Annotated in this window: 44 protein-coding genes and 1 pseudogene (1 of these 45 cut by a window edge); 22 read left to right on the top strand and 23 right to left on the bottom strand. The window is 72.6% G+C overall.

Annotated elements, in window-relative coordinates; all coding sequences use genetic code 11:
- Positions 1-560: the beginning of an ABC transporter ATP-binding protein gene (locus tag ACZ6AA_RS30565; protein ID WP_471461306.1), read on the bottom strand. 1312 nt of this gene lie to the left of the window's left edge; only the first 560 of its 1872 coding nucleotides appear in the window; it begins with the start codon at positions 558-560; the stop codon falls past the left edge of the window.
- Between the two features lie 400 nt (positions 561-960).
- On the opposite strand from ACZ6AA_RS30565, the gene ACZ6AA_RS30560 reads away from it, so the two are divergent.
- Positions 961-2013, top strand: a complete 1053-nt coding sequence (locus ACZ6AA_RS30560; protein ID WP_468483775.1) for a radical SAM protein — start codon at positions 961-963, stop codon at positions 2011-2013.
- Between the two features lie 105 nt (positions 2014-2118).
- Here ACZ6AA_RS30560 and ACZ6AA_RS30555 read toward each other — a convergent pair whose 3' ends face one another.
- Together ACZ6AA_RS30555 and ACZ6AA_RS30550 are read right to left on the bottom strand one after the other, a co-directional pair.
- Positions 2119-3171, bottom strand: coding sequence for a S1 family peptidase (locus ACZ6AA_RS30555; protein ID WP_468461230.1), 1053 nt, complete (start codon positions 3169-3171; stop codon positions 2119-2121).
- 142 nt (positions 3172-3313) lie between these two features.
- Positions 3314-4225: a LysR family transcriptional regulator gene (locus ACZ6AA_RS30550; RefSeq protein ID WP_471461302.1), complete on the bottom strand. Its 912-nt coding sequence runs from the start codon at positions 4223-4225 to the stop codon at positions 3314-3316.
- 169 nt (positions 4226-4394) lie between these two features.
- On the opposite strand from ACZ6AA_RS30550, the gene ACZ6AA_RS30545 reads away from it, so the two are divergent.
- The gene (locus ACZ6AA_RS30545) at positions 4395-4730 is read left to right on the top strand and encodes a hypothetical protein (protein WP_471461299.1); all 336 of its coding nucleotides are present in this window, start codon (positions 4395-4397) and stop codon (positions 4728-4730) included.
- A 59-nt stretch (positions 4731-4789) separates the two neighbouring features.
- Here the strand turns inward: ACZ6AA_RS30545 and ACZ6AA_RS30540 are convergent, their stop codons facing one another.
- Together ACZ6AA_RS30540 and ACZ6AA_RS30535 are read right to left on the bottom strand one after the other, a co-directional pair.
- Entirely contained in the window at positions 4790-5185 is a 396-nt protein-coding gene (locus ACZ6AA_RS30540) for a VOC family protein (RefSeq protein ID WP_471461297.1), read from the bottom strand.
- 72 nt (positions 5186-5257) lie between these two features.
- On the bottom strand, positions 5258-6268 hold the full coding sequence (locus ACZ6AA_RS30535) for an NADP-dependent oxidoreductase (protein ID WP_468483771.1): 1011 nt from the start codon (positions 6266-6268) through the stop codon (positions 5258-5260).
- A gap of 125 nt (positions 6269-6393) precedes the next feature.
- Between ACZ6AA_RS30535 and ACZ6AA_RS30530 the strand changes: the two genes are divergently transcribed.
- Positions 6394-6954, top strand: coding sequence for a TetR/AcrR family transcriptional regulator (locus ACZ6AA_RS30530; RefSeq protein WP_471461293.1), 561 nt, complete (start codon positions 6394-6396; stop codon positions 6952-6954).
- A gap of 79 nt (positions 6955-7033) precedes the next feature.
- Here ACZ6AA_RS30530 and ACZ6AA_RS30525 read toward each other — a convergent pair whose 3' ends face one another.
- Positions 7034-7816: an MBL fold metallo-hydrolase gene (locus ACZ6AA_RS30525; RefSeq protein ID WP_471461290.1), complete on the bottom strand. Its 783-nt coding sequence runs from the start codon at positions 7814-7816 to the stop codon at positions 7034-7036.
- Between the two features lie 92 nt (positions 7817-7908).
- Between ACZ6AA_RS30525 and ACZ6AA_RS30520 the strand changes: the two genes are divergently transcribed.
- Positions 7909-8511 carry a TetR/AcrR family transcriptional regulator gene (locus ACZ6AA_RS30520; protein ID WP_468461244.1) on the top strand — a complete coding sequence of 201 codons (603 nt, stop codon included), beginning with the start codon at positions 7909-7911 and terminating at the stop codon, positions 8509-8511.
- A gap of 22 nt (positions 8512-8533) precedes the next feature.
- On the opposite strand, the gene ACZ6AA_RS30515 is transcribed toward ACZ6AA_RS30520, so the two are convergent.
- The gene (locus tag ACZ6AA_RS30515; protein ID WP_471461286.1) at positions 8534-9895 is read right to left on the bottom strand and encodes an aspartate aminotransferase family protein; all 1362 of its coding nucleotides are present in this window, start codon (positions 9893-9895) and stop codon (positions 8534-8536) included.
- Positions 9896-9985: 90 nt separating this feature from the next.
- Between ACZ6AA_RS30515 and ACZ6AA_RS30510 the strand changes: the two genes are divergently transcribed.
- On the top strand, positions 9986-10897 hold the full coding sequence (locus ACZ6AA_RS30510; protein WP_468461248.1) for a LysR family transcriptional regulator: 912 nt from the start codon (positions 9986-9988) through the stop codon (positions 10895-10897).
- A gap of 61 nt (positions 10898-10958) precedes the next feature.
- On the opposite strand, the gene ACZ6AA_RS30505 is transcribed toward ACZ6AA_RS30510, so the two are convergent.
- Both ACZ6AA_RS30505 and ACZ6AA_RS30500 read right to left on the bottom strand, forming a co-directional pair.
- Positions 10959-12584, bottom strand: coding sequence for an amidohydrolase (locus ACZ6AA_RS30505; RefSeq protein WP_471461412.1), 1626 nt, complete (start codon positions 12582-12584; stop codon positions 10959-10961).
- Between the two features lie 184 nt (positions 12585-12768).
- Complete coding sequence (locus tag ACZ6AA_RS30500) at positions 12769-13407, bottom strand: TetR/AcrR family transcriptional regulator (RefSeq protein WP_471461283.1); 639 nt, start codon at positions 13405-13407, stop codon at positions 12769-12771.
- A gap of 68 nt (positions 13408-13475) precedes the next feature.
- Between ACZ6AA_RS30500 and ACZ6AA_RS30495 the strand changes: the two genes are divergently transcribed.
- From ACZ6AA_RS30495 to ACZ6AA_RS30470, 6 genes are all read left to right on the top strand, one after another.
- The gene (locus ACZ6AA_RS30495; RefSeq protein ID WP_471461280.1) at positions 13476-14996 is read left to right on the top strand and encodes a purine-cytosine permease family protein; all 1521 of its coding nucleotides are present in this window, start codon (positions 13476-13478) and stop codon (positions 14994-14996) included.
- A 379-nt stretch (positions 14997-15375) separates the two neighbouring features.
- Entirely contained in the window at positions 15376-19038 is a 3663-nt protein-coding gene (locus ACZ6AA_RS30490; RefSeq protein WP_471461277.1) for a nitrate reductase subunit alpha, read from the top strand.
- A gap of 24 nt (positions 19039-19062) precedes the next feature.
- Positions 19063-20694, top strand: a complete 1632-nt coding sequence (narH, locus tag ACZ6AA_RS30485) for a nitrate reductase subunit beta (protein WP_471461275.1) — start codon at positions 19063-19065, stop codon at positions 20692-20694.
- On the top strand, positions 20691-21317 hold the full coding sequence (gene narJ / locus ACZ6AA_RS30480) for a nitrate reductase molybdenum cofactor assembly chaperone (protein WP_468461260.1): 627 nt from the start codon (positions 20691-20693) through the stop codon (positions 21315-21317). The genes narH and narJ overlap by 4 nt, the downstream gene beginning before the upstream one ends.
- The gene (gene narI / locus ACZ6AA_RS30475) at positions 21314-22102 is read left to right on the top strand and encodes a respiratory nitrate reductase subunit gamma (protein ID WP_471461272.1); all 789 of its coding nucleotides are present in this window, start codon (positions 21314-21316) and stop codon (positions 22100-22102) included. Before narJ ends, narI begins: the two co-directional genes overlap by 4 nt.
- Positions 22102-23130: a tellurite resistance/C4-dicarboxylate transporter family protein gene (locus ACZ6AA_RS30470; RefSeq protein WP_471461270.1), complete on the top strand. Its 1029-nt coding sequence runs from the start codon at positions 22102-22104 to the stop codon at positions 23128-23130. Before narI ends, ACZ6AA_RS30470 begins: the two co-directional genes overlap by 1 nt.
- 44 nt (positions 23131-23174) lie before the next feature.
- On the opposite strand, the gene ACZ6AA_RS30465 is transcribed toward ACZ6AA_RS30470, so the two are convergent.
- Positions 23175-23591: an MmpS family transport accessory protein gene (locus ACZ6AA_RS30465; RefSeq protein ID WP_468461266.1), complete on the bottom strand. Its 417-nt coding sequence runs from the start codon at positions 23589-23591 to the stop codon at positions 23175-23177.
- Between the two features lie 169 nt (positions 23592-23760).
- On the opposite strand from ACZ6AA_RS30465, the gene ACZ6AA_RS30460 reads away from it, so the two are divergent.
- Positions 23761-24999, top strand: a complete 1239-nt coding sequence (locus ACZ6AA_RS30460) for a winged helix DNA-binding domain-containing protein (RefSeq protein ID WP_468461268.1) — start codon at positions 23761-23763, stop codon at positions 24997-24999.
- Between the two features lie 22 nt (positions 25000-25021).
- Here ACZ6AA_RS30460 and ACZ6AA_RS30455 read toward each other — a convergent pair whose 3' ends face one another.
- Positions 25022-30700, bottom strand: coding sequence for a WD40 repeat domain-containing protein (locus ACZ6AA_RS30455; protein WP_471461265.1), 5679 nt, complete (start codon positions 30698-30700; stop codon positions 25022-25024).
- A gap of 179 nt (positions 30701-30879) precedes the next feature.
- The gene (locus ACZ6AA_RS30450; protein WP_471461263.1) at positions 30880-32130 is read right to left on the bottom strand and encodes a lipase family protein; all 1251 of its coding nucleotides are present in this window, start codon (positions 32128-32130) and stop codon (positions 30880-30882) included.
- Between the two features lie 320 nt (positions 32131-32450).
- Here ACZ6AA_RS30450 and ACZ6AA_RS30445 point away from each other — a divergent pair, with 320 nt between their 5' ends.
- Complete coding sequence (locus ACZ6AA_RS30445) at positions 32451-32858, top strand: RidA family protein (RefSeq protein WP_468461274.1); 408 nt, start codon at positions 32451-32453, stop codon at positions 32856-32858.
- A gap of 62 nt (positions 32859-32920) precedes the next feature.
- Here ACZ6AA_RS30445 and ACZ6AA_RS30440 read toward each other — a convergent pair whose 3' ends face one another.
- Both ACZ6AA_RS30440 and ACZ6AA_RS30435 read right to left on the bottom strand, forming a co-directional pair.
- Positions 32921-34021, bottom strand: coding sequence for a hypothetical protein (locus ACZ6AA_RS30440; protein ID WP_471461260.1), 1101 nt, complete (start codon positions 34019-34021; stop codon positions 32921-32923).
- Between the two features lie 166 nt (positions 34022-34187).
- The gene (locus tag ACZ6AA_RS30435; protein ID WP_471461257.1) at positions 34188-35501 is read right to left on the bottom strand and encodes an MFS transporter; all 1314 of its coding nucleotides are present in this window, start codon (positions 35499-35501) and stop codon (positions 34188-34190) included.
- Between the two features lie 98 nt (positions 35502-35599).
- On the opposite strand from ACZ6AA_RS30435, the gene ACZ6AA_RS30430 reads away from it, so the two are divergent.
- Complete coding sequence (locus tag ACZ6AA_RS30430) at positions 35600-36535, top strand: carbohydrate kinase family protein (RefSeq protein ID WP_471461255.1); 936 nt, start codon at positions 35600-35602, stop codon at positions 36533-36535.
- On the opposite strand, the gene ACZ6AA_RS30425 is transcribed toward ACZ6AA_RS30430, so the two are convergent.
- The 9 genes and pseudogenes from ACZ6AA_RS30425 to ACZ6AA_RS30385 all read right to left on the bottom strand — a co-directional run bounded on the left by ACZ6AA_RS30425 (position 36522) and on the right by ACZ6AA_RS30385 (position 45391).
- The gene (locus tag ACZ6AA_RS30425; RefSeq protein WP_471461253.1) at positions 36522-37028 is read right to left on the bottom strand and encodes an NUDIX domain-containing protein; all 507 of its coding nucleotides are present in this window, start codon (positions 37026-37028) and stop codon (positions 36522-36524) included. The two genes, ACZ6AA_RS30430 and ACZ6AA_RS30425, sit on opposite strands and share 14 nt — an antisense overlap.
- 70 nt (positions 37029-37098) lie before the next feature.
- Positions 37099-38394 (bottom strand): UbiD family decarboxylase, encoded by a 1296-nt coding sequence (locus tag ACZ6AA_RS30420; protein ID WP_468483755.1) that lies wholly within the window; start codon positions 38392-38394, stop codon positions 37099-37101.
- The gene (locus ACZ6AA_RS30415) at positions 38391-38975 is read right to left on the bottom strand and encodes a phosphoribosyltransferase (protein WP_468461286.1); all 585 of its coding nucleotides are present in this window, start codon (positions 38973-38975) and stop codon (positions 38391-38393) included. The genes ACZ6AA_RS30420 and ACZ6AA_RS30415 overlap by 4 nt, the downstream gene beginning before the upstream one ends.
- Positions 38972-40174: an IMP dehydrogenase gene (gene guaB / locus ACZ6AA_RS30410; RefSeq protein WP_471461249.1), complete on the bottom strand. Its 1203-nt coding sequence runs from the start codon at positions 40172-40174 to the stop codon at positions 38972-38974. The genes ACZ6AA_RS30415 and guaB overlap by 4 nt, the downstream gene beginning before the upstream one ends.
- Positions 40175-40406: 232 nt before the next feature.
- The gene (gene folE, locus ACZ6AA_RS30405; RefSeq protein ID WP_468461290.1) at positions 40407-41027 is read right to left on the bottom strand and encodes a GTP cyclohydrolase I; all 621 of its coding nucleotides are present in this window, start codon (positions 41025-41027) and stop codon (positions 40407-40409) included.
- Positions 41027-41638 (bottom strand): annotated as a pseudogene (locus tag ACZ6AA_RS30400) (radical SAM protein); the annotation flags it as partial. The gene folE and the pseudogene ACZ6AA_RS30400, both read right to left, overlap by 1 nt.
- Before the next feature lie 218 nt (positions 41639-41856).
- Positions 41857-42258 carry a 6-pyruvoyl trahydropterin synthase family protein gene (locus ACZ6AA_RS30395; RefSeq protein ID WP_468461292.1) on the bottom strand — a complete coding sequence of 134 codons (402 nt, stop codon included), beginning with the start codon at positions 42256-42258 and terminating at the stop codon, positions 41857-41859.
- Positions 42259-42810: 552 nt separating this feature from the next.
- The gene (locus ACZ6AA_RS30390) at positions 42811-43527 is read right to left on the bottom strand and encodes a response regulator (RefSeq protein ID WP_468461294.1); all 717 of its coding nucleotides are present in this window, start codon (positions 43525-43527) and stop codon (positions 42811-42813) included.
- A complete protein-coding gene (locus ACZ6AA_RS30385; protein WP_471461245.1) occupies positions 43520-45391 on the bottom strand; it encodes a sensor histidine kinase in 1872 nt (623 codons plus the stop codon). The genes ACZ6AA_RS30390 and ACZ6AA_RS30385 overlap by 8 nt, the downstream gene beginning before the upstream one ends.
- 353 nt (positions 45392-45744) lie before the next feature.
- Here ACZ6AA_RS30385 and ACZ6AA_RS30380 point away from each other — a divergent pair, with 353 nt between their 5' ends.
- From ACZ6AA_RS30380 to ACZ6AA_RS30345, 8 genes are all read left to right on the top strand, one after another.
- The gene (locus ACZ6AA_RS30380) at positions 45745-46842 is read left to right on the top strand and encodes a radical SAM protein (protein ID WP_471461241.1); all 1098 of its coding nucleotides are present in this window, start codon (positions 45745-45747) and stop codon (positions 46840-46842) included.
- 258 nt (positions 46843-47100) lie between these two features.
- Entirely contained in the window at positions 47101-49704 is a 2604-nt protein-coding gene (gene lanKC, locus ACZ6AA_RS30375; RefSeq protein WP_471461239.1) for a class III lanthionine synthetase LanKC, read from the top strand.
- A 451-nt stretch (positions 49705-50155) separates the two neighbouring features.
- Complete coding sequence (lanKC, locus tag ACZ6AA_RS30370) at positions 50156-52717, top strand: class III lanthionine synthetase LanKC (protein WP_471461236.1); 2562 nt, start codon at positions 50156-50158, stop codon at positions 52715-52717.
- Positions 52714-54048, top strand: coding sequence for an MFS transporter (locus ACZ6AA_RS30365; RefSeq protein WP_471461233.1), 1335 nt, complete (start codon positions 52714-52716; stop codon positions 54046-54048). Before lanKC (ACZ6AA_RS30370) ends, ACZ6AA_RS30365 begins: the two co-directional genes overlap by 4 nt.
- A gap of 25 nt (positions 54049-54073) precedes the next feature.
- Positions 54074-55024, top strand: a complete 951-nt coding sequence (locus ACZ6AA_RS30360) for a GDSL-type esterase/lipase family protein (RefSeq protein WP_471461228.1) — start codon at positions 54074-54076, stop codon at positions 55022-55024.
- Between the two features lie 100 nt (positions 55025-55124).
- Positions 55125-56204, top strand: a complete 1080-nt coding sequence (locus ACZ6AA_RS30355) for an NAD(P)H-dependent amine dehydrogenase family protein (RefSeq protein ID WP_471461225.1) — start codon at positions 55125-55127, stop codon at positions 56202-56204.
- Positions 56201-56680: a carboxymuconolactone decarboxylase family protein gene (locus ACZ6AA_RS30350; RefSeq protein WP_471461222.1), complete on the top strand. Its 480-nt coding sequence runs from the start codon at positions 56201-56203 to the stop codon at positions 56678-56680. Before ACZ6AA_RS30355 ends, ACZ6AA_RS30350 begins: the two co-directional genes overlap by 4 nt.
- A 220-nt stretch (positions 56681-56900) precedes the next feature.
- Positions 56901-57512: a hypothetical protein gene (locus ACZ6AA_RS30345; protein WP_468461311.1), complete on the top strand. Its 612-nt coding sequence runs from the start codon at positions 56901-56903 to the stop codon at positions 57510-57512.
- Positions 57513-57671: the final 159 nt, after the last annotated feature.

Genomic DNA, 57671 nt, shown 5'->3' with positions numbered 1-57671 from the left:
CACCACTGCCCGAACCAGCCCAGGAGGACGGCGGAGACCAGTCCGGTCAGGCGCAGCGGGACGAGCCCGGCCAGCGCGGTGACGGCCTGGCCGGGCGGGTGCGCGCCGAGTCCGACGGCGCGGGCCCGCTCGATGCGGTCGGCGACCTCGGTGTCGTCCAAGTGGTCGATCTGGGCGGGGCGCAGCGCGCCGTCGACGGTCTGCTGGGCCGTCGCGCCGTCGAGGGCGGTGCCGAGGCGGGAGGCCACCATGGTGCGGATCGGGTCCAGGACCACGTCCAGGATCAGGACGAGGCCGAGCAGCGCGAGCCCCACCGTCATGCTGTTCAGGGACTTCGGGGTGCTGGTGAGCGCGGCCACGAGGTGTCCGGTGGCGAGGGGCAGCAGCGCGCTGCCCGCGACCTGCGCGAGGATCAGCAGGGCGAGGGCGACGGTCAGGCCGCGGGCGACGCGCGGCAGTTGGCGGATCAGGGCCCACACGGCGCTCCCCGCCTGGTCCGCGCCGGCCGCGCCGCCCTTCTTTGCCGCCTTGGCCGCCCTGGCGTCACTCGTGGCTGTCATGAGTCTGTTCCCCTCCGCCGGTTCGGACCCGTCGGCTGTCGTGGCCAAAAGGGTGCGGTGGCCGCTCCGGCTCGGAAGCGGCCACCGCCTGCATGCGTCACCGTCAGTCGCCGACGGTCGGGGGCGGATACATCATGGTGATTCACCTCCTCTCCGTCTCGGGTGCACTGCGTTGCCGGAAAGGAACGCTAATCGGCGGGGTGGCCACGCAGATCCGTACTCGGGTACGCAAAGGCGGAAGGCGACTACGGAAGAGCGTCGGGCCGTATCACCTACGTACGGAACGTCTGCGTAGTGGAGTCCCGCGATTGCGTACCGCGTTACGGACGACGGGTTTCGGCGGGGGTTCCTAGGGTGCGAAGCCGGAATGCACGCCCGCCCTCTGCCTGGAGAAACATCCATGGATAAGTCGCTCAAGAACCCCAACGCCGTGATCTGGGACGTCACTTTCGCGTGTCCCCTGCGCTGCGTTCACTGCTATACGGAATCGGGGCGACGGCCCGCGAAGAACCTCACGTACGAGGAAATGATCCGGGTCGCGGACGCGATCATTTCGATGCGGCCGAAGATGATTACGCTGTGCGGCGGCGAACCGCTGACCATCAAGCGCATCGTCGATCTGGCGCGGCATTTCGACGACGCGGGGGTGCGGGTCTTCCTCTACACGAGCGGGTGGTCGCTGCCCGCCTCGACGGTCGAGGCGCTCTCCGATGTGGTGACGAAGATCGTGGTGAGTCTGGACGGCGCCAGCGCGGCGTCGCACGACCGGATCCGTGGCCGCGCCGGGTCGTTCGCGCGGGCGACGGACGGTCTCGCCCGGCTCGACGCGGAGGTCGCCCGGCGTCAGGCGGCGGGGCTGCGGGCGCCGCGGTTCGGTATCGACTACGTCGTGATCAGGAGCAACTTCGACGAGCTGGAGGAGATGTGCGCGCGGGTGGCGCCCCGCTTCCCGCACCTGGAGACGCTGTACTTCGGAGCGGTGGTGCCCACCGGTCTGGCGAGCCGCCCGTCGTTCGTCGAGCACGAACTGCTCAGTGACGAGCAGGTCGCCGAGCTGATCGCGCCGGACACCCTGAAGCGGTTGAGCGCGGCCGCGCCGCCGTCCGTGACGGTGGAGACCACCGAGAACTTCGAGGTCCAGATGAACCCGGCGTTCCTGGCGCGCACCCCGAGCTTCCGCCCGATGGAGATCGAGCCGGACGGCGAGGTGCGCGCGATGCCCATCTACGAGGGCACCGTGGGCAGTCTGCTCACCGAGGACCCGCAGGTGCTGTGGCGGCGGTCGTACGAGCGCTGGGACGATCCGTTCGTCGTGGAGACCCTCAACAGCATCCACAGCCGCGCGGACTGGGCGGAGGCGGTGCGGCGCATCGACCAGCGGTTCGCGTCGGACGAGGACCGGGCACGGATCGCGGCGCGGCCGGTGCACGTACCGCTCGGCCTGGCGCGCTGACGTCCCCGGCGGCAACCGCGGTTGCCGCCGGGGGTCAGTGGGAGGCGAGCCCCCTGCCGCACGGAAGCCCGGAAGGAGGCAGTGCTTGCCTTCGTACGGCGGAGGTCAGTACACGCTGACGCCGTACGCGGACAGGGCTTCCCGCACCGGCTGGTGGATGGCGGAGCCGTTGGTGCCGGTGCAGCCGGAGCTGCCGGAGTGGATGCCGAGGGCGACCGTGCCCGCGAAGTGGGCGCCGCCGCTGTCGCCGCCCGCGGAGCAGGCGGTGGTGCGGACCATGCCGTGGACGGGTCCGTCGCCGTAGTTGACGGTGACGTTGACGGCGGTCACGGAGCCGCTGGTGACCTTGGTGGTGGAGCCGCTCTTCTTGATGGCCTGGCCCACGACCGCGTCGGCGGCGGAGGAGATCTCCTGGTAGCTGCCGTTGTAGAGGTTGACGTTGCCCGCGGGCGAGGAGCCGTTGGTGTAGCGGACGATGCCGTAGTCGTTGGTCGGGAAGCTGGTTCCCTCGCGCACGCCGACGGCCGCGCCGCCGGACGTGGCGGACCAGTTGGCGCTGAGGTTGGTGCAGTGCCCGGCCGTGACGAAGTACTTGGTGGTGCCCTTGGACACGTTGAAGGCGGCCGAGCAGCGGGAGCCGCCGCCGTAGATGGCGTCGCCGCCCGCGACCTCGCGCTTGAAGGTGCCGGGCACGCGGCTGACGCGGACAGCTCCGTCGAGCGAGTCGGCGACGCGGTGGAGGCGGGCCAGGTCGCGGGCGGAGACCGAGCGGTCGGCCTCGACGGCTATCTGGTTGCTGCGGGGGTCGATGCCCCAGGACGTTCCGGTGATCTTGGCGCGGGACTCCAACGTGTCCATGGCGGCGTCGAGTTGGGCCGCGCTGCGCTGGACACGCTGGGGGGTGGCGCCGGTCGCGCGGACGCGTTCGGCGGCGGCGTCGCTGGTGACGGTGACGACGAGGTTTCCGGTTTTCCGGTCCAGGTAGGTGCCGGCGCTTTCGGCGCCGAGCTGCCGTTCGACCTGGGCGTTCAGAGCGTTGAGACGGGTCGCGGAGGGCGCCGGTTCGCTCTGGGCTCCTGCGGGGGTGACGCCCAGGGCGAGCGATCCGGTGACGAGCAGGGCGGACAGGCCCAGACGCGCACAGGTGGTGCGTCTCATGTGGGGGGCTCCTTTGACGGTGACGTGTGACGTACCGCGATACGTGTGGGACGTACCGAGCAAGGAAAGTGGCATGTATGCGTCAGTCGCGCAAGGGTCTGGACCTGCCCCGTCCGGGATGTGCCGCGCGGGCGGGCGCCGACTAGGAGAGCTGCTCGGCGAGGTGATCGGGTGTCAGGCGGGCGTGTTCGCGGGTGACGGTGACCAGCTCGGCGATGAGGGGGTGCGGGCCGGGGCGGGTGAAGACGGACAGGGCGCGGCGCCTTCGCGGGGTGAGGCGCAGCGCGGTGCCGGGGAAGTCGGGGGTGAGGACGTTGGCGGGCACGAGGCCGACGCCGAGTCCGGCGGCGACGAGGCGGGGCACGGCGGCGGTCTGGGTGGAGCGGATCGCGGCGTGCGGGGCGAATCCGGCCTCGGCGCAGAGGTTCTCGACGGTGGCGGCCAGGGCGTGGGCGCGGCCGTACTGGACCCAGGGGCGGTCGGCGAGCTGTTCCAGGCGCACGGTCCTGCGTCCGGCGAGGGGGTCGCCGGGCGGGACGAGGACGACGAACTCCTCGGCGCCCAAGGGGTGGTGGGGGCCGTCCCAGCCGTCCGGGAGCGGGCCGATGGCCACGTCGGCGGTGGCGTCCGTCAGGGCGCGGGCGAAGGAGGCGAGGTCGGCGTACTCGTGCAGGACCACGTCGACTCGCGGGTGCCGCTGGTGCCAGACGGCGAGGACGCCGGGGACGACGCCCAGGGCGACGCTGAGGACGGCGGCGAGGTGCAGTTCGCCGTGGACCATGTCGGCGACGGCGCGGGCGGCGCCGGTGGCGCGCTCGGCGCCGGACAGGGCGTGGCGGGCGCCGGGCAGGAAGGCGCGGCCTGCCGGGGTGAGGTGGGCGCCGCGCGGGGTGCGTTCGAGGAGCGGGGTGCCGACCGTGCGTTCCAGGCTCTTGAGCTGCTGGGAGAGGGTGGGCTGGGAGACGTGCAGGAGGGCTGCGGCGTCCGTGATGGAGCCGGTCTCCACGACGGCCAGGAGGTATTCGAGCTGCCGGAGGGTCGGTGGGGCTGCCATAGCCCCACTCTATGCGTCCCCGTGTAAATGCGTCTTTGATCTATGCCTGCGGGCTTCCTAGCATCGCCAGGGTCGACGGCGCGGCACCGAGCCCTCCCCCGCGCGGCTCGGCGCCGCCCGCCTCTCACACCCTCCCCTGCCGTGCTCGACGACTTGGAGTCGTATGCCTATGAACGCGCTCACCCCCACCGCCGCCGAGGAGACGACCCGGGAGACACCCGGGGAGACCCGGCAGCAGGCCTCCCAGGGCGTCTCCCCCGCACCGGCGAAGGGCCCGCTCAACGGCCTGGCCACGCTCGCGCTCGCCTACGGGACCCTCTCCGTCATCGGCGCCCTGATCCCGCCGTTCCGCACGGTCACCGGCACCATCCCCGTGCCCGCCCTCGTCCTGGGCATGACCGGGTGGGCCAACGCCCACCGCATGCACGGGGCGGGACGCAAGCAGGCGATGGGGGGCCTGGCGACCGGGCTGACCGGCCTGGTCCTGACCCTGTGCACGGTCTGATCAGGAGGCGGCGCCCGGTCCGTGTGCGGCACCTGGCCCGATCCGAGTGCGGCGCCCCCTCAGGTGGCGGTGGCGACCTTCCACAGGTGGCCGTCGGGGTCGCTGAAGCAGCCGAAGTACCCGCCCCAGTCGGCGGCGGCCGCCTCCTTCACCACGGTGCCGCCCGCGGCCTCGGCGGCGCTCATGACCTCGTCCACCGCTTCCCTGGAGTCGGTGAGGAAGTGGTACGACGCCCCTCGGAACCCTGACCCCTCCGCGGGGACACCGGCGTCCGCCGCCACCTCGTCCCAGGCGTAGAGCGCGAGCTGCGAGGAGCCCTCGCCGAGGTCGCACTTGACGAAACCGGGGAATTCCTGGTCGATCGCGCACCCCAGGCCTTCCACATAGAACTTCTTGGCGCGCTCCACGTCCTTGACGCCGAGCATGATGGCACTGACCTTCAATGTGGTGTTCATGCAGGCCACACTAGGTGCGGCCGATCGCCGTCGCTTCTCCGTTCCTGACCGTTCGGCGCAGGCGGCGCGGCCTCACGCGACCGTGAGCACGATCTTGCCTCGGATGTGCCCTCGGGCGGCCCGTTCGTGGGCGCCGCGCGCCTCCGCGAGCGGATACGTGCTGTCGATGCCGACGCGCAGCGCGCCCGCGTCGAGCAGGCGTCCGAGTTCCGCGAGCTGCGGGCCGTTGGAGCGCACCTGGGTGGCCGAGATGGTGGCGTCGAGCTTCGCGGCCTCGTCGGCGTCGTAGTCGCCGGGGAACACCGGGTACACCGCGCCGCCGTGCTTGAGCGTGCGCAGGAGACGGCCGCTGTCACGGCCGCCGACGGCGTCGAGCACGAGATCGACGTCGTGCGCGACGTCCTCGGGACGGCTCTTCGTGTAGTCGATGAACTCGTCGGCGCCCAGCTCGCGCAGGAACGACTCGTGCCCGCCCGAGGCGACCGCGATGACGCGCGCGCCTTTCCCCTTGGCGAGTTGCAGCGCGAAGTGGCCCACGCCGCCCGCCGCGCCATTGATCAGCACCGTCGTCCCGGCGTCCAGCGCCATCGGGCGATGGCGTGCCTCCTGGAACGGCGAGGGGTGGTCGTGGCCGAGCTCGACCAGGAACTGCCACGCGGTGAGCCCCGCCATCGGTACGCCCGCGGCGTGCACGTGATCGACACCGGCGGGCTTGTGGGCGAGGTGCGCGGCGGGCGCGGCGACGTATTCGGCGTACGCGCTCCCCTCAAGGCTGGGAAAGCGCAGAAGGCCGAAGACCTCGTCGCCGACGGCGAAGCCGTGCACGTCCGGGGCGAGGGCCTCGACGACACCCGACACGTCCGTGCCCAGGATGGCGGGCAGGGTCAGCGGCGGCCTCTTGTCCGGCGGGATGTTCCGCATGCCTTCGCGCACGTACCAGTCAGGCGGATTGACGCCCACCGCGCGCACGCGCACGAGCACCTCGCCGGGGCCCGGTTCGGGTATCGGCACCTCGTCGTGGCGCAGCACCTCGGGGCCGCCGAACTCGTGCACCCGGATCGCCTTCATCGTGCCTGCAGGCATGGCTCTCACCCTTCCCTGTGGGATTCCCCGCGAAGGAACTATCCTTAGCGGAGCGGTGCTCCGAATATATGGAGCACTGCTCCGCTTGGCAAGGGCCGACCAGGAAGGCTGGGCGAGGAAGACACATGCGAGCCGACGCGAAGAAGAACTACGACCACCTGCTCGTCGTGGCGCGCGACGTCGTGGCCGAGCAGGGCGCCGACGCGTCGCTGCGCGATGTCGCCCGCAGGGCGGGCGTCGGGCTCGGCACGCTGTACCGCCACTTCCCGACGCGGGAGGCGCTGCTCGAGGTCCTGCTCCGCGCGCGGTTCGACGAATTGGCGGCGCGGGCGGCGGCGCTGGAGACGCCGGGTCCGCCCGAGGACGCCCTCGTCTCGTGGCTGCGCGACTGCGTCGCGTGCGCCCATGAGTACCGGGGCGTCGTGGCGCTGATGGTGGCCGCCATCGAGGATCCCGAGTCCGCGCTGCACGCTTCGTGCGTCTCGATGCGCGCGGCGGGTACGCGGCTCCTCACCCGCGCCCAGGCCGCGGGCGCCGCACGGGCGGACATCGACGGCACCGATCTGTTCGCGCTGGTCGGGGCGCTCGCGTGGCTCAACGACCAGCCCTCGCTCGCGCCCCGCGCCGATCATCTCTTCGACGTCGTCGCGAGCGCGGTGCTGACCCGGGGCCCGTCGGGCCGATAGGCCGCCCCGCAAGCGCCAGCCCCCTCACGCTCCAGCGCGGGGGGGGCGCCAACTCACCTGCGCACGGGCGGGTTTCCCGTCACCTGGCCAGGTCCAACCACTCGCCGACGGCCAGCACGTGCGCGCGCCGCCCGGCGTGCGTGCGGAACTCGCCCTCCGGGTCGCCGACCTCGACGTAGCCCGGGATCTTGTCGGGCTGCTCCGTCTCGTAGTGCATCGGCACCGCGTAGCGGGCGTTGAGGATGTCCGCGGCCGCGGCGGACTGCCTCGGGTCCATCGCGGCGGGCAGCGGGCTCGGCGGCTGCAGGTGCGGCGCGTCGACCACCGCGCCGTTGGCGGGCAGGAACACGGCGTCGAACGGGCTGAACCGGCGCGCGACGAGCCACCACCAGCCGTGGAACATCGTGTCGCCGCCGTGGAAGACCCGCTGCCCGTCGGCCTCCACCACCCAGTTCAATTGGGGGTCTCCGAGGCCGTCGACGGCGGGGACCGCGGTCACGCGGAACGGCCCGAGGTCGCGGGCGGACCAGGCCTCCACGATCTCGGCAGCCAGCCCGTGCAGGGCCAGCTCGCGCTCGGCCGACAGCGTCGTCACGTTGTCCACGTCGTCGCCGTGGCCGGGCGCCGGTCGCAGCACCGGCGCCCCCGGGGTCAGCGCGTCCGCGAGCGCGGACGCGTCGGTGTGGTCCCGGTGCAGGTGGGTGACCAGCGCGGCGGCGGCATGTCCGCTGGGCGCCGCAAGACCCACGCCGGGCTTCCACCCCGTGAACAGCGGTGACAGGTCCCGCACATAGTCGATCACCAGCCGCTCGCCGCCCGCCTCGATCTCCAGTCCGGCCCAGCCCAGTCGTCGTACCCGCATCTCGCACTCCTTCGTCCCGGTGGTCGTCGCGGACGTTAGCGTACGGTCGTTCGCCAAATCAATAGCGAACGGCCGTACGCTATCCTCGTCGCATGTCACCACGACGCTCAGCGGCCGAAGCGCAGGCCACCAGGGGCCGGATCCTCGGCCGCGCCGCCGAGATCGCCTCCGAGGAAGGGCTCGACGGCATCACCATCGGCCGTCTCGCCGAGGAGCTGGAGATGAGCAAGTCCGGGGTGCACAAGCACTTCGGCACCAAGGAGACGCTCCAGATCTCCACGCTGGACAAGGCGTTCGTGGACTTCTGGCACCGGGTGGTCGAGCCCGCGCTGGCCGAGCCGCCGGGGCTGCGGCGGCTGCGCGTGGTGTGCGACAACTCCGTGGGCTACCTGGAAGCGCCCCTGCTGCCCGGCGGCTGTCTGATGACCGCGGCGCTCACCGAGTACGACGGCCGACCCGGCCGGGTCCGCGACGCGGTGGCCGAGGTGTGGTCGCGCTGGCGGGAACAGCTGCGGGCGGACCTGAGCGCGGCGGTGGAGAACGGCGAGCTGCCCGCCGGATTCGACGTCGACCAGGCGCTGTTCGAGATCGTCGCCGCCGGCCTCGCACTGAACGCGGCGATGCAGCTCCAGCACGACCGGGCGGCCGCGGGCCGGGCCCGCCGCGCGATCGAGCGGGCCCTGGACCAGTCCTGACCGCGGGCCGTACGCACGTCTGTCAGCGGGCGGCCTGAGCCTCCGCGATCGCCTGCTCCAGGATCGTCAGGCCGAGCGAGAGCTCGTCCTCGGTGGCGGTCAGCGGCGGTGCCATCCGCAGGACTCCGCCCATGCCGGGGAGCTGGACGATGTTCATGTGCAGGCCCAGTTCGAGACAGCGGCGGGTGACGCGCGCGCCCAGTTCGCTGGAGCTCGCCTTCGTCTCACGGTCGACGACGAGTTCGAGTCCGGCCAGCAGACCACGGCCCCGGATGTCACCGACGACCTCGTGGCGGGCGGCGATGTCCGTCAGGCCGTCGCGGAGGAACGCGCCGAGGGAGCGGGCGCGTTCGTCGAGCTTGTCGGCGGTCAGGACGTCGAGGACGGTGTTGCCGACGGCGGCCACCAGCGGGTCGGCGACGTGCGTGGTGAAGAACAGGAACCCGCGCTCGTGCGCCCGCTGCTCGATCTCGGCGCTCGTGATCACGGCCGCGAGGGGAAGTCCGGCGCCGAGCGTCTTGGACAGCGTGAGGATGTCGGGGACGACTCCGTCGCGTTCGAAGGCGTACCAGGTCCCGGTGCGGCACAGGCCGGTCTGGGCCTCGTCGAGGATCAGCAGCATGCCGCGTTCCCTGCACTTGTCCCGCAGCGCCGCCATGTACCCGACCGGCGGCTCGATGATGCCGCCCGAGCTGAGGATCGGCTCCACCAGGCAGGCGGCGAGGCTGCCCGTCGACTGGGCGTCGATCAGGTCGAAGGCGAAGTCCAGCTGGCGCCGCCAGTCCAGGGAGCCGTCGGCCGTGGTGAAGTCGGGCCGGTAGGCGTTCGGCACGGGGATGGCGAAGTTGCCGGGCGCGGACGGGCCGTAGCCCTTGCGGCCCGCGCTGTACGTGGCGGACGCGGCCGCCTGCGTCATGCCGTGCCAGGACCGGGCGAACGAGACGACCTCGTGCTTGCCGGTGACGAGCTTCGCCATCCGGATCGCGGCCTCGTTCGACTCGGCGCCGGTCGTCAGGAGCAGCGCCTTCTCCAGCGGCGCGGGCAGCGTGTCGGAAAGGCGGCGGGCGAGGTCGACCACGGGGCGGCTGAGCATGCCGCTGAAGAGGTGGTCGAGGGTCGCGATCTGGCGCTGGACGGTCGCGACGATCTGCGGGTGCGAGTGGCCGAGGATCGCGCTCATCTGGCCGGAGGTGAAGTCGAGGATCTTCCGGCCGTCGGCGGTGTACACGAAGCTCCCGGCAGCGCGGTCGATGACTTCGCGGGTGAACTCGCCGCCGTAGCGGACGAGGTGCTTCTCGGCGTCGGCCCAGAAGGACTCCGTGGCGGGCACGACGGCGGGGGCGGGGGTCGGCAGGCCGGTGGGGGCGGGGGTCGAAGCAGGCATGTCCTCGACGGTAGGGCGCACGCGAGCGACACGTCCATCTCACAATTCCGGCTGTCCTGTTCGGAGAATCCGCACAACAATGAGGGGGTGATGAACCCCTGGAGGCTGCGCCTGCTGAGCCAGCTGGACACCCTCGGCACCGTGCGGGCGGTCGCCCAGGCCGCGAACCTGAGCCCGTCGAGCGTGTCGCAGCAGCTCGCCGTCCTCGAGTCCGAGACCCGCACCCAGCTGCTCGAACGCACGGGGCGCCGGGTGCGGCTCACCCCGGCCGGGCTGATCCTCGCGCGCCGGGCGCGGGCGATCCTCGACCACATGGACGGCGTCGAGGCGGAGCTGCGCGGCTTCGGCGAGGAACCGGCGGGCCTGGTGCGGCTCGGGGCGTTCCAGAGCGCGATCCACACCATGGCCGTCCCCGCGGTGACCCGGCTGAAGCAGGCGCATCCGCACCTCGACGTGGAGGTGCTGCAGCTGGAGCCGCACGAGAGCATGCCCGCGCTGCGGGTCGGCGACGCGGACGTCATCATCACGACCACCGACTTCGACGAGCTCCCGCTGGGCCCGGACCTCGACCTGGTCCCGCTGGCCAGGGACCCGATCCTGCTGGTCGTCCCGCCCGGGCACCCCGCGGCCGGGCGCGGCACCGTCGACCTCGCCGCGTACGCGGACGAGCCCTGGTCGTTCGACATGCCGCAGTCGTACATGGCGAACCTCGCGCTGCGGCTGTGCCGCCAGTCGCGGTTCGAGCCGCGCGTGGTGTGCCGTTTCAGCAACTACATGATGGCGTTGCAGCACGTCGAGGCCGGGCTCTCGATCGCGCTGCTGCCCGGCCTGACGGTGGACCGCAGCCGCTTTCGCGTCGCCACCGCGGAACTCGCGGCTCCCGTGACGCGCACGATCACGGCGGCGGTCCGCCGCGGCTCACCGCCGCGCGCGGCGGTGCGGGCCGTGCTGGAGGCGCTGCGCGATCCCTCGGAGGAGCTGCCGCTCCTGAGTCGGGAGTAGGAGCGGTCCCCCTGCCTGGGCAGCTCGGCGCACGCCCGGCGAACGCACCCGGCACGGCCGGTCACAAACGCGGGTCGCGGTGGGTCGGGTCGCCGTCGAGGACGGTCAGGAGCACCGGCAGGTCCGGGAGTTCGGTGGCCGCGGTGGTGAGGGGGTTCTCGGCGAACACCGTCAGGTCGGCGCGGTGGCCGACCGTGATGCGTCCGGCTTCGTGCTCGTCGCCCGCCGCGTAGGCGGCGTTGACGGTCATGCCCTGGAGGGCCTCCAGGGCCGTGAGTGCCTGCTGCGGGCCGTGCGGGGGCCGGGTGAGGTCGCGGCTGGGGCGGCGGTGACGGGCTCCGGCCATGACGGCCGACGGGGGGTAGGGGGCGATGGGCCAATCGGAGCCGAGGACGACGACGGCGCCGGAGTCGTGCAGGTCGCGGCAGCGCCAGGCGCGTGCGGCGCGCTCCTCTCCGAGGCGGCGCGACCAGTTGTCGGTGTGGTCGGCGCGGGTGAAGTCGCAGCAGTGCGTCGGCTGCATGGAGGCGACGACGCCGAGGTCGGCGAAGCGGCGCAGGGTGTCGTCGGGGACGGTCTCGATGTGCTCGATCCGGTGCCGCACCGGTCGGCTGTCCTCGGCCTGGGCCTTCTCGACGGCGTCGAGGACATGGCGTACGGCGGCGTCGCCGATGGCGTGGGTGGCGATGGGCACGCCCGCCCGGTGGAGTTCGCCGACGACGCGGGTGTACTCCGCGGGGTCGGGCCAGAAGGCGTGCCGGGACTCGCCGTGGCAGTCGGGGTGCTCCAGCCAGGCGGTGCCGTTGTCGATGGTGCCGTCCATGAAGATCTTGACGCCGTCGGTGCGCCACAGCCGTCCGCCCGTGCCCTGCTGGGCGATGAGTGCGCGCAGACCTTCGGCGTCGGTGCCGGGCTGGCACCAGGGTGCGACGCGCAGGCGCAGCGGCAGGTCGCCGGCGGCGTCGAGGTCGGCGTAGAAGGCGAGGCTGTCGCCGTTCGCGTCCATGGCGTGGCCGCCGGTGAGGCCCGTGGCGGCCATGGCGCGCAGCACGGCGGCGAGCCGGTCGCGGCGCTCCTCGCGGGTGGGCTGCGGGGCGACCCGTTCCACGAGTGCGCACGCGGCCTCTTCGAGGAGCAGGCCGGTGGGTCGGCCGTCGGCGTCGCAGACCACTTCGGCGGTGGCCTGGTCGAAGGTGCGGGGCCCTTCGACTCCGGCGAGTTCCAGGGCGCGACGGCTGGCCAGCATCGAGTGCGCGTCGAAGAGCAACAGCAGGGCGGGGACACCGTCGAGTACGGCGTCGAAGGGGGCGGTGTCGACGGGGGCCCCGGCGAAGACATTGGGGTCGAGGCCCCATCCGTGCAGCCAGGCGCCGGGGGCGAGGTCCCGCACCTCGCGGGCGAGGGCCGCGCGTACCTGCTCCACGTCCTCGCAGCCCGACAGGTCGAGGCCGTGGGTCAGTTCGGCGCCCGTGACGGGGTGGATGTGTCCGTCGACGAGGCCGGGGGTGACGACGGCGCCCTTGAGGTCGATCACCGTGGTCGAGGCGTCGGCGAGCGCGCGGATGTCCGGGGCGTCCCCGAGGGCGGTGATGCGTCCGTCGGACGCGGCGAGCGCGGTCTGCGGCAGCAGCTCGCCGGTGACGGGGTCGAGCAGACGGGCCGAGAGCAGGATGAGGGAGGCGCGCACGGGGGCTCCTTGGGACACGAAGGCTCCTTGGACACGGGGGCTGCTGGGGGACGCGGGGACTGCTGAGAGCCACGGGGGCTATTGAGGGGCGCGGTGACTGCTGGGGACATGGAGGCCTCTGGGAGACGCGGGCGTGCAGACGAGGCACGGAAGCGCCTTGAGGCACGAAGGCCCTGCGGACGGGTCAGTCCGGTTCGGCGGACAACGTGCCGAAGGGCAGGCCGAGTTCGCGCTCCGCCGTGGTGACGGGCAGGCGCCGGACCGCGGGTGGGCCGCTGTCGGCGCTCGGGCTGTTGACGACCATGCCGAGGCCGTCGAGGACGACCAGGATCTGAATGGCCGTCACCAGCGGGTCGTCGGTGTGGAATTCGCCCTCCTCGACGCCGTCGCGGATGACTCCTTCGAGGCGGTCGCGCCAGGCGTCCTCCTGGACAGCGACGCGGTCGCGCAGGGCGGGCCGGTAGCGGCTGAGGTGGCGGGCGTTGAGCCACAGCCTGCTGATGTCGTCGTACGCCTTCCCTGACGTACGGGCGAAGAACCGCGCCAGATGCCGGGTGGGGGTGGCGTCGGCCCGGTCGGCCGGGAGGAGTTCGTCGAGTTCGGAGCCGACGGCGTTTCCGTAGGCCTCGGCCACGAGATCGTCCACCGCGGGGAAGTAGTGGCTGATGAGCCCAGGGCGGACGTCCAGCTCCTCCGCGACCCGCCGCAGGGTGATGCACTCCAGCCCCTCCGCCAGTGCCACACCGGCGGCGGCCGCAACGATTTCCGCACGTCTGGCCGCTGGAGATTTGCGGATTCGCTTGTTCGGAACGCTTGACGACATGGATTCCATGCTATTGAGTGTGCGACCAATAAGCAAGCAGGTGGGCAACCAGCATCCGGAGGGGCCGCATGGCGTCCACGATTCCCGACCCGCCCGAGAGCACCTGCGCCGCGCGACAGGGAGCGGGGCTTCCCCCCGGCGGGCAAGCGGCACGGCCCGTTGACAGCGCGCAAGCCGCACCGCCCCCCGCCGACGGACAGGCGGCACAACCCACCTCCGACGCCGCAAGCCGCGTCGAGGCGCACGGCATCGACTACATCCCCGAGCGGGAACGCCACGGCCATCCCCGGCAGTTGTTCTCGGTCTGGGCGGCGGCGAACGTCAACTACCTGAGCCTGGTGGTCGGCGGGACCCTGATCCTCATGGGCCTGACGCTGGGCCAGGCCCTCGTGGTGATCGTGGTGGGCAATCTGTTCTGGCTTCTCACCGGGCTGCTCGCCATATCCGGCCCGGCCGCGGGCACGCCGAGCGAAGTGATCACGCGGGCGATCTACGGAATCCGCGGCAACCGCGTGAACAACGCCGTCGTCGGCTGGATGATCTCCGTCTGCTACTTCGCCCTGAATCTGGCCGCCGCCGCGACCGCCGCGTTCTCCCTGGTCGAGAAGGCCGGTGTCAGCGCGAGCACGGGCGTCAAGATCGCCGTGGTCCTGGTCATCGCCGCCGTCACCCTCACCATCGGTGTCTACGGCCACGGCCTGATCATGAAGCTGTATCTGCCGATCACCCTCGCCCTGACCGCGGTCTTCGCCGTCGTCGCGATCGGCGTGCTCCGCCACACCGACTTCTCGTACGCCCCGCCCGCGCCGCCGCACGGAGCCGACCTGTGGACCGTCCTCGTCGCCGGGGTCACCCTCATCGCCTCCGCGCCGCTGTCGTACACCACCAGCGCCGACTTCGCCCGCTACCTGCCACCTGCGACCTCCGCGAAGGCGGTGCTCGGCTGGACCGCGCTCGGCGGGTTCGTGCCCGGCGTCGTCGTCTGCTCGCTCGGGGCCTGCGCCGCGACCGCGGTCGACATGGCGGACCCGCAGTCCGGGCTCCAGACGATCCTGCCGGGCTGGTTCGATCCGCTGTTCCTGCTCGCCCTGATCCTCGGCACGGTCGCCCTCAACGCCCTGACCGCCTACAGCGCGGGGCTCGCCCTCCAGGCCGTCGGCATCCGCATCCGCCGCTCCCTCAGCGTGCTCGCCGACGGCACCGCGGCCGTCTCCCTCACCCTGTACGCGCTCCTCATCTCCGACTTCCTCGACACCGTCAGCAACGTCCTCCAGCTCACCGTCGTCCTGCTCGGCCCCGCGATGACCGTCTACGCCATGGACATCTGGCTGCGCCGGAACCGCTACGACGGCCCCACCCTCATGGACGAGACCCCCGAAAGCCCCTATTGGTACGCCGCCGGCGTCAACCCGGCGGGCGCCCTGGCCCTCACGGGAGGCGTCACCGCGTCGGCCCTGTGCGCCAACACCCTCTACACCGGACCGATCGCACGGGCCCTGGACGGCCTGGACCTCGCGCTCCCCGCCGGGATCGCCGTCTCCGCGTCGCTCTACATACTCCTCAGCCGCGGCCGCCTCCGCTCGCCGTGAAGGACGGGCACGGCGATCCACGCGTTCGCGGGCAGGGAATCCGAGGCGCCACGTCCTGTTCTCGCCGCGTCGGCGTCCTGGCGGCCGGGCTCCCCCGGCCCGGCCGCCAGGAACGATCAAGAAATCGCGCACGCACGCGATCAGGCATTCGAATGCGGAGGCCTGTCGGCTCAATGGGCCATTCCGTTTCGTCCTGCTTTTGACTTTCCCTGTATCAACCACCGCAAAGAGCACGGAAAATAAGGTCTAGGTACATCCAACTGGCCAAAAACAGGTCTACACCACGGACCGGAAGAGAGGATTCTGGCCCCCGTTCGTCGAGACGCGCGCGCCGGTGCCGACCACTCCGGCGCGCCGATCTCCGAGGGGAGTCTGGGGCGTGGGACGTGGCAGGGCGAAGGCGGAGCGGATCGCCTCGGATGCGGCCGAACGATTGTTCGCGGCCGGGCAGTTGTTGCGGCGGGCGCCCACGACGCCCGAGGGACGGGCGGTCTTCCGTACGGATCAGCAGGTCAACGACCAGCCGTACCGGGAGCGTTGGGCGCACGACAAGGTGGTGCGCTCCACCCACGGCGTGAATTGCACGGGGTCGTGCTCGTGGCAGGTGTACGTGAAGGACGGTCTGATCACCTGGGAGACGCAGGCGACCGACTATCCCTCGACCGGCCCCGACCGCCCGGACTACGAGCCGCGGGGCTGCCCGCGCGGGGCGTCGTTCTCCTGGTACACGTACTCGCCGACCCGGGTGCGCCACCCGCTCGCGCGCGGGGTCCTGGTGGAGATGTTCCGGGACGCAAAGGCCCGGCACGACGGTGATCCGGTGGCCGCGTGGGCGGAGGTCACCGGCGATCCGGACCAACGCCGCCGCTACCAGTCGGCCCGCGGCAAGGGCGGCCTGGTGCGCGTCGACTGGGCCGAGGCGCTGGAGATCGCGGCGGCCGCGCATGTGCACACGCTCCAGGAGCACGGGCCCGACCGGATCGCGGGCTTCTCCCCGATCCCGGCGATGTCGATGGCCTCCCACGCGGTCGGCGCCCGGTTCCACGCGCTGATCGGCGCGCCGATGCTGTCGTTCTACGACTGGTACGCGGACCTGCCGATCGCCTCGCCGCAGGTCTTCGGCGACCAGACCGACGTCCCGGAGTCCGGGGACTGGTGGGACGCCGCGTACCTGATGCTGTGGGGCTCCAACGTCCCGGTGACGCGGACCCCGGACGCGCACTGGATGGCCGAGGCGCGCTATCGCGGCCAGAAGGTGGTCGTGGTCTCGCCCGACTACGCCGACGCGACGAAGTTCGCCGACGAGTGGCTGCATCCCCACCCGGGGACCGACGGCGCGCTGGCGATGGCGATGGGCCACGTGATCCTGCGCGAGTGCTTCGTCGACCGGCAGGTGCCGTACTTCACCGACTACGTCAAACACTTCACCGACCTGCCCTTCCTCGTGTCCCTGGACGAGCGGGCGGAGCACACCCACACGCCCGGTGCGTTCGTCACCGCCGAGGACCTGGACCTGGCCGGGGACGCCGAGGCCGGGGCGCGGCGCTGGATGCCGGTGCTGTTCGACCGGATCGGCGGGCGGCCGACGGTGCCCAACGGCACCTTGGGAGACCGCTGGGGCAAGGCGAGCGAGGGCCGCTGGAACCTCGACCTCGGCGACATCGATCCGCTGCTCAGCCTGTACGGCCGCCCGGGCGCGACGCGGGCCGCGGTGACGCTGCCCCGCTTCGACGAGGACGGCGAGACGGTCCGGTGCGCGGTGCCGGTGCTGCGGGTCGGCGGGCGCCTGGTGACGACGGTGTTCGACCTGATGCTCGCCCAGTACGGGGTGCGGCGCGAGGGCCTCGACGAGCGGGGGCCGACGGCGTACGACGACGCGTCCACGCCGTGCACCCCGGCCTGGCAGGAGGCGCTCACGTCGGTGCCCGCGCGGGCGGTGGTGCGGGCGGCGCGGGAGTTCGCGCGCACCGCGGAGCAGACCCGGGGCCGCTGCATGATCGTGATGGGGGCCGGGACGAACCACTGGTTCCACTCCGACACGATCTACCGCTCGTTCCTGTCGCTGCTGCTGCTCACCGGCTGCCAGGGCGTCAACGGCGGCGGCTGGGCGCACTATGTGGGGCAGGAGAAGGTGCGTCCGTACGCCGGGTGGCAGCAGGTGGCCACCGCGTCCGACTGGGTGCGCCCCTCACGGCAGATGGCGGGGACGCCGTACTGGTACCTGCACACCGGGCAGTGGCGGTACGAGAAGTTCACGGCGGACGCCCTGGTCTCCCCCACCGCGCCGGGCGCCCTCGCGGGACTGCACACCGCGGATCTCCTGGCCCGCTCCGCCCGGCAGGGCTGGATGCCGTCGTATCCGACGTTCTCCGCCAACCCGCTGGACCTGGGGCGGCGCCTGCACGAGACCGACGCGGACCCGGCGGCCTGGCTCGCCGCCGAGTGCGCGGCGGGGCGGCTGTCGTACGCCTGCGAGGATCCGGACGATCCGGCCAACTGGCCCCGGGTGCTGACCGTGTGGCGGGCCAACCTGATCGGCTCGTCGGCCAAGGGCAACGAGTTCTTCCTGCGGCACCTGCTGGGCGCCTCCGACAACGCGAGTGCCCAGGAGGCCCCGCCGGGGAGCAGGCCGCGGGACGTGACCTGGCGGGAGGAGGAGCCGCGCGGCAAGCTCGACCTGCTGCTCGCGCTCGACTTCCGCATGACGTCGACCACGCTGCACGCCGATCTGGTGCTGCCCGCGGCTACCTGGTACGAGAAGCACGACCTGTCCAGCACGGACATGCATCCCTATGTGCACGCCTTCTCCCCCGCGATCAGCCCGCCGTGGCAGGCCCGCACGGACTTCGAGATCTTCCACGGGCTCGCCGCCGAGGTGAGCCGCCTCGCGAAGGGCCGCCTCGACGTCGCGCACGACCTGGTGGCGACGGCGCTGCAGCACGACACTCCGGGCGAGGCGCCGCCCGCGGGCCCGACGCGGCCCCGGTTCACCGTCGTGGAGCGGGACTACACCGCCATCGGCGAGAAGATCGCCGCGCTCGGGCCGCTGGCCGGGGAGCAGGGCATGACGGTCAAGGGCGTGACGGTGCATCCGCTGCCGGAGACCGCCTGGCTGGGCGCCCGGTGCGGCACGGCCGGGGCCGGACCGGCGGTGGGCCGGCCGCTGCTCGACACGGACGTCAAGCTGTGCGAGGCGATCCTCGCACTGTCGGGCACCACCAACGGCCGGCTGGCCGCCGAGGGGTTCGAGCGGCTCGCCGAGCGCTGCGGCGCCGAGACGGGGCTCGCGGAGCTTGGCGCCTCGGTGGCCGAGCGGCGGGTGGAGTTCTCCGACACGCAGGCCCGTCCGGTGCAGGTCGGGGCGAGCTTCGAGTGGTCGGGCAAGGAGGGCACGGACCGCCGCTACGCCCCGTTCACGATCAACACCGAGCACCTGAAGCCCTGGCACACCCTGACCGGCCGCCAGCACTTCTACCTCGACCACCCGTGGATCGCCGAGTACGGGGAGCAACTGCCCGTCTACCGACCGCCGTTGGACCTGTCCGCGCTCGGGGAGCAGCCAGTGGCCGACGGCGACGGCGGGCGTTCGCTGACGGTGCGCTATCTGACGCCGCACTCGAAATGGTCCATCCACTCCGAGTACCAGGAGAACCTCCTGATGCAGACGCTGGCCCGGGGCGGCCCGGTCATCTGGATCAGTGTCGCCGACGCGGAGGCGATCGGTGTGGCGGACAACGACTGGATCGAGGCGCACAACGCCAACGGTGTCGTCGTGGCGCGCGCGGTGGTCTCGCACCGGATGCCCGCGGGCACGGTGTTCATGTACCACGTGCAGGAACGCCTGGTGAACGTGCCGAAGTCGGAGGCGACCGGGCGGCGCGGAGGAGTCCACAACGCACTCACCCGGCTGCTGATCAAGCCGACGCACCTGATCGGCGGGTACGCCCAGCTGTCCTTCGCGCCCAACTACTACGGGCCCACCGGCAATCAGCGCGACGCGGTCACCGTGATCCGGCGGCGCGCCCAGGCCGTGTCCTATTAGAAGCGTGGAGTGTGGAGTACTGACATGTCCCGTGCCAAAGCCACCATCGGGCGCCCCATGGCGCAGGTCGCGATGGTCATGAACCTCGACAAGTGCATCGGCTGCCACACCTGTTCCGTCACCTGCAAGCAGACCTGGACCAACAGGCCGGGCACCGAGTACGTGTGGTTCAACAACGTGGAGACCCGCCCCGGCCAGGGCTATCCGCGCACCTACGAGGACCAGGAGAAGTGGAAGGGCGGCTGGCACCTCAAGCACGGCCGTCTCGTGCCGCGCAGCGGTGGCCGGGCCCGCCGTCTGGCCCGTCTCTTCGCCAACCCCGAACTGCCCTCGCTCGACGACTACTACGAGCCGTGGACGTACGACTACGAGAACCTGATCAGCGCGCCCCTCGGCGACGAAGTCCCCACCGCGCCGCCGCGCTCCCTGGTCGACGGAAGCCCGACGGCGGTCACCTGGGGGCCGAACTGGGACGACGACCTGGGTGGCGGACCCGAGCACCTCGCGGGCGACCCGGTGCTGCGGAAGATGAACGAGCAGGTGCGTCTGGAGTACGAGCAGGCCTTCATGTTCTATCTGCCGCGGATCTGCGAGCACTGCCTCAATCCGTCGTGCGTGGCGGTGTGTCCGTCCGGCGCCCTGTACAAGCGGGTGGAGGACGGCATCGTCCTGGTCGATCAGGACCGCTGCCGCGGCTGGCGGATGTGCGTGACCGGCTGCCCGTACAAGAAGGTCTACTTCAATCATCAGACGGGCAAGGCGGAGAAGTGCACGTTCTGCTATCCGCGGATCGAGGGGGGCCAGCCGACGGTCTGTTCCGAGACGTGCGTGGGGCGGCTTCGCTACCTCGGTGTCGTCCTGTACGACGCGGACCGGGTCGGCGACGCGGCCGCCACCGAGAACGAACAGGATCTGTACGAGGCCCAGTTGGACTGCTTCCTCGATCCCGAGGACCCGGAGGTGGCGGCGGCCGCGGAGGAGGCGGGCATCCCGCACGACTGGATCACCGCCGCCCGCCGCTCCCCCGTGCACGCCCTGATCAGCCGCTACAAGGTCGCGCTGCCGCTGCATCCCGAGTACCGCACCATGCCCATGGTCTGGTACATCCCGCCGCTCTCGCCCGTCGTCGACTCCCTCACCGCCACCGGGCACGACGGCGAGGACCCGGCGAAGCTGTTCGCCGCCATCGACTCCCTGCGCATCCCGCTGGCGTATCTGGCGGAGCTGTTCACCGCGGGCGACCCGGCCCCGGTGGAGGCGGCGCTGTGCCGTCTGGCGGCGATGCGGTCCCACATGCGCCGCGTCAACCTCGGTGAGGAGCAGGACCCGGCGATCGCCCGCGCCGTCGGCATGGACAGCGCGGGCATCGAGGGCATGTACCGACTCCTCGCCCTGGCCAAGTACGACGAGCGCTATGTCATCCCCACCAGCTACACCGCCGCCACCCCCGCCGACGATCTCGACGCCGGGTGCAGCCTGGACGTCCACGGCGGCCCCGGGATGTACGCCCCGGACACCTTCCACGCCCCGCCCGCCGACGAGCGGGAACCGGAGCACTCCGGGGCGTCGTTGCGCGGCCGGGTCAACCTCCTGAACTGGAACGGCAAGGGGCGGCCCGACGGGCTCTTCCCCGGCGGTGACGGCGGCGCGAGGTGAGTGGCCCCGTCGTCCACCAGGCCGCCTCGCTGCTGCTGCGCTACCCCGATCACGGCTGGCCCGAGCGGCTGCGCGTGGTGCGTGCGGCGCTGGAGCCGGTGCCCGGCGCGGAGGTGGGCCTGCTGCTGGGGTTCTGCGACGAGGTCGACGGGACGGCGCCGCTGGACCTGGCCGCCCGGTACGTCGTCACGTTCGACCGCAGCCGCCGCCGATGTCTGTATCTGACGTACTACACCGACGGGGACACCCGCAGGCGTGGCGCGTCATTGGCGCGGCTCAAGGCGCTCTATCGCGCGCACGGCTGGCATCCGCCCGAGGACGAGCTGCCCGACTTCCTGCCGCTGATGCTGGAGTTCGCCGCCCGCACGCCGGACCTCAAGGCGTCGCTGCTCGTCGAGCACCGGCCCGCCCTGGAACTGCTGCGCCTCGCCCTGACCTCGTACCGCAGCCCGTACGCCGCTGTCGTCGACGCGGTCTGCCGCACCCTGCCCGGCCCTTCCCCCGCGACCCGCGAGGCGGCCCTGCGCCTGGCCCGCACCGGCCCGCCCGCCGAGACCGTCGGCCTCCTGCCGTATCCCGCACGCGCCCCCGACGCCCCGCACGCGGAGGAGACTTCCCGGTGAACCACCTGCGCATCGCCCTGTGGGGCGTGCTGCCCTATCTCGTTCTCGCCGTCCTCGTCACCGGTACCGCCTGGCGCTACCGCTACGACCGCTTCGGCTTCACGACCCGTTCCAGTCAGCTGCACGAGAGCCGACTGCTGCGCGTCGGCGGCCCGTTGTTCCACTTCGGGCTCCTGTTCGTGGTCGCCGGGCACGTCATCGGGCTGCTGGTGCCGGAGTCGTTCACCGAGCGCGCGCATGTCCACGAGTGGCTGTACCACGCGAACGCGCTGCTCGTCGGCGGCACGGCGGGGCTCGCGACGCTCGCCGGTCTGGTGATCCTGCTGTACCGGAGGCTGCGGGTGCCCGCCGTCCGGGCGGCGACGAGCCGCAGCGACCGTGCCGTCTACCCCGTCCTGCTGTGCGTGCTCCTCGCGGGCCTCACCGCCACGGCCACCACGATGAAGCCCCATCCTTACGACTACCGGCGTGGTGTGTCGGTGTGGTTCCGCTCGCTGTTCACGCTCGATCCGGACGTGTCGGCGATGGCGCACGCGCCGCTCGCCTACCGGGTGCACGCGCTGCTCGCGATGGCCCTGTTCGCCGCGTGGCCGTTCAGCCGTCTCGTCCACGCCTTCACCGCGCCGGTCGGCTACCTCGTCCGCCCCTATGTCGTGTACCGGTCGCGCGGCGGGCGACGCGTGCCCTCGCCCGGTCGTTCCGGTGCGGGCAGGGCCGCCGCCGCTCGTTCCGGACCGCGGGGCAAGCGGCCCCGGTCGGCGCGGGACATCCTTGCCCGGCGCTGATGCGGCGCGGACTCGCCGACCGGTGCAGGGGACTGGCGCCCGCGTGTTTCGCGCCGGTCATGGCCACCGGCATCGTCTCCCGGGCGCTGGCGCAGGCGGGCGCCCGGGCCTTGTCCCTCGTCCTGTTCGGCGTCGCGGCGGCCCTGTATGTCGTGCTGCTGTGCGCCACCGCGCTCAAGGCCCGATGTCACCTCGGTGCCGTCCGAGCCGAACTCCGCGACCCCGCCCGGTTGTTCGGGCACTTCACCCTGGTCGCGGCGAGCGGTGTCCTGGCCGCGCGCCTCGGCTCGGGGCCCGCCCGGGTCGCGGGGTGCGCGCTGCTGGCCGTCGCGGCACTGGCGTGGGCGGTGCTCGCCCGCGCGGTCATGGGGCTCCGCGGCCTCGGCCCGCGCGCGGCGCTCCGGCAGGCCGACGGCACCTGGTTCCTGGCCACGGTCGGCCTGCAGGCGCTCGTCCTGACACTCGTCGCCCTTCGCCCCGGCCGTCCCGTCGTCACGCTCGCGCTCGTGCTGTGGGTCTGCGGGGTCCTGCTGTACGCGGCCACGCTGGCGGTCGTCGTCCGGCGTCTGCGGTACGACCCGCCGCGGCCCGCCCGGCTTGCGCCCAGCTACTGGGTGACCATGGGCGCCGCCGCGATCAGCACGCTCGCCGGTGCCCGACTCCTCGCCCACGACGGGCTCCTGCCCGCTCCGGTCCGCACCCCGCTCGGCGGCACGGTCGTCGGCCTGTGGACCTGGGCCACCTTCCTGATCCCGCTCCTGCTGGCCACGGGCGTCTGGCGGCATCTGCACCACCGCGTCCCGCTGGCCTACGAGCCCATGCTGTGGTGCATCGTCTTCCCGCTCGGGATGTACGCCACCGCGACCGCCCAGCTCGTGGCCGTGCAGCGCATCGGTGCGCTGACGCTCCCTCAGCGGCCGCTGGCGTGGGCGGCCTTGGCGGCGTGGGTCGCGGTCGTGGCGCGGTGGCTCGCGGCGCGGTGGCTCATGACGCGGTGGGCCACGGGGCGGCCTTCGGCCAGGGCCTGAGCGGTGCCCAGGCCCTCGGACCGCCTCCCGTCGCGGCGGGAGCGCTACTTGCCCATCGGCGAGACGGCGATGCAGCCCGCCACGACGTTCTCGCCGGAGGCCTCCTTGATGACCTTGCCCTTGTAGATCACCTTGCAGGTGAGGTCGGAGCCGGTCGGGTCCGCCGAGATCGGGACGACGGTGGGCGGCATGATGCCGCGCAGCGTCACCGTCTTCTTCCACGGCAGCTGCGCCTTGCCGGCCTTCTCCAGCTTCGGATTGGACGCGGACCCCTCACCGGCGGCGAACTCGATCTCGTCGACGCTCTTGCCGGAGACCTCGTAGGTCACCTCGTACTTCTCGTTGACGGCCTTGTCCACGGCGTCGACGGCCTTCTTCTCGGCCTCCGAGCAGGCCCCGAGCGTGAGCGCGAGACCGGCGGCGGCGAGGGTGCACACGGCGGTGCGAATGCGTCTGTTCATGGCGGCAGACAACAGTAAAGACCACGCAAAGTCAATCTGCGACCACGCCATAACCCCAGTTCAGAGGGGGACGGAGGACTTCCGTTCCGGCACGGCCCGGAGGACTCGCACCCCGGCACGGCCTTATATAGGACTGAAACTGGCCGCTTTGGCTCCTACGGTGGCGGGCATGGACATCGACAACGGCATCGACACCGCCGAGGGCCCGCGGCTGTCGTGGCGGCAGGTCCGGGACCGGCGCATGGCGCGGCACGGGCTGTCCGGCACGTCCCCCTCCGCCCCGACACCCCCGACGCCTTCCCGGGTCGCGGACGTCGTGTCCGCCATGTGCGGCGCGCACGCCCAGGTGATGTCCGCCGCCGAACTGTCGATCGGCGCGCGCCTCGACGGTGGCACCCGCGCGGAGGTCCGGGCGGCGCTCGGCGGGGCGGACGGCCTGGTCAAGACGTACGGGCCGCGTGGCACCGTGCATCTGCTCGCGGCGCGCGACCTGCCGATGTGGACCGGGGCGCTGTCCGCCCTGCCGTCCGGCCCGAACGGGCTGCCGCAGGCGTCGCGCCTCACGGACCAGCAGACCGATCAGGTCGTCGAGGCCATCGGCGTCGCGCTGGCGGACGCCGACGACGAGGGGCTGACCGTCGAGGAGCTGGGCGACGCGGTCGTCGCGGCCACCGGGCCGTGGGCGGGCGACCTGGTGATGCCCGCGTTCCAGGGGATGTGGCCCCGCTGGCGCCAGGCGCTGGCCCTGGCGGCCCACCGGGGCGCACTCTGCTTCGGCCCGGACCGGGGCCGCAAAGCCACCTACGTCTCCCCGGGGCGGCGGCTGCCCGGATTTCGTCCCGCGCCCGCCGACGAGGCCCTGAACGCACTGGTCGCACGCTACTTGTACGCCTACGGCCCGGCGACGCCACGCCAGTTCGCCCAGTGGCTGGCGGCACCTCCCGCGTGGGCGGCCGCCCTGTTCGACTCCCTGGCCGCCGCGGGGAGCCTGCACCCGGCCGACGTCGAGGGCAGCACCGGCTGGCTGAACGCCTCCGACGACGGGGACCCGGGCCAGGAGGCCTCCGCCGCCGCGGGGACGCTGCGGCTCCTGCCCTACTTCGACGCGTACGTGGTGGGCTGTCACCCGCGCGACCGGCTCTTCCCCGGCCCGGCGGCCGCACGTGCCCTGTCCCGCACCGGCCAGGCGGGCAACTACCCGGTCCTGCTCATCGACGGGACGGTCGCCGGGGTCTGGCACCTGCGGCGCTCCGGACGCAGGGCGGACCTGACCGTCGAGCCCCTCGCCCCGCTCAGCGCGGCGCGGCGGCGCGCGCTGGACGGGGAGGCGGCGCGGATCGGCGCGTTCCTGGACACCACGGCCCTGCGGCTGACGGTCGGGACGGTGACGGTGGGCCCGCACGCCTAGACGGCGTCCGGGCCACGGGGCGTCACGTCGACTGGGGATAGGGCAGAACCGGGAGTTGTCCCTCGGTACGGGCGAGCACGATCTGGTCGAACAGAGCGCCGTCGCCGTTGCTGCGCAGGGCGAGCTGGTCGACGACCTTGACCGCTCCTGCGGTGAACTTCCACAGGTCGACGCGTACGACCTCCCAGTCGGCGGGGACCTGGCCGCCGAACCGCTTCTCGACCATGGACGTGGCCGGTGGCCAGTGCGAGTCGCCGATGGACGCCGAGAAGATGGGGGCGGACTTCGCGGGCCCGACCCTGAGGCTGATCCCCGAGGTCCGGGAGCTGAGCCTCTTCCAGGCGAACTGGAGGTAGCGGTACTCGCCCCGGGCGCTCGGGTTCTCCACGATCCTGAAGTCCCAGTCGTGCATGGCGTGCCCGAAGGGGGCCCGCGACGTGGGGTAGCGCTCGACCGCCTTCTTCAGCCGCAGGCATCTGGTCCCCACGGCCGCGCCGCCGATCTGGATGTCGGCGGCCGAGGTGTCCTCGACGATGTCGCGCACGTCGTCCTCGCGGTCGTCGAAGAGGACGGCGACGGCGTGGTCCTCGAGGACGTCCCGGTGGGAGTTGCCCACCACGGTGCCGTGGAAGACGAGTTCGCCGAGCCGGATGTTCCCCACGGGCCAGCTGCCGCCGCCGGTGGTGCGCAGCCGGAAACGGGAGGAGGACAGGGCCCCGAAGGTGTGGCTGTGCACGGCGCCCGCGTCGGAGAGGAGCTTCGGGCCGTCCTTCCAGAGCCCGGCCCTGGTGTCCCACCACTGCAGTTGGACGTCGCGCAGCCATGACTCGGGGTGGGCGGGGTCCTCGGCGAACGTCACTCCGGTCAGCTCGACCTGTGTGCGGAAGGTGTCGACGGTGAACAGGAGCTCCTGCCCGTCCAGGATGCGGGTGGCGCCGATGGCGGACGGGGGCACCCACGGGTTGGCCGGTGGGTCGGCGCGACCGTCGGTGAGCAGGGCGACCGCGTTCTGCTTGCCGAGGTCGATGTACCGGGTCGGGTTGACGAGGCGTACGTCCAGGAGGGCGGTGGTGGTCTTGATGAGGTTGGGTGTCAGGTCCTGGGTCGCGGTGGTGTTGCCCCAGCCCGCGCGGCGGACCACCGGGACGGGGTCGGGGGTGAGGAGCTTGGGGCGGATGTCGGTCTCGGACGGCGTCAGCCGGGTCCGCCAGCGTTCTTCGAGGGCGGCGGTGCAGCGGATCACGGTGCCCGTCCACGTGGCGACGAGGAGCCCGCCGTCGGGCAGCCAGGCCGACACCGGCAGCGCCTTGAGGTCCTTGGTGACCGGCTGCGTGCCGTCGCGCCGCAGTACGGCGAGGGTGCCCAGTTCGCTGCCGACGGCGACGCGGGTGCCGTCCGGGGAGACGCGGGGGCGGCGCAGTTGGTCGTCCCCGGTGTACGTCCACAGCAGTCCGCGCGCGGAGTCGAACGCCTTGAGCTGATTGCGGAAGGTGACCGCGAGGAACGAGCCGTCCGCGCTGATCGAGACCTCGCTGGCGGCGGTGGGGAGGGAGTTGACGAGGGCGCCGCCGCGGATCACGTACACGCGGCCGCCGTCGGCCTCCGACCAGATCGCGGCGGTGCGCCGGTCGCCGCTGACGACCCCGCCGCCGAAGCTGCCCTCGCCGACGCCGATCGACCACAGTGTGGAGCCGTCCGCTGCGGCGAGTCCGGTGATCGTGTTCGCGGCGAAGGTGATGAGGGTGTCGTCGTCGAGGGCGAGCAGCCGCAGCGGGGTCCGCTCGCCGGTCTTCCACCACTCGTGCGCCCACTTCTCGCGCGCCTCGCCGGACCCGCCGGCCTGGACGTCCCACAGCGCGAGGCCCAGGTCGCCGGAGGTGGCGACCCAGGAACCGTCGGGCGCGGCCGCGAAGTTGTTCAGGCCGTAGTCGTGGCCCCACCCGCCCTTCATCCAGTCGGTGGCCTTCTTGGGCAGGCCGAACAGGGCGAAGCGGCGCCTGGGCGAGCCGTCGGCATTCAGGAGGTACAGGTGGTAGCCCTCGGGGCTGTGCAGGTCGAAGCCCTGTGCGGCGAAGCCGGTGCCGGGGGCGGAGGGGGTGTAGGCGAAGTGGTGGCCGAGGCGGCGGCGCCAGCGGGTGGTGCCGGTGGCGAGGTCGAGGCCGTAGAGGTTGTGGTCCCAGTTGAAGGCGGTGAGGGCGGCGGTGCGGCCGTCGGCGGCGACCGCGATGTCGCGCACGTGCGGGCCGAAGGCGTAGTCGGCCGGGGGCGGCAGCGGGTCGTGCGTCAGCGGGACGACGGCGTAGAGCCGGGCGGGCGCGGTGCGCAGATCCGCGGTGAACTCCCCGCCGAGCAGGCTGACCCGCTCCCCCGTGAGCACGTCGACGACCTGGTGCAGCGCGGGCAGGGCCACCTTCAGCTTCGCCATCACGGGCACGCGGTGGCCGCACCGCAGGCCCACGCGCCACACGAGGCTCGGCTCCCAGTCGAGCAGCGTGTTGTTGACCGCCCAGATGTACGTGGTGCTCCCGGCCTTCCACTCGCTGAGCCACACCTCGGGGTTGTCGCACTGGGCGACGGGGGCGACGACGTCCTTCAGGGCGGCGGTGACCTTGGCGGCCTGGTCGAGGAAGACGCGGCGGAGGCGGTAGTAGGACGCGTCGTCGCTCTGGGGCGTCTCGTCGCTCTCGACGTGGGTGAAGGCGGTGCCGAGGGGACGGTAGACGTCCCGGTGGCGCTGGACGCAGCTGTCGTCGGCGTAGACGGGCACCGCGTCCGGTCCTTGGCTCACCTCGGAAAGCGCCGTGGAGAGGCGCGGGTCGAGGTCGGTGCGCTGGCCGATCAGCAGGATCGCGTCGTAGCGGCGCAGGACGTCGGCGCTGACGTCCTCGGTGAAGACGAAGCCGGCCGGGCGGTGGGCGTACAGGCAGGCGGTGTACGCCTCGAAGAGGCGGAGGAAGTACTTGCTGCTGAGGCCCTGCCAGGTCTCCAGGCGCTGCATGCGCGTGGAGACGACGATCGCGACGCGGTCGGCGCTGCGGGCGCCCGCGGTCACGGGCCCGAGCCGGGCGCTCAGGTCGAACGCGGCGCGCAGCATCGAGGTGCGGCCCGCACTGGCGGAGCGGGGGTCGCCGGGCCTGCCGCCGCTGCCCGGGCCGCGTTCGTCGAGGGCGGTGATGCCCTCCAGGTGGTAGTTGCCCTGGTCGCCGGTCATGCCGGTGCCGTTCGCGCCCCGCATCACCTGTTGCAGGAGCGTCGGCAGGATCATGCCGCCGGTGCCGTCGTCGTTGAACAGCTCCGGGTGGCCCCAGGCCGGTTTGCCGGGGCGCCGGTAGTAGTCGACCATGTGGGCGGTGGCTCCGAGGAGTTGGAGCTGCTCGCCCTGGTAGTGCAGGTCGACCTCGTCGGCGGACGCGAACTGGACCGGGGGCAGGGTCTGCGGGGCCCGGTAGGGGCCGGTCATCGCGCTGACCTTGCCGGGGAAGTGCTCGTTCAGGACGCCGCGGAAGTGGGCTCCGTCAGCGGCTCTGAGGGCGATCGAGTGGTCGGTGACGGTGTCGAGGATCGGCGCCCATCCTCCGGGCTCCTCCACCAGCTTCAGCGCGTCGTTGTACTTCTTGCGCTCGTCCTCGTTCTGCGCGGCGGCCGCGCCGAGGTCGGGCACCCACCAGTTCGCGCCCCAGGTCCAGCCTCGGAAGGCCGCGTAGGTGTGCAGGCTGTCGGTGACCTTCCGCAGGTCGCAGTCCAGCTTCGGCCGGTCGCGGCGCTCGTGGTTGACCGGCCGGCTGAGCGGCAGGTAGGCGTCGTTGACGTACAGGACCGCCTGTTCCTCCATGCCGCGGGCGCCGTACCCGGCGATGGTGCGGCGGCCGGGGTCCTCGAACATCGCCTTGTCCCAGTGGACGGCCGTCTTCGACAGCTTCAGCCGGTCCACGACGGTCGCGTCGGCGGCGCCGTCCTTGAACGACAGGGGCCACGAGACGCCGAGGCGGTCGACGAAGAGGTTGAGCCCGAGCTTCTTGGTTCTGGCGACGTGGTCCTCGACGGTGTCCGGGAGGTCCGCGAAGACCGGCAGGCGCTGCGTCGACGGGTTCCTGACGACGTCCCGGGGGTCGGAGGGGATGCTCGCGTGGTTGTTGGCGTAGATGTCGCTGTACCAGGTGATGTGGAAGTCCGGCCGTCGCACCAGACCGGGCCCGAGGTCGAGGTGCTGCGGGGCGACGGTGAAGCCGGGGAGCCGGTCGGCGTCGATGACGTACCGTCCGGGTTCCAGCGTCCCGGTGTACGCCGCGGTGAGTTCGAGGCGGCCCTTGCCGTCCGTCAGGGTGACGTTCTCGGCGTGGACCTCCACGCCGTCCCGCAGCACCCGCACGCGTGCGCTGTCCGGCAGGGGCGTGCCGTCGGCGACGCGGGCCACGACCCGCACGGTGATGGGTTCGCCGCGGCCGTAGGAGAAGCGGTTCAGTGCGGTGAACGTCTCGGCGCCGTCCTTGCCGGTGACGACGCGGCAGGTCATCAGGGACAGCGAGCCCTTGGTGCTGTCGGGCGTCCGGACCTCGACGATGCCGTCCACGACGTACTCGCTGAGCCGTCCGGCGACGTCGGGCGACACCCGCAGGTGGTAGAGGCCCCGGGCGTCGGCGGGCGGGGTGACCGCCCCGCCGGTGAGCGGGAGTTCGGTGAACTCCGGTACGCCGAGGGGCCGCAGCCACACCCGGAAGCGCGGGTCGTCGGACCACCGGCCCCGGTCGTGGGTCACGGTCAGCGGCATCTTCCGGCCCGCCGTCCACTCGTCCGCCTCGTACGACACGGAGAGCCGCTCGACGTCGGCGTCGACGCGGCGCACGAGCTTCCCGGCGAGGTTGTACACCTCGAACAGGTACTTGGGGTCGTTGCGCTTCACGTAGTAGAGCTTGTTGCGCACTCTGAGGCCCTGGACCGTGTACGGGTCGTCGGGCAGCTCCAGGGTGACCGGCTCCGGCTCCGGCTCGCCCTGCGCGTTGTAGACCTGCACCTGCCGCCGCTTCGGCTCCTGCGGCAGCCCGGTGGAGACGTGCAGCCTGCCGTCGTCGTCCACGTCGTAGCCGCCGAAGGCGAAGCCCGCGGGCCGCACCGGGATGCTCCGCACGTGCGCCCCGGCGAGCGTCGAGACACAGAGGAGACCGGCCCCGGCAGTCGTCGGCCAGGCGGTGTAGAGCAGCCCGAGCCCCTCGGCCACCCGCAACCCCACCGGGCCCCTCTTGGAGGTGGCGTTCGAGTCGAGCCCGGTGAGGGTGATGCGCTTGTCCAGGGTGCCGGGTTTCAGCCGGACCACCTCTCGGCGGTGCTGGTCGATGGCGTAGAACCAGCCGGACGGGGTCGCCTCGACGGCCGACGGCGCGTAGTAGCCGTACGCCTCGTTGCCGGTGAAGTCGTCGATGCTGCCGAGCAGGTTGAACTCGGGGTCCCAGAAGTCGATCCGGTGCGGGTAGTGGGTCTCGGCGGTGGCGATCACGCCGTCCGCGGTGGCCGTGATCGCCAACGCCGCGTACCCGACCCGCCCGAACCGCTGCGCCGAGCCGTCCGACGCGAGCCGCAGCGCCTGTCCGTCCGGGTGGGCGGGAAGCACCAGATAGACCTTGTCGTCCCGGCCGAGCCCCAGATACATGGACGGGACGACGAACGCGGGATGGTGCCTGGACACGACGTGCTCGATGGTCCTCACGGTGACTCTCCCTCAGGAAGCCGTGCGCCGACCAGGCGCCGTTGGCGATGCCACCGATCAGCTTCTCGCCATGAACACGAAGAGGGAAATCGCCACGACGAGCGAATGGGCAAACTCTTGTGCGGCTGCGTGTCCGAACCGGATGGTTCGTGGTGGGCCGGGAGGGACGCGCGCAGGGATCAGCGGACGGCGTTGAACTCGCGTACCACCTCCGGCAGCGCCTTGACGACCGTCGTGCTGTGGCTGTCGGCCTCGTCGACCTTGCTGAGCTTGTGCGCGGCGCCGTTGGCGGCCAGTTGGCGCGCGCAGTGCTCGGAGTTCTTGAAGGGCACGTCCTCGTCGGCCTCGGAGTGGAAGAGGTGGACGGGGACTTGGGGACGCCAGTCGCACGTGGTGTCCAGGACCCTCAGGTTGCGCCGGAGTTCACCCGTGGGATTGCGGATCTTGTCGAGGAAGTCCGCGGTGAACAGTTCCTTCGACGTCTTCGGCAGCACGGCCGCGATCTCCGCCCCGCTGTGGTTGCCGTCGAAGAGCGACTCGATCGTCTTGTCGTACGGGGCGCGGAAGGCGTCCTTCGGCGTGGCGTACAGGCCGTACATGCGGTTCCACGCGGTCGCGAAGTACGCGAGGTAGAGCGAGGAACGGGCGATCCCGTCGTCCGCCGCCGCGGCCTCGAAACCGGTCAGGTCGAACGGGCCCGCGATCGGCGCGAGGGCGCCGAGGCGGAAGTACGGGTCGATGCCCTGTTGAAGGGCCCGCCCCAGCATCATCGTGGCGGGCCCGCCCTGGGAGAAGCCGCTGATGAGGACGCGCCGGTCGAGGTCGCGGCCGTCGCGTCGGACGAAGGCGCGCGCCGCCCGCAGCCCGTCGAGCGGCGCGGTGACGGTCGCCCTCGGGTGGCCGTAGGGGTGGGATCCGGGGCCCTCCCCCAGGCCGAGGTAGTCCGGGGCGGACACCGCGAGGCCGGTCGAGGCGAACAGCAGCGCCGTGTCCCGGTCCGTCGACTCGTCGTTGACCGAGGCCACCTCGCCCCGGAACACCTCGGTGCCGTGCAGCCAGGACACGACCCGCAGGGAGCGGTCGCCGTTCCTGGGCACCGCGACCAGTTCGCTGGCCGTGGTGGGACGGCCCTGGGTGTCGACCGTGCGGTACACGATCCGGTACGCCCGCACCCCGTGGCGCACCTGTTCCCCGTCGATTCCGGCCTTCTGGAGACGGGCCGCGACCTGCTCGGCGTTCAGATCCAGCACGGGAGTCACGGAGACCACCGAGCCGCGCGCGGCGGCCTGCTGCGGGTGGGTGGCCCGGGTGGTGGGTGCGGGGGCATCGCGGCTGTCCGCGTGCCCGGTGCCCGCCAGTACGGTCGCGGCGCACACCAGGGCGAGCGCGCCGGACGTCGAGAGTCTTCCGCTTAAGCGTGTGAAGGTCATGACTGGACTCTGCCGCTCCCGGCACCCCGGCCGCACTGGGGTGATCCACCGCATTGCCGAGGGGGTTTGCCACTGCAAGGTAAGGGGGGTATGCCCGTACGGAGTACGGGGGTTGGCCCCACGGTGCCCGCGGCTCCTGGCGTGGTCGTGCCGCTGAGCTGCTGGGTCACCTCCAGGTTCCCCAGTCACCGAAAAGTGCGTTCTTCCAGGTCGGCGCGGGCTCTCCTAGCGTTCCCGAGTAACCACAGGAAACCGAGAGTGCTCTGGTCCGGGCGGCAGCGCGCGGCCTCACGGGTGCTCATCGCAAGGAGGCGGACAGCATGGCCATCACCCTGGTCAACCCCGGCGGATTGCCCGAGATCGACGCGTACCGGCACGTGTCGATCGCGACCGGGTCGAAGCTCGTGTTCCTCGCCGGGCAGGTCTCCTGGGACGCCGACGGAGTCACCGTCGGCGCGGACGACCTCGCCGCCCAGGTCGAGCAGTGCTACCTCAACGTCGCCACCGCGCTCGCCGAAGTCGGCGCTTCCTTCGCCGATGTGGCGAAGCTGACCGTGTACGTCGTCGCCTGGAGTCCCGACAAGATGCCGCAGCTCCTGGAGGGGATCTCCCGGGCGGCCGCGAAGCTGGGGAGCACGCCCGTGCCTCCGGCCACGCTGCTCGGCGTCGCGGCACTGGACGTACCCGATCATCTGGTCGAGCTGGAAGCCACCGCGGTCGTCGACTGAGCCGCCTCGGGCGTCGAGGCGTTCCGTGTCCGCCTCAGGCCTCGAAGCGTTCCCTGTCCGCCTCAGGCTTCGAAGCGTTCCGTGTAGGCCTCGGTCGGCGGGGCCGGGACGGGCCTCGTCATCCCCGCCGACCAGTAGCCCGTGGTGCCGGGGATGGGGACGATGTCGTTGAGGTAGGGCGCCGGGGCCGGTCCGGCGGGGCCGCGCACCACGGTCCAGGTGTCGCCGTCCCGGCGCAGGTAGGTGGTGCGGCTCTGGTCCTGGTAGTTCCAGCCCGAAATCCATGCGGCGCGGCCCTCGCCGTCGGCGGCGATGCCGGACAGCGCGCCGACGGTGAAGCCCGGTGGTACGCGCGTCCATGCCGTGCCGTCCCAGTGGCTCAGGGCCGGGTTGCCCGGGCGGCCGGGCGGGCCGCCGACGCCCGCGTCGGTGCCGACCGCCCAGACGTCGTCCGGGGCGGTGGGGTGCAGGTCGCTGACGCTGAGCCGGGCGCCCGTGACCGGAGGCAGGACCGTCCACGCCCCGTTCCAGCGGGCGACGAGCCCCGCCCAGCCGCCACCGGACGCCTGGTCACCGCTCACCCACACCTCGCCCGACGCGGCGACGACGACCCGGTACAGATTCGCGCTCGCGACCGGCAGCGGGTCCAGCCACCGCCACTGCCGCCCGTCCCCGTGCAGCAGCCGGGCCGCGCCGCCCCGGGCGCCGCAGATCCACACCTGCCGGTCGGCGCCGACCGCGACCCCCTCCAGACGGACGCCCGGCTCGCCCTGCCCCGGGAACGCGGCCGTACGCCAGGTGGTCCCGTCCCACCGCAGCAGCGGACTCGCCGTCCCGGTGGGCATGCCGACACTCCACGCCGCGGTCGCGGACGTACCGGAGACGTCGCTCAGCCGGCTGTGCGCCAGGTGCGCCAGGTCGGTCTTCGCCCAGGCGCTCCCGTTCCACACCATGGCGAGGGCACGGCCGCGCGAGGGTCCGGCCAGGTTCTCCTCGCCCACGGCCCAGGCCAGCCGGGCGTCGGCGGCGGCGATGCGGCGCAGTTGGGCGGCCGGGGTGCTGCCGGGGGCCGGTACGGGTTGCCAGCCCGGCGCGCGCGAGGCCGACGTGGCGGCCCGCACCGGGTCCGTGCCGAGTGCGATCCCCGACAGCGCCCCGGTCATCCCTGCCACAAAACGCCTACGTCTCACGGTTGAACCCCTCTCACGGCCGAGTCCTTCCACGCGCACAGGAGGGACCACCGTCGACGAGGGGAACGCGCAGGGCTAGCCACGCGTGTGACAAATCCGGCGCGGGAGCACCGAATTGGTGGCTCGTCGGCCCGGGGGCCTACGACGACTCCGCCACCTTCTCCTCCTCCCTGCGCCCTTCCTCCCGTCCCCCGCGCGTCGCGAGACGCAGCAGCACCGTCCCCGCACCGGTCCCCACGAGCAGGCAGGGGCCGACCGCCCACCAGCCGTCCGCCACGGTGACGGCGAGGCCGACCAGGGGCGGGGCGGCGAGCGCGCCGATGCTGCCGAGCTGGGCGACCAGGCCGTTCGCGGCGTCCATGTCGGAGGTGGCGCGCACGGCGAGGGGGATGGCCGCGAAGACCGACGCCACGACCAGTTCGTTGCTGAGCGCGACCACCAGGGCGCTGCTCACGGAACCCCAGGTGCCGCCCACCCCGCCGAAGGCGACGAGCGCCCCGACCGGCATCAGCAGGGCGACGAGGAACAGGTGCTTCACGTCCTTGCCCCGGCGCAGCAGGGCGCTGGCCAGGAAGCCACCGGCGACGCCGACGAAGGAGACGATGCCGGTGAGCGTTCCGGCGGTCTCGGTGGGGACGTCGAACTCCTCGTGCAGATACGTGGGGTAGAGGGTGACGCAGGTGACGATCGCGCCGCTGATCGTGGCGAAGCCCGCGCCCAGCGCGATGGGGCGCGCCAGCCTGCGCGCCCGACGGCGCAGGTCCCGGGGGTGCCCCGCCGCACCTCCCCCGCGCCCGAGGCGTGCGGCGCGCGCGGGCGCCGGGCGGTGGTGGGCGATGTCCACGGGCAGCCGCGTCGTCGCGACCGCGACCACGAGCGTCACGGCCCCCGCGATCGTCAGCCAGCCCTGCCAGTCGAACCACGTGGACAGGACACCGCCCGCGAACGAGCCGACCGCGAGGCCCACCGGCATGAACGTGCCCCAGATGGCGAGCGCGGACGTCAGCCGACTGCCGCTGCCCAGGCCGAAGAGCAGGACCGGCGCGACGATCACCACGATCACGTAGCCGACGCTCTCCAGCAGCCGACCGCCGAACAGCGCGCCGAAGCTCGCGGTGTGGGCACAGAAGAGGCCCGCGACGCCCATGACGACCAGGCCGCCCACGAGCATCCGGCGCGGGTCGTAGGGACGCAGCAGATAGCTGACGAGCAGACCCAGTACGGCGGCGACGGCCGTCACCAGGGAGGCGATGAGCGCCACTTGGCTGAGAGAGAGCGACAACTCCTCTCGCATTTCCACAAAAACCGGCGTAATCTTTCCCATACTGGTGGCCGCGGTGACGCCCGCGAGATAGATCAGCCAGAACTTCCACCAAAAACCGGATGCCTCGGCGGCGTCCGAAGGCGCGTCAACTCCGTGGCTCCGTGCGGCTTTCTCAGCCTTCTCTTCCACGACGTGGGGTTTCCTCTGGGTCCGGGGACACGAATGACCTGGGCGGCACGACTTCTTTCGGGGGGCACGATCCAGTGCGTATTCGGGGGCACGATCCAGTGGGTGATCGACGCGACGACCTCAGCGACATCGTCGTCATGGGCTCGCTCGTGATGGACCGCAAGTACTTCAGCGCCGGAACCCACACCTCGGCTGCGGGCGGCAGGACGCAGGCGGTCTGGAGCGTGGAGCGCCACCACGGCGGGGTCGGCCGCAATGTCGCGGTCAATCTGGCCAGGCTGGGGGCGCGGCCGGCCTTTGTGGGCCTGTCCGGATTCGGCCCGGACGCCGAGGCGTTGGAGGACGAGCTGACACAACTCGGAGTCCGGCTCCAGGTGCTGCGCACCACCGGCGGCGTCGGACGGTTCGACGTCACCCTGGACGGCCTGCGCCGCCAGATCACCTCGCGCATCGCCCTGCCCGACCCCGCGGCGGCCACCGCCCTGCGCGGCACCGCCCTCGACGCCCGCATCGCCCGCGCCCGGGCGGTCGTCGCCGAGGGCGGCCTCGACGAGGAGCTGCTGGCCTGGACGTCCCGGCAGGCCCGACGGCACGGCACCCTCATGTGCTGCATGCCCACGCGCCAGGCCGACTTCGGCCCGCGCGCCCACCTGCTCCCGCTGTACGACGTCCTGCTCCTGAACGCGCGCGAGGCCCTGCACCTCCTGTGCCGGGCCGGGACGCCCGCCGAACAGGCCGCGCGGCTGCGTCATCTGGGCCCCCGCGTGGTCGTCGTCACCTCGGGCGCCGCCGGGGCCGCCGTGGCGTGCGAGGAGTACGACGAGGTCCTGTTCCTGCCCGCCGAGCAGGGCGCCTGCGCGGACGACACGGGCGCGGGGGACGCGCTCGCGTCCGCCTTCGTGCTCGGCCTCAGCACCGGCGCGAGCCCCCGGGCCGCCCTCGCCCAGGGGCTGCGGGCGGCCCGGGTGACCATCGGGTGCCGGCAGAGCACCTGCCGTGCCGTGTCGGCCGCCGCGGTTCTCAAGGCGCGATGAACCGCTTGGTGGAGCCCACCCGGTGGGCGCGCATCGTGATGCCGTCCGCGGCGAGCCCCCGCGCGATGGTCTCGTCGTCGTACGCGGCGAGACCGGCGTCGGTGAGGATCTGGTAGTCCGTGGAGTGCATCGCGATGTCCCCGAGCCGCGCCTGCCTGGTCTCCCCCACGTTGTGGCCCTCGTAGCCCGCGGGCAGCTCGTACGCCCGGTCGGCGAGGCAGGCGAACATCAGCAGGTGGTAGTCGCCCTCCGCCCACTTGCCGGTGAACTCGTAGACGGCGAAGAGGGAGCAGGACTCCACCGCGATGCCGGTCTCCTCACGGGCCTCCCGCAGCGCGGCGGCCTCCGCGGCCTCCCCGCGCTCGATGCCACCACCGGGCAGCAGCCAGCTGCCGGCGTACGGGCCCTTCAGCTGGTGGATGAACGTCACGGTCCCACCGGGGCCGGGAACCACGAGCAGCGCGGCGGGCAGCGCCTCTGCGAATCGACTCATCGTGCTCTGCGTCCTCGTTCCGTCGTCGTCGAACGTTCGGTCAGTACCGGCCCGGTCGGCACTCGGTAGGTCAGTACTCGGTCGGTCGGCCCTCGGGCGGGATGACCAGGGCCAGACCTATACGTTGCCCCTCCACCCTGCCCTTGCGGTAGTAGGGCTCGGTGCGTGTGGTGAAACCATAGGTCGCAAGCGCCTGGCCGGGGTTGGAAAGGTCCGGGCCGCAGATGACCACCTTCGAGCGGACGTCGAAGGCCATCGCCTCCCGCACCAGTTCCGCGCTCGGTTCGTCGCACTCGATGTACGCGACGAACTCGCCCCGGGCCCTGAGGCTGTAGCGGACGGACCTGATCGGGTGGCCCGCCCCGCGCAGGTGCGCGTACATCAGGTACTCGTTCTGGAAGCTCATCAGGGTGAGCCCCGACTCGGCGCCCGCCACGATCGTCGGCATCGGCGCCCCCGGTGTGGCCGAGACACCGGTCACGGTGAGGACGTTGCTGCGGCGGGCCTCCGCGTAGTACCCCTTGAACTCCCCGAAGGGGCCCTCGACTTCGTCCTCCTCGTGGACGAGGCCGGTGATGACGTGGGTCGCGTCGTCCGGCACCGGCGGGCTGCCCGAGGTGGCGATGCGGTGGCCGAGCAGCCGCGAGGCGATTTCGTAGTCGTCGCCCTCGGCGGGGAGGCGGGACGCCGCGACGACGGTGACCGCCGGGTCCGCGCCGAGGAAGATCGAGATCGGCATGGGGCGGCCGGCCGCCAGCCACTCCCGCAGGTTGCGGTGTCCGTCGGTGCGCGGGTCGAGGAAGATCCGTGCCCGGTCGGGGCCCACCACCTGGGCGCGGTAGAACCCCATGTTGACGCCGCTGCCGTCCGGACGGGTCGTCACGCCGACCCCCGCGGTGAGGTAGGGACCGGCGTCACCGGGGCGGTGCTGGAGCAGCGGCAGTTCGGCCATCAGGCCCGGCACGTCCCGCCGGACCACGACGCCCTGGCCGGGCACGGGCGCGGTGGGCACCGGCCGCGCCAGCCGGTCGGCCATCTCCGGCAGATGCTTCTCCTCGGAGGTGGTGAGCGCCGCGAGCAGGACGTCCCGTGGATAGGGGTGGCACAGCACGCGCGCCCCCGGCCGCTCGGTGAGGTCGGTGAACACCACCGTGGGCCGGGAGCCGTGCGTCCGCTCGATGTCGGCGACGGTGCGGGCCGCTTCGACGCGGGTGCTGACCGGAGCGTCGTACGTGTACAGATCGACGGCGTCGTAGCAGCCGGGCAGGCCGACCTCGGCGGCGCAGACGACGCGCGTGAGGCCGCTGCCCGGGTATCTGCCCTCGGCATGCGGGCTCCGACTCTGTCCGGTCGTGTCCGCGCTCATGCGCGCACCCGCAGTTCGGCCGGGAACGGGCGGCAGTCGGCGACGGACTCGCGGGCCGTCTCCCAGGGGAAGACGATCCAGTCGTCGATGACGGCGGCGCAGTACTCGGGCACGTAGGCGCTGCGGTGGTTGCGGACGACCGCGGCGAACCTGACGTCGTCCGCCGCGATGCCCGCGGCCGCCAGATGGTCGAGGATCACCGTGGCCGTCTCGCCGGTGCCGACGATGTCGTCGACGACCAGGACCCGTTGGCCCGGGCCGAGCGGCAGCGGGGCCGCGCTGTCGATGACGGGCGGGTTCTTCGTGGCGTACCGGCTGTCGTCGGCCGTGCGCCGGACGCGCACGACGTGTGTCACGGGCACGTCGAGGGCGCACGTGAGGTGCCCGGCGGGGGTGAGGCCGCCGCGGGCGAGCGCGAGCACCGCGTCGGGCACGAAGCCGTCGGCGCGCACCTGGTCGACGAGGTCGTCGACCAGGGTGCCGAAGGAGGCCCAGTCCAGGAGGTAGGGGCCCTGCCGCGACCACATGGCGGGCGCCGCGGCCGGTTCTCGTGACTCTTGTGCGAGGGGGATGTCCGTCATGTCCGTACGGCCTCCGCTACGTGGTCGACATCGATCTGCACCGAGCGCTCCCGGGCGTGCGGCCCATTCTCCGCGCGGCCCGCGCCGGTGACGCGGATGAACTCGGCCTTCTCGCGGAAGGTTTCCAGGTCGGGCGCCCCGGAGTAGCTCATCGCCGACTGCACGCCGCCGACGAGCTGACGCAGCGTCGTGGCCAGCGGGCCGGAGGCGGGGAAGGTGGCCTCCACGCCCTCGGGGACGTAGTCGTCGATCTCCTCCTGGGTGACCTTGCCGCCGTTCGCCCGGCGCAGCGTCAGCTCCATGCCGAGCGAGACGAAGCCGTTGCTGACGCGGTACGCCCGGCCGTCCCGCTCCACAGGCGTGGCGGCGCTCTCGTCGGCGCCCGCGAGCGCGGAGCCCAGCATGACGGCGTGCGCGCCCGCGGCCAGGGCCTTGGCCAGGTCACCGGCCTGCCGGATGCCGCCGTCGGCGATGATCCGCACGCCCGCCCCGGCCGCCGCCTCGGCGCAGTCGAGCACCGCCGTCAGCTGCGGCACGCCGGTCCCGGCGACGAGCCGCGTCGTACAGACGCCCCCGGGACCGATGCCGACCTTCACCGCCTGGGCGCCCGCCGCCGCGAGGTCGCGCACACCCGCGGCGGTGGCCACGTTGCCCGCGATGAGCGGGATCCGGGGGTAGGCCGCGGCCAGTTCCCGCACGGTGTCGATGACCTGGTCGCTGTGGCCGTGCGCCACGTCGACCAGGAGGATGTCGACGCCGAGCGCGGCCAGGGCGCGGGCGCGTTCCCGCCAGTCCCCCGTGACGCCGACCGCGGCGCCGACGACCAGGCGCCCGTCGGCGTCCAGGGTCGCCCGGTCCCGGTCCTCGGCGGTCTCGGCGTTCTCGGTGCTCCCGTTGCTCCCGGTGTTTCCGGCGCCGAACTGCGTGGACTTGACCGCGTCGAGCTGCTGGGCCTGCTGCGCCACGGTCTGCATGCGGTGCAGGATGCCGACGCCGCCCCGCAGGGCCATGGCGCGCGCCATCCGGTCGCCCGTGCACCACTGGGTGTTGGCGGAGATCACGGGCAGGCGCAGGCGCAGGCCCGGGAGGAGTTCCGTCGTCGGGTCGGCCTGGCGTCTGCTAGTCAGCGCGGTGCGCTGGGGCACCAACAGGACGTCGTCGAAGCTCAGGCCGGTCCGCGGCGGGTCGGTGATGCGCATGGATGCGGTCCCCTCTCTTCGGTCTCGCTGGGTTCGTCGGACTCGTCGGACTCGTCGGACTCGCTGGTCTCGTTGCTCTTGCTGTGCTCGCTGGTCTCCGGACTCGCCGGACTCTCCGGTCTCGTCCGACTCGCCGGTTCCGGCAGGGCTGACGGGCCTGGCGGGCCGGTCGATCCCGCCAGGCCCGCCAGGCCCGCCAGGCCCGTGTGTCCCGTGCGTCCCGTCGCCCCGGTCAGTGCCGGTGGTCGACGGTGAGGGCCGTCAGCTCCTGGCGCAGGGCGCTGTCCTTCAGGGCGCCGCGCCACACCGCCGTGGTCATCGTGGCGGGGGTGCGGACGCCGCGCATGGCCATGCACAGGTGCTCGCCGCGGCCGATGACCGCGACGTCGGGCGAGCCCGTGAGCTTCTCGATGTCGTCGGCGATGTCCTGCGTCAGCTGCTCCTGGGACTGGAGCCGGTGCGCGTGCTGGTGCGCGACACGGGCGAACTTGCTCAGCCCGAGGATGTGTTCGCGCGGCAGATAGCCGATGGTGACACGGCAGGAGAACGGCAGCAGGTGGTGCTCGCAGAGCGACCACACGTCGATCCCGGACACGGCGACCAGGCTGCCGCTCGCCGTGGTCTCGAAGACCGTGTCGACGGAGCCCGGGTCGTGCTGGGTGAACTCGCGCCACCAGCGCGCGAACCGCCCGGGGGTGTCGCGCAGTCCGTCGCGCTGCGGGTCCTCCCCGATCTCCACGAGCAGTCGGCGGGCGACGTCCTCCAACGGATCCGTACCGGACGCCTCGCCGCTCAGCGCCACTTCCTCGGCCAGGACCTCTTCTTCGGCCAGTACCTCGATGCTGCTGGTCATCAGACCCCCCGTTTGTTTCCCCAGATGTTCACGTGCAGTCTTCCGGACAGGTTCCATTTCCGTGCGATCACTGCGTCCGCCAAGGTGCGGATACCGAGGTCGATTTCCTCGGGTGTCTGCCCCATCGGCATGATCCAGACATTACGAAGACCGAATTCCTTCACGAACGTGTCGACTTCTTCGAGATCGCCCGGGTCACCGCAGACGAACTTGAAGGCCGCATTCGGGAGGTCCGCGAAGCACTTGAGTGCCTCGGGGACCTTGCGGCGGTGTTCGGCCACTCCGGAGTGGGCGAGCTTCGGCGACACGTTGAAGCCCGCTCCGGTCGCCACCAAGGCGGTGGTGGGAATGACGGTGCCGTTGGTCTCGAATTCCACGGCGATGCCGCGCGCCCGCAGCGCGCGGACCGTCGGAAGGACCCGGTCCTGCTGGCTGAGCGGCTCACCGCCGGAGATGACGATCAACTCGACGCCGAACCCCAGCAGTCGCTCCGTCACGTCGTCCGCGCCGAGCGTATGCAGCTCCTCGGCCGCCCGGTAGGCGATCCCGGTGTCCGACTCGCCCTTCCAGTCCCAGGTGTACGGCGTGTCGCACCACCGGCACGTCAGATTGCAGCCGCCGAGCCTGAGGAACGCGCACGACCTTCCCGTGGAAGGCCCTTCGCCCTGGACGGCGCTAGGTGGGTCCGAAGATCTCGTTGACCACGAGGTTCGGAACCGACATTGGCATCACCCCCTTCACGCCCGCGCGGGGCGCATCGGATCGAGTGCCGGACTTCCCCGCCGCACCCGGCGTGTCCGGGGTGTCCGGGGTGTCCGGTGTCCGGCGGTCAGCCGCCCGCATGGCCCGTGCGCGCGCCGACGGCCGTCGCGGGCCGGTAGGTCGCCCATGTCTTCGGTGTCTCGGAGACCCGCACGGCGGTGAGTTCCGGAAAGTCGTCGATCCAGGTCTGGTAGATCCACAGGGCGATGTTCTCCGCCGATGGATTCCGGTCGCCGACGGCGTCGTTGAGGTGCCGGTGGTCCAGCGTCTCGTCGAGCCATTTCTTGAACTGCCCGAGTTCTCCGTAATCGCGTACGAAGCCGGGCTCGGTCAGCTCGTCCGCTCCGGCGGAGAGTTCGAGCACCACGATGTAGTTGTGTCCGTGCATCCTCCCGCAGGGATGGTCCGGAGGCAGGTGGGCCAATTGGTGACTGGCCGAGAAATGGAATTCCTTCGTGATGGAGAACAAGCCCTCACTCCTTCTCTCGTCCGGGCGCACCGCACCGCGGTACGCCCGATGGACTTTTCATCACTGCTGCGCTGCGCGTCCCGCGGCGGCGTCCGACTGCCGCGTCGGAAAAAAGGGGAGCGGAGACGACAGCGCGCTTCGCCTCCGCGAGGAAAGGCCGGACGGCGGCTCACTGCCGGATGCGGGGCGATGCGGATATTGGCTGGTGCTGACCCTCCCCCTTGGGTTTCACCACCGCGGAAAGGCACCGACGTGGTCGGCGCCCCGAGCCACGGGGCCGCCCCTGGCCCCGTACTGGCACAACTGGCGCGAGGCGTGCCCCTCCCGAGTCCGCGAGGGAACGCGCGCCGCCTCAGACACAGTCCGGCACCGGCCGGTGTGCGCACACCATCGTCGTACAACCTGCGCGGTCGCACAGGAGGGCATTGGGCGCGCGGACGGCGCGCACCGACGGATGCCGCACGGCGCTCAACGGCGCAGAGCGCTACTCGGGGGCGCTCCTGCGCACGCCCCGCTGTGCGGCCGAAGTGCGCCAGGTGTTCGCGGCCGGGCTCACGGCGGGCCCGGCGGCGCGTGCCGCAGATAGGCGAGGACGGCGCTGACCCTGCGGTGCAGTTGCGGTATTTCGGCGAGACCGAGCTTGGCGAAGGTGGAGTTCACGTGCTTCTCGATGGTCGACTCGGACAGGCGCAGGGAGTCGGCGATGGCACGGTTGGTCTTGCCCTCCGCCATGTGCCGCAGGACGTCCAGCTCCCTGGGGGTGAGGCGGGACAGGGGCGCGTCGGCGCCGCGGGCGTGGCTGCCCATGAGGACCTCCACGATGCGCGGGTCGACGACGGAGCGCCCGGCGGCGACCTCGTGCAGGGCGCGCAGGAGCTCGTCGACCTCGCCGATGCGCTCCTTGAGGAGGTAGGCGAGGCCGTCGGTGCCGCGCCGGAACAGGTCGAAGGCGTAGTTCTCGTTGGCGTGCTGGGAGAGCACGACGACTCCGATGCCGGGGTGGGCCTCGCGGATGGCGTGGGCGGCGGTGATGCCCTCGGTGTGGTGGCCGGGCGGCATCCGGATGTCGGCGACGACGACGTCGGGGCGCAGCCGCGCGACGGCGTCGAGGAGCTCGGCGGCCGTGCCGACGGCGGCGAGGACGTCGGCCTCGCCGGTGTCCTCCAGGAGGCGGCGGGTGCCCTCGCGCACCAGGTAGTGGTCCTCGGCGATGACGACGCGCAGCGGTGCGTGGCCCTGGGGGCCGGGCGCGGGCCTGGGTTCAGGCACGGGTGTCCTCCCTGATGTGTTCCGGGAGCCGGGCGCGGATGACGGTGCCGGTGCCCGCGCGGCTGGTGATGGTGAGTTCGCCGCCCACGGCCTCGGTGCGGTCCCGCATGCCGGTGAGGCCGGAGCCGTGGGTGGTGGCGGCGGAGAAGCCCGTGCCGTCGTCGGTCACCTCGACCTGGAGGCGGCCGTCGGCGCGGGTGATGCACACGGTGACGTGTCCGGCGCAGGCGTGCTTGAGGACGTTGGTGAGGGCTTCGGAGACCAGGTAGAAGGCGGACTCCTCGATGTCGAGGGCGAAGCGCACCCCGGCCAGGGACTGCCCGCTCTGGACGGTGACGGGGATGGGCATACGGCGGGCGCAGGAGGTGACGGCGGCGACGAGGCCCTGGTCGGTGAGGATCGGCGGGTGGATGCCGTGGGCGAGTTCGCGGAGTTCGTCGATGACGCGGTAGGCGTCGTCCTGCATCTCGTTGAGGGCGCTGTCGATGCCGCCGCCGCGGTGCAGTCGGTTGCGGGCGAGGGCGAGTTTGGCGACGAGGGCGACGAGGTCCTGCTGGATGCCGTCGTGGAGGCGGCGCTCGATGCGGCGGCGCTCGGTGTCCTGGGCGTGCACGATGCGGGCGCGGGACGCGGCGAGTTCGGCGGCCTGGCGCTGCATCTCGTCGGCGTGGGCGCACAGTTCGGCAGCGAGGCGGACGTTGTGCACGGCGAGGGCGGCGGAGCGGGCGAGGGTGCCGCCGATGGCGTGGTCCTCGGGGGTGGAGCGGCCCTCGGTCCTTGGGCCGTACTCGATGAGGCCGAGGGTGTCGTCGCCGTAGAAGAGCGGGAACTGTTTGACGGGCCGGGCCGCGGCGGGCCGTTCGCCGGACTCGGCGGTGGACAGGGGCAGGCCGTGCCCGCCGAGGCGGACCCGCACCCACCGCAGGCCGAGGCCCTCGCGCAGGCCGGTGGCGAGCTGGGGGGCGAGCCGGTCGAGGTCGTAGGCGTGCTCCAGGGTGGTGCTGAACTGGACGAGGAGTTCGAACCTGCTCAGGCGCTTGCCGAAGACGCGCCGCTCGACGAGGGCGTCGAGCCGGTCGCGCAGGGGCCGGAACAGGGCGGTGGCGACGACGGCGACCAGCAGGGCCAGGCCGACGGGGAAGAACAGTCCGGCGGTGAGCCCGAGGGTGAGGGCCATGCCGAGGTACCAGCTGTTGATGATGAACCACAGGGAGCCGTAGACCGCGGAGGGCCGCAGCACGATGTCGACGCCGAGCAGCCGGTGCCGGAAGGCGGCGTAGACGAGGGTCACGGAGATGGAGATGTAGGGCAGGGCGCCGAGGAGCGCGCCGATGAAGAAGAAGATGCCCTGCTCGCCCTGCCAGGAGCGGAACAGCCGGGTGGCGGCCCGGGACAGCAGGACGAAGGCGCCGAGCGCGGCCCAGGGCAGCAGGGCGGCGATGTCGGCGCGTCCCGCGGCCCGGGCACGCAGACAGCGCACGGTGAGCAGGGCGGCGCCGATGCCGGGCAGCCAGGCCTCGGGGTAGTAGAAGACGATGTAGTAGACGATGTGCTGCGGGACTCCGGCCAGGGGCAGCAGGATCGGCAGGGCGAGCAGGGCCCACAGGGCGCGCAGGACGTGGCGTTCGTAGCGGAAGGCGTAGCGGCCGTCGGGCAGCAGGGCGAGCAGGCGGACGATGAGGATGCTCACCGCGAGGTTGCACATCTCGTGGGCGGTCTGGAGGCCGAGGTCGAGCGGCAGCACCGGGCCGACGACCTTCGGGCGGAGGTGCCAGCCGAGCTCACGGATCATCAGGTTCGTGGTGTGGCGCACGGCGATGGCGACGGACAGCCAGGTACCGAGCAGCAGGAGGCGGCGGGCCACGGGGCTCGACGGGGCGTGCCACCAGGTGAAAAGACCGGCGAAATAGCACGGGAGTACGGATCCGAGGACCCAGGGCAGAACATACCGGTTCTCCAACTGCGTTGTCCCGATAAGCGTTGCCCAGAGCATGAACACTCCGCCACTTACCGCGACAAGGCACATCCCCCTGCTTCTGCCTGCCACGGACGCCATTATCGGCCGTCGTCACGACGGGCGTCCACGGAAATAATCCACCGCGTATGGAGGAAAACCGCCATACGGTTTGGGGGGTGCCCAGGTGCCGCGGAATGGCGCCGGCGAGAAGACTCGGAACTCAATCGCCGACGCGGATTCCTCGAGAGCGGGTGGCTGTCATGAGTCGTTGTTCCGGTCCGGAAGTGGTCGTGTGGGACACCACGTACGCCTGCCCACTGCGGTGCTCGCACTGCTATTCGGAATCGGGGCGGCGGCCGTCGCGGCAGCTCGGACTTGAGGACATGCTGCGGGTCGCGGACGCGCTCGTCTCGCTCGGGCCTCGGGTCGTGGCCCTGTCCGGAGGCGAACCGCTCGTCGTCCGGGGCCTGTTCGACGTCGCGGAGCGGCTGCGGGCCGGCGGAGTGAAGCTGTCGATCAACACCAGCGGCTGGGTGATGAGCCGGGCGCTCGCCGAACGGCTCGCGGACCGGTTCGACGAGGTGATCGTCAGCCTCGACGGGGCGACGCCCGAGGTGCACGACCGCATCCGGGGCCGCAAGGGTTCCTTCGACCGGGTCCTTGCGACGTTGGCACTCCTCGACGAGGTGGCGGGGGAACGGAGCGCGGCCGCACGGGGGCGGCTGCGCTTCGGCATCGACTGTGTGGTGATCCGCAGCAACTTCCCGCAGCTGGAGGCCTTCGCCGCCGACATCGCCCACCGGTTCCCGCACCTGGCGACCCTGGGGTTCAACGCGGCCGTGCCCGAAGGGCTCGCCAGCCGCCCGGAGTTCTGCGCGCACGAGCTCCTCGACGACGACCAGGTCGCCCATCTGACGAGTCGGACACTCCGCTCCCGGCTGCGCGACCTGGCACCGCCGTCGGTGTCCGTCCACACCACGGACAACATGAACCTGGCGATGAACCCCGAGCGCGTCGCCCGGCGCGTCGACACCCTCGTGATGCAGGTGGAACCGGACGGCCTGGTCCGCGGGATCCCCGTGTACGAGGGAACCGTCGGCAGCCTCCTGGAGGAGCCGGCGTCGGTGCTCTGGGAGCGCACGCTCGCGCGGCTCAAGGACCCGTTCGTCGTGGAGACCCTGTCCACCGTGCACTCCATGGAGTCCTGGGCCAAGGCCGTCCGGCACATGGACCGCCGCTTCGGGACCGCCGAGGACATCGCCCGCTTCGACCGGCGTTCGGTCCGTACGAATCCGCCGGAATTCATCGACCCGACGGCGGTCACCGCCCAGGGGGCATCGGGGCGGCACTCCGTCTGACGCCGCGGGTATTCCACCGTCATATCGCCCTCGCATACCGGCATTCCGCGACGGACACCGGTCGGCCATTGCCCCGCCGTCACCCCTCCGCTTCCCGTCCACCACCCTTCCGCCCGCTGTCCAGAACGCAGCTGATCTCTGTCCGGAACTCGCCCGTATTCCGTCCGGATTCTCCCCCGGATTCCCCGTACCGCCCCGTCCACGAGCCACCGCCCGACAGCGGGTTCGGCTCCTCATTCCGGCTGAAAGGACCGCGCCATGATGAAACTTCAGGACTACGACCGCTTCTACCGCGCGGACCCGGACTTCTTCGAATTCCCGGAACGGCTGGCCGAGGACGCCACGGACCGGCTCTCCGCCGTGCTGCGCCAGCCGCCGCGCGGATGGGAGCGCACAGAGGCCGGATGGTGGGTGCGGCTGCGGCCGCCCGCCGTGCGGACGCCCGGTCAGGGCTGGCGGATCCACGTCTCGGTGACGCTGCCGGAGCTGGAGCGGACGGCGGAGATCGTCCGGGAGTACTGCGTGCACCGGGGCCTCGCCTGCGACCTGGTCCGTGGCGTGACCGCGGCCCGCGCGCTCGCCGACATCCGCGCCGACCGCCTCACCAGCGCCGACCTGATGGTCCTGCACCCGGCCGACGAGACCGGACTCGCCGCCGCCCTCGGGGACCTGACCGCGCTCCTCGCCCCGCTGCCCGGCCCCTACGTCCCGGGCGCGCTGCGGCACGGCCCGGGCCCGCTGTACGTACGCTACGCCGCCGCCGAGAACCGGCGATGTCCCGCCGACGGCCACCCGCGTGCCCCCGGCGACGAGCACGACCTGGTGCCCGCCCTGGAGCGGCCCGACGGCACGCTCGTGCCCGAGGACCGGCGCCCCGTCTTCCGCCTCCCGGACTGGGTCGCCCTGCCCGAGGTCCTGCACGCCGACCTGGAGGGCCTCCTCGCCCCGCCCCGGTCCCCGTTCCCCTACCGCGGAGTCCGCGCCGTGTCCCTCACCACCGGCGAGGGCACGTACCGCGCCACGGAGACGACCACGGACCGGCCCGTCCTCCTGCACGAGGCGCGCCCGCACGCCGGTCTGGACGTGCGCGGCGACGACGCCGTCACCCGCCTCACCCGGGAACGCGCGCTCCTGGAACGCCTCGCGGACCTGGACTGCGTGCCCGACATCGTCGGCCGGCACGTCCGGGCGGGGCACCACTTCCTCGCCGTCGAGGCCCCCGAGGGGCGCACCCTCGCCGAGGCCGCGGCCGCCGCCTTCCCGCTGACCACCGAGGACCGCGCGCGCAGCGAGGCCGCGGACTACGCGAAGTGGGCCCTCGACGTCGCCGACCGCGTCGCCGACGCCCTGGGCGCCCTCCAGCGGCACGGCGTACGCCTCGGCGAACTCGACCCGGACCACATCGTCCTGCGCCCCGACGGGCGCGTCGTCCTCACCCGCCTGCGCACGGCCACCGACCTCACGGACGACCGGCCCCCGAGTGTCGGCGAGGAGGGCTTCACCGCCCCGGTCGGCCTGCGCGGCGCCGCCGCCCACGCCCATCTGCTGGACAGCCTGAGGCTGTGGCTGCTGCTGCCCGTGCCCCACCGCGCCCCCGCGACGCTGCGCGTCCTCACGGAGGCGGTCGACGAGCTCTACCCGCTGCCCCCGGGCTTCGGCGCCACGCTCCTGGCACGCCTGCGCCGGGGTGCAGGACCGGGCGACGCCGACGGCCCCGACGACGCGCGGGCGCTCGCCGCGGAGCGCCCCGACTGGCCCGCCCTGCGCGAACGGCTGGTGGCCGGGCTGCACGCCATGGCCACGCCCGAGCGCGCCGACCGGCTGTTCCCCGGCACCCCGTTCGGCCCGGTGTCGCTCGGCGGCACGTCGTTCGGCCACGGCGCGGCCGGTGTCCTGTACGCGCTGCACCGGGTGGGCGCGCCCGTCCCCGGCGCATACGCCGACTGGCTCGCGGACGCGGCGACCCGCGACCCCGACCCCCGGCCAGGGCTCTACGACGGCCTGCACGGCGTGGCCCTCACCCTGGACCTGCTCGGCCACCGGGACCGGGCCCTCGAAGTCCTCGAACGCTCCCGTCCCCTCGACGCCCGCACGGTCCGCCCGGACCTCGCGGGCGGCCAGGCCGGAATCGCCCTGAACCTGCTGCGCTTCGCCCGCGTCACCCACGACACCGCGCTGCACGACGCGGCCCTGCGCATCGCCGACGACCTCGCCGCCCTCGTCCTGGACGGCCCGCCCGTCCCCCGGCCCGGCACTCCCCCGCCCTACGGCCTGTTGCACGGCCCGGCCGGGATCGCCCTGCTCTTCCTGCACCTGTACGAGGACGGCGGCCCGGCCCGGTTCCTGGAACTCGCCGACCGCGCGCTCCGGTTCGACACCGCCCGGTGCGCGACCGGCCCCGACGGCGCCCTCACGCTCTTCGACGGCACCCACCACCTGCCGTACCTGCACGGTGGCAGCGGCGGGCTCGCGTTCCCGCTGCGGGCGCTGCTGCGGCGGCGCCCCGACCCGGCCCGTTCGGCCACGCTCGCCGCCGTGCGGCACACCTGCCGCGCCCTGTACGTGCGCAACGCCGGGCTGCTGCGCGGCCGGGCGGGCGCCATCGCCGTGCTCGCCGCGATGGACGGGCCCGGCGACGGCGAGGCCGCGCGCGCCCAGGTGCGCCGCATGGCCTGGTACGCGCACTCCTACCGCGGGCAGCTCGCCTTCCCGGGTTTCCGGATGCTGCGCCTGTCCGCGGACCTCGCGACCGGCGCGGCGGGCGTGCTGCTCGCCCTGGACTCCGCGTTCGAGGGAGGCGGGCCCGCCCTGCCCTACCTCGACCCGCGGTCGACGTTCCCACCAGCCGACGGAAGGAGGTGATTTCGGATGTCGGAGATCTTGGACCTGCAGGAGCTCGAGGAGGAGACCCCCTCCCTGTGGCCGTGTGCCAACAGCTCGCACAGCAGCATCGGCATGGGCTGACGCACGCCGCACCGTGCGTCCCGCCCGCCACCACAGCGACCGTACCGAGGGGGTGACACACATGGCGGAGATCCTGGAACTGCAGGAGCTCGAGGAGGAGACAACCTCCCTGTGGCCCTGCGCCAACAGCTTCGAGAGCGCCCGCGGCGTCGCCTGACGCACAGCCAGCTCGCCACCCCGACCGCCTTCCGGCCGTGGCCCCTCACGGCCGAGGGGGGCGATCGGCGCCACTGGTGGCAGCCGGGGCTCCTGGTCCTCTCCCGGTCCAGGAGCCCCGTGCGCCGCAACTTCCACCGCTCCTAATTCCGAACCCCTTCCCTCCCGACGACTCCGCAAAGGAGCACGCGCCATGCTCGCCCAGGGCCACCTCATCGCCGACGACTGCTTCGTGGACGCGCTCGACCGCATCGACGATACCGGGGAGCGCTTCGCCCGCACCGGCGGTCCGACGCCCTCGGGGTGGGTGCGCACCGAGCGCGGCGGCTGGATCAACCTGCACCCCGACGGCGTCCCCCTGCCCCACCAGGGCTGGAAGATCCACGCCTCGGCCACGGCGGACCGCGCCGAGCACGTCGTCGACACCGTCTGGGACTACTGCGTCCGACGCTCCGTCAGCTTCAAGTTCCTGCGCAGCTCCGTGCTCTTCCACCACATGAACAGCAAGCAGGCACCCCGCTCGGCCAGCGGCAAGCTCGTCACCGTCTACCCGGCCGACGACCAGGAACTCGAACGGACACTCACCGAGCTGTCGGAACTCCTCGGCGGCGTCGAGGGTGCGTACGTCCTCAGCGACCTGCGCTGGCAGGACGGCCCGCTGTACATGCGCCACGGCGGGTTCCAGCTGGCCTACTGCTTCGCGCCGGACGGCGAGTACGTCCCGGCGGTGGAGGGCCCCGACGGCGCTCTGCTGCCCGATCTGCGGGGCACGTCCTTCCGAGTGCCCCCGTGGGTGGAGCCGCCCGGCTTCCTCGCGGCGCACATCGAGGCGTCCCGCGCGGCCGCGCCCGGCGGCTTCCCGTACCGGGTCGAGAAGGCGCTGCACTTCTCCAACGGGGGCGGGGTCTACCGCGCCGTCGAGAAGAGCACCGGCCGCCGCGTGGTGCTCCGTGAGGCGCGGCCGCACGCCGGTCTCGACGACCGGGGCGCGGACGCCGTGGCCCGGCTCGCGCACGAGCAGGGGATGCTGGAGCGCCTCGCCGGGCTCGGCTGCGTCCCCGCGCTGTACGGCCGCGTACGCCACTGGGAGCACCACTTCCTCGTCGAGGAGCTGATCGAGGGCGAGACGCTGCAAGAGGCCGTCGGCCGTCGGCACCCGCTGTTCCGGGACGGCGCGGACGAGTCGGACCTCGCCGCGTACACGCTCTGGGCCCAGGGCGTCATCGGCCGCGTCGAGGAGGCGGTGGCCGCCCTGCACGCGCGGGGCGTCGTCTTCGGGGACCTCCAGCCCGGCAACATCATGGTGCGCCCGGACGACAGCGTGTGCCTGGTCGACTTCGAGACGGCGTTCGAGGACGCCGAGGACCGCCGGCCCGCGCTCGGCACGCCCGGGTTCACCGCCCGCTGGGCGCGATCGGGCCGCTCCGTGGACACGTACGGGCTCGCGGCGGTGAGCCTCGCGCTCTTCTGCCCACTGACACCGCTGCTGCGCTTCGACCGGGACAAGTACGTCCAACTGACGGACTGGACGCGGGGACGCTTCCCCGTGCGGCCCGAGTTCACCACGCGGCTGCGCGAGCGGCTGGCCCCGCCGCCGCACTGGCCGCGGGCCGACGACGACATCCCGCCGGACGGCTCGCGCTGGCCGGAGGAGCCCGGCGCCGACGGGCGCGCCGCGCTCGACTCGCTGGCCGAGGCGATCCGGCTCAGCGCCACGCCGGAGCGCGAGGACCGCCTCTTCCCGGGCGACGTGCGGCAGTTCGACAACCAGGGCGCCTCGCTCGCGTTCGGCGCGGCGGGCGTCCTGCACGCGCTGCTCGTCTCCGGGTACGGCGACGACCCCGGCTTCGAGGGGTACGCCGACTGGCTGGCGCGGGCGGCCGAGCGCACCCGCTGGCCGCGGCCGGGGCTGTACGACGGGCTCGCGGGCGTCGCGTACGTCCTGGACGAGCTGGGCCGCACCGACGAGGCGCGCGCGGCCCTCGACCGGATCGACGACATCGGGCTCGACCGGTGCGGCGCGGGCCTGTTCGGCGGCCTCGCGGGCATCGGTCTGGCGCGGCTGCGCTTCGGTGACGTGGACGCCGCGCGAGCTCCGGGGGAGCGCCTCGCGCGGATCGTCACCGGCGGGGGGCGGCTGCCGGGCCCGGCGGACGCCGTGGGGCTCACCCACGGCTGGTCGGGCCCGGCCCTGCTCTTCGTCCACCTGCACGCGGCGACGGACGACGACCGGTGGCTGCGCCTCGCGGAGACCGCGCTGGCCCGCGACCTCGGCCGCTGCGGGGCGCCGCGCGAAGGCCGGGTCCAGGTCAGGGACGGGCAGCGGTGGCTGTCGACCCTCGACCGCGGCAGCGCCGGGATCGGCCTGGTCCTCGACGCGTACGTCCAGCGCGCCGACGACCCCTACTTCGCACGCGTACGCGACCGCATCCGCGACGGCCTGGGGACGGAACTCCTGCTCTCCCCCGGCCTCCTGGGCGGTCAGGCGGGGCTGCTGCACGCCACCGCCCACCTAGCCGGCCCAGGCTCCGCACTGGCTCCGCACCTGCGCGGCCTGGGCCTCCACTGCGTGCGCTTCCGGGGACGGCGGGCCTTCGCGCTCGACGGACTGCTCCGGCTGTCGATGGACCTGGCCACCGGTACGGCCGGGGTGCTGCTCGCCGTGCACACCGCGCTGCGGGGCGGTCCGACGGACGCGCGGCACGCGGCGCTGCCGTTCCTGGAGGCCCGGACGCCGGTCGGGGTGCCGAGGTGACGCACCGGGGTGTCACCTCGCGGCGCGGGGCCCGCGCACCCGACAGCCTCCGCCGCAACCGGGACTTCCAACTCCTGTGCGCCGGACAGGGGTTGTCCCTGCTCGGCTCGGGCGCGGCCGCCATCGCGCTGCCGCTGCTCGTCCTGCGCTCCACCGGTTCGCCGCTGCACGTCGGCCTGGTGGAGGCGGTGTGGACGGGGTCGCTGGCGCTCGCGTGCCTGCCCGCGGGGCCGATCGCCGACCGGTTCGACCGGCGCACGGTGCTGCTGACGTGCGAGGCGGGCCGGGCGGTGGCGAGCGCGGCCCTCGCGGCGGCGGTCCTCGCCGGGCTGGCGTCCCTTCCGGTGCTCCTCGTCGCGGGGGCGGTCCTCGGGTTCCTCACGGCGCCGTTCAACGCGGCGCTGCTGCCGCTGGTGCGGCAAGTGGTGCCCGAGTCCAGGCTGCCCACGGCCCTCGCCGTCAACCAGGTGCGCGGGCAGGCCGCCTACCTCCTGGGTCCTGTGGTCGGCGGCGCCCTGTTCGGCGTGGGGGCGAGCTGGCCGTTCTGGCTGGACTGCGCCTCGTACACGATCTCGGTGTGCTGTGTCCTGGCGCTCCGGGTGCGGCCGGGACTTCCGCCGGGGGCGCGCGAGGGCTGGTGGCCGTCGTTCACCACGGGGCTGCGGTTCCTGTGGCGCCAACGCCTGCTGCGGCGCCTCACGTTGGTGGCGTCGGCGCAGAACTTCGTCTTCGACGGGGTGTACCTGGCGATCGTGGTGACCACCGCACGGCAGGGTGTGTCCGCGCTGTCCGTCGGGATGATCACGGCGACATCGGCGGTCGGGGCGATGGCCGGGGTGATGCTCGCGCCGCTCGCGGGCAGGCGCCTGCGTTCCTCCACGCTGCTGCTCGCCACCGGGGTCGTGTGCACGGTCCTGGTGGGCGCGATGGCCCTGACCTCGACGGCGGCGGGCCTCGCCGCCCTCCTCGCGGGGTGCGCCCTCGCGGTGGCCGTCTCGGGTTCGGTCATGACCCTCGCCCGCCTGCGCCACACTCCGGACCATCTCCAGGGCCGCACGAACAGCACGATCGGGCTGCTGTTCATGGCCACCCCTCCGCTGGGGGCGACGCTGGCCGGGGTGTTGCTGGAAGGGATGCCGACCGCCGCGGTGTTCCTCGTCTTCGGGGGGCTGCTCGCGGTGCTCGCCGCGGTGTCGCCGGGCGAGGGGACGTTCCGGTCGCCCGCCGAGAAGGACGCGACCCCGGAGCCCGCGGCCGACGGAAACCGACCCCCACCTGCGACGCCCCAGGTCCCCCGGCCGCACGAGGCCGGTGACGCGCACATAGGATGATCTTCCACTTCCCGGAAGAAAGGCCTTGGCGCCCCAGGTGTCCCCGCTCCGCCCACACACCCTGTTCTCCTTCGGCACGCTGCTGGACGAGCGGGTCCAGACCTCCCTGTTCGGCCAGGCCGTGCCCAGCACGCCGGCGTCCCTCGCGGGCCACACCACCAGGCCCCTGCCGATCACCGACCCGGCCGTGATCGCCACCAGCGGCCTCGACGTCCACCTCACCCTGGCGCGGAAGCACGGCGCCGCGGTCGAGGGCGCCGTCCTGCACCTCACAGACGACGACCTCGCCGCGGCCGACGCCTACGAGGTGGACGACTATGTACGCCGCCGGGTCCTGCTGTCCTCCGGGGAGACCGCCTGGGCCTACCTCGACGCGAAGCCGCTGCGCCCGGCCGCCCGCGTCGTGATCGTGGGGGACAGCATCGCGTACGGCCGCTGCGATCCGGACGGCGGCTGGGCAGCCCGGTTCGCGGCCGCCCACATCGCCGCCGACGAGACCGCGCACCGGGTGTTCAACCTCGCCGTCCCCGGCAGCACCCTGCGCGACGTCAGCGCGCAGACGCCCGCGCTCCTGGCCCCCCGCCTGCCCGACACGCTCCTCGTCGCCGCCGGGATCAACGACTCCGCGCTCCCCCTCACCGGTCCTGCGGCCACCGACGACTGGCTGACGGACATCGCCGCCGGCCTCCGCTCGCTGGCCGCCACGGCCCTCGGCCACAACGCGCGCCTCGTCGTCGCGGGACCGACGTGGGTCGACGAGGCCCGGACCCGCGACTACGAAGGCCTGCGCTTCACCCAGGCCCGAGCCCTGGCCCTGCGCGCGTTCCTGCGGAAGTGGTGCGAGGAGAACCACGTCGACCACCTCGACGTGTGGGAGCCCCTGCGCGACAACGCGGCACTCCTCGTGGACGGCCTGCACCCCACCGCCGAGGGCCATCAGGCACTGCACCGGCACCTCCAGGCCCTCAGCAGCTGACCTTCGGGACACCGCCGTCCCCTCCCCCGGCCCGCGCTCCGCGCACAAGGTGCGGTCGTGCCTCTAGGAAGTGCGAGGCCCTGTCGTTACCCTCCGCCGCATGATTTCCACGGTGGTCTGGGGCACAGGCAATGTGGGACGGGCGGCCGTCCGCGCCGTCGACGCCCATCCGGCGCTGGAGTTGGCGGCCGTGGTGGTGCACGACCCCGCCAAGGTCGGCCGGGACGCCGGGGAACTCGCCGGGCTCGGTCGCGGGCTCGGGGTCGCGGCCACCGACGACGTCGACGCGGTGCTCGCCGCCCGGCCGCGCGCCGTGGTGTACGCGGCGTCCGGTGACATCCGCCCGGACGACGCGATGGCCGACGTCATCCGGGCGATCGGCGTCGGAGCCGTGGTCGTGACGCCGTCGCTGTACGCGTTCTACGACAAGGTGGGCGCCCCGCCCGAACTGCGCGACCCGGTCCTCGCCGCGATCGCGGCCGGTGGCGGCTCGCTGTTCGTCTCCGGCGTCGACCCGGGCTGGGCCAACGATGTGCTGCCGCTCCTGGTCAGCGGGCTCGGCACCACCCTGGACGTGATCCGCTGCCAGGAGATCTTCGACTACTCGACGTACGACCAGGAGACCTCGGTCCGCGATCTGATCGGCATGGGACACCCGATGGCGTACGAGCCGCTGATGCTCGCGGAGTCGGTGCCGACCATGGTGTGGGGCGGGCAGATACGCCTGATGTGCCGCGCCCTCGGTGTCGAACTCGACGAGATCCGCGAGACGGTGGAGCGCCGCCCGCTCGACACGACGGTGACCACCCGGACCATGGGGCGGTTCGAGGCGGGCACGCAGGGCGCCGTGCGGTTCGAGGTGCAGGGCATCGTCGCGGGCGAGCCCCGCATCGTCATCGAGCACATCACGCGCATCCACCCCTCCTGCGCCCCGGACTGGCCCGCTCCCCCGGACGGCGACGGCGCGCACCGGGTGCTGATCGAGGGCCGCCCGCGCATCGCGGTCACCGTCGAGGCCACCGACGAGGGCGAGAACCGGTCGGCGGGCGGCAACGCCACCGCGGTCGGCCGTCTGGTGGGCGCCATCGACTGGCTCGCGGCGGCGGAGCCCGGTCTCTACGACGCCCTCGACGTCCCGCTGCGGCCCGCGGTGGGCAGCCTGGGAAGGAAGTTGCCATGATCATCGACATTCCCGAGGGCCAGGAGCCGATCGGGTACGTGTGGGGCGAAATGGTCCCGGGCATCGGCGCGGCCGCCGCGAACTTCTCCCTCGCGGTGTACGAGCACAGCACGCTCGGGCTGCGCGAGTTCGAGGCGGCGCGGCTGCGGACCGCGCAGATCAACGGGTGCGTCTTCTGCCTGGACTGGCGCACCGAACGCGACGGGAAGAAGGTCGAGGACGGCTTCGCGGACGCGGTCACCGCGTGGCGCACGACCGACGCCTTCGACGACCGCACCCGCCTCGCCGCCGAGTACGCCGAGCGGTACGCCCTGGACCACCACGGACTCGACGAGGCGTTCTGGGCGCGGATGCGGGCGCACTACAGCCAGGTGGAGATCGTGGAGCTGAGCATGAGCATCGGCTCGTGGCTCGCATTCGGCAGGCTCAACCACGTGCTCGGCATCGACAGCGTCTGCGCCCTGCCCACGCACTGACTCCCCTGCCTCTCGGGTGCGTTGACCCTCGCCCGCGCCGACTTCCTTGCTCCGTACGGCTGTTGCCGTTCGGTGACATGACGGACAGATCCGTGACATGCGCGGGGGCAACGGGTGCGGGGTGCCGCGGGTCGTATGAGGCGTAATGGGTCGCCGTGCACGGGGGCGGTCAGATCGGCCCGGAACGACGGGCCGACGCATCCGACTTGGGGAGATGTCGATGATGAGTGTGCGTGTGAATGTGAAGCTGCTGGCGACGGCCGCCGTGGTGGCCGCGTCGGGCGTGGCGGTGGGGACCGTTCCGGCCTCGGCCGCCGAGGGCACGCCTCGCTTCCTGTCCGCGTCCGAGCTGCCGCCGCACGCGTCGTCGGCCTGGCACGCGGGCCCGATCACCTCCGGCCAGCCGGACCCGCTGCCGATGTGCGGCGGCGAGGCGCTGCCGTCGACGTCCGTGCACCGCGCCTACCGCACGGACTTGGACACGGGCGCCCTGCAGGTGACGGTGGTCGAGCGCGACGTGCAGCGGGCCAAGGCCTTCGCCGAGCTGCTCCGCAAGGACCTCGCGGGCTGCGCGAAGAAGGTGATGGCGCAGTACCCCGACGTCACCGCGGCGCAGAAGTACTACGGCAAGGTGAACGTCGAGGAGGGCGCGCACGTCTACGGCGTCCACACCGAGGCGAGTTGGGGCGCCTCCGACATCAACATGTACGCGGTCGGCCGGGACGGCAGGACGGTGACGCTCGTGCACTGGGGGCAGATGGGCGACTTCTCCGACGCCCCGGTCTCCGCCTTCAAGACCACGACGGCCACGGCGGTGAAGAAGCTCTACTGACGCGGCTGTGCACCGTGCCCTGGGGCGGGCCCCCTCGGCCGGGGCAAGGGAGGACGGTCGGGGGGGGGGGTTCCGAGAGGGGACGGCCGGGGTTTACACCGAGGAGGTGGTTGGCTTTGTTGAAGGGAAACACACCCACACCCCCCCCCCCCCCCCCCC

It is taken from the genome of Streptomyces sp. NPDC040610 (assembly GCF_055594065.1).
This window is presented reverse-complemented; position numbering and strand designations above follow the sequence as displayed.

Coding starts and splice junctions, on each gene's coding strand:
- ACZ6AA_RS30495 (WP_471461280.1), top strand. CDS start 13,476: ATGGCGTCCACGATTCCCGACCCGCCCGAGAGCACCTGCGCCGCGCGA.
- ACZ6AA_RS30350 (WP_471461222.1), top strand. CDS start 56,201: ATGATCATCGACATTCCCGAGGGCCAGGAGCCGATCGGGTACGTGTGG.
- ACZ6AA_RS30445 (WP_468461274.1), top strand. CDS start 32,451: ATGGCCATCACCCTGGTCAACCCCGGCGGATTGCCCGAGATCGACGCG.
- narH (WP_471461275.1), top strand. CDS start 19,063: ATGTCCCGTGCCAAAGCCACCATCGGGCGCCCCATGGCGCAGGTCGCG.
- ACZ6AA_RS30530 (WP_471461293.1), top strand. CDS start 6,394: ATGCGAGCCGACGCGAAGAAGAACTACGACCACCTGCTCGTCGTGGCG.
- ACZ6AA_RS30355 (WP_471461225.1), top strand. CDS start 55,125: ATGATTTCCACGGTGGTCTGGGGCACAGGCAATGTGGGACGGGCGGCC.
- ACZ6AA_RS30420 (WP_468483755.1), bottom strand. CDS start 38,394: ATGAGCGCGGACACGACCGGACAGAGTCGGAGCCCGCATGCCGAGGGC.
- ACZ6AA_RS30515 (WP_471461286.1), bottom strand. CDS start 9,895: ATGCCTGCTTCGACCCCCGCCCCCACCGGCCTGCCGACCCCCGCCCCC.
- ACZ6AA_RS30560 (WP_468483775.1), top strand. CDS start 961: ATGGATAAGTCGCTCAAGAACCCCAACGCCGTGATCTGGGACGTCACT.
- ACZ6AA_RS30440 (WP_471461260.1), bottom strand. CDS start 34,021: ATGACCGGGGCGCTGTCGGGGATCGCACTCGGCACGGACCCGGTGCGG.
- ACZ6AA_RS30545 (WP_471461299.1), top strand. CDS start 4,395: ATGAACGCGCTCACCCCCACCGCCGCCGAGGAGACGACCCGGGAGACA.
- ACZ6AA_RS30510 (WP_468461248.1), top strand. CDS start 9,986: ATGAACCCCTGGAGGCTGCGCCTGCTGAGCCAGCTGGACACCCTCGGC.
- ACZ6AA_RS30535 (WP_468483771.1), bottom strand. CDS start 6,268: ATGCCTGCAGGCACGATGAAGGCGATCCGGGTGCACGAGTTCGGCGGC.
- ACZ6AA_RS30550 (WP_471461302.1), bottom strand. CDS start 4,225: ATGGCAGCCCCACCGACCCTCCGGCAGCTCGAATACCTCCTGGCCGTC.
- ACZ6AA_RS30525 (WP_471461290.1), bottom strand. CDS start 7,816: ATGCGGGTACGACGACTGGGCTGGGCCGGACTGGAGATCGAGGCGGGC.
- ACZ6AA_RS30500 (WP_471461283.1), bottom strand. CDS start 13,407: ATGTCGTCAAGCGTTCCGAACAAGCGAATCCGCAAATCTCCAGCGGCC.
- ACZ6AA_RS30555 (WP_468461230.1), bottom strand. CDS start 3,171: ATGAGACGCACCACCTGTGCGCGTCTGGGCCTGTCCGCCCTGCTCGTC.
- ACZ6AA_RS30540 (WP_471461297.1), bottom strand. CDS start 5,185: ATGAACACCACATTGAAGGTCAGTGCCATCATGCTCGGCGTCAAGGAC.
- ACZ6AA_RS30460 (WP_468461268.1), top strand. CDS start 23,761: ATGGACATCGACAACGGCATCGACACCGCCGAGGGCCCGCGGCTGTCG.
- ACZ6AA_RS30345 (WP_468461311.1), top strand. CDS start 56,901: ATGATGAGTGTGCGTGTGAATGTGAAGCTGCTGGCGACGGCCGCCGTG.
- ACZ6AA_RS30425 (WP_471461253.1), bottom strand. CDS start 37,028: ATGAGTCGATTCGCAGAGGCGCTGCCCGCCGCGCTGCTCGTGGTTCCC.
- ACZ6AA_RS30470 (WP_471461270.1), top strand. CDS start 22,102: ATGCGGCGCGGACTCGCCGACCGGTGCAGGGGACTGGCGCCCGCGTGT.
- ACZ6AA_RS30450 (WP_471461263.1), bottom strand. CDS start 32,130: ATGACCTTCACACGCTTAAGCGGAAGACTCTCGACGTCCGGCGCGCTC.
- guaB (WP_471461249.1), bottom strand. CDS start 40,174: ATGCGCATCACCGACCCGCCGCGGACCGGCCTGAGCTTCGACGACGTC.
- folE (WP_468461290.1), bottom strand. CDS start 41,027: ATGACCAGCAGCATCGAGGTACTGGCCGAAGAAGAGGTCCTGGCCGAG.
- lanKC (WP_471461239.1), top strand. CDS start 47,101: ATGATGAAACTTCAGGACTACGACCGCTTCTACCGCGCGGACCCGGAC.
- ACZ6AA_RS30520 (WP_468461244.1), top strand. CDS start 7,909: ATGTCACCACGACGCTCAGCGGCCGAAGCGCAGGCCACCAGGGGCCGG.
- lanKC (WP_471461236.1), top strand. CDS start 50,156: ATGCTCGCCCAGGGCCACCTCATCGCCGACGACTGCTTCGTGGACGCG.
- ACZ6AA_RS30415 (WP_468461286.1), bottom strand. CDS start 38,975: ATGACGGACATCCCCCTCGCACAAGAGTCACGAGAACCGGCCGCGGCG.
- ACZ6AA_RS30465 (WP_468461266.1), bottom strand. CDS start 23,591: ATGAACAGACGCATTCGCACCGCCGTGTGCACCCTCGCCGCCGCCGGT.
- ACZ6AA_RS30380 (WP_471461241.1), top strand. CDS start 45,745: ATGAGTCGTTGTTCCGGTCCGGAAGTGGTCGTGTGGGACACCACGTAC.